The sequence below is a fragment of the Candidatus Nanosyncoccus alces genome, assembly GCF_004138395.1.
Taxonomy (GTDB): Bacteria; Patescibacteriota; Saccharimonadia; order Saccharimonadales; family Saccharimonadaceae; genus Nanosyncoccus; species Nanosyncoccus alces.
Map to the genome: position 1 here is coordinate 113719 of NZ_PRLM01000001.1, position 57384 is coordinate 171102.

Sequence of the window (57384 nt, forward strand, 5' to 3'; positions counted from 1 at the left end):
TATGCTATGGCGGAGGCTAGCTTGATTTCTAGCCCATTTGTAAAGGTAAAAGTGATTACGCGTGGTGAACTTACTGCGAAAATCGACTTAGAAACACAATTTGCTTCGAAAACTGCCGTAGAGGCAATCAAAAAAGCCGGCGGTAGCTTTAAAAAGGTAGCGATTTTGCAAAAGCCTGCCAAAAAAGAAGCTTAAATTGGGCTTAAAACCTGAAAATAACCCTGTGAACAGGGTTATTTTTGTGGTAGAATGAGGAGAGTAAATAGTGGAGTATATTGTATGGATGAAAAAGAGTTAAAAACTAGTCCGAAGCAACGGTTTTTTATTATCTTAATTGCGGTGATTATGTTGGGGTCAATTATCGCAAGTTATGCGGCGATTGTGATAAATGGTGGGAAGTCTAGCACTGGCAATACTGACGGGAGTAGTATAGACGAGACGAAAATTGCGGAGTACGAGGATGTCTATAATAAGAAAGTGGCGGAATTTTCGGCGAAGACGAAGGGGGATTTTGAAAAATTTATCAAATATAAGTCGGAAATTGTAGCTTATAATGAGACTGCGGCAAATGAGAATGGCGTGCAGATAAGAGATTTGGAAGATGGTGCTGGTGAGGAAATTGCGAGCGGAGATGATAATTATCTAGCGTATTATGTGGGGTGGTGTGCGGACGAAAGCATATTTGATTCTTCATTCGATGACAATAGTAATCCTACAGCTTTTGCTAAAGTGTTGGATGCATCGCTTGGCATGATTGAAGGCTGGAATTTAGGTATAGAAGGTATGAAGTTGGGAGGGATTCGAGAAGTCACGGTTCCTGGGAATTTAGCGTATGGTGATTCAATGGAGATTTGTGGTGGCACAAACAAGCCGTTGAAATTTATGATTTTGGCGGTAGCGAATGAGGATCCGTTAAAATCGTTGGCAGCAGAGTTGGACGAAGCATATATGCGGTTACAATATGCCTATTATGGTATAGATTATGATGAAATGTTGGAGAATGCTGAGTAATCGATATTTGTGATGTCGGATAAAACTTTTTTCTTTTATGATTTGGAGACTTCGGGGCTAAATGCACGAGAAGACCGGATTATGCAGTTTGCCGGACAGCGTACTGATATGAATCTTGAGCCAGTTGGCGAGCCGGTGAATATATTGGTAAAAATGACGAGGGATGCTTTGCCAAGCCCAAGTGCAATAATGGTGACTAAAATTACGCCACAGGATACTTTGCGGGATGGCATGACGGAAGCGGAATTTGTGCGGTATGTGACGGAAGAGGTTTTTGTATCAGATACGATAGTAGTCGGATATAATACAGTGCGTTTTGATGATGAGTTTATGCGCGCGACATTGTGGCGGAATTTTTATGATCCGTATGAATGGGAGTGGAAGGAAGGACGTAGTCGGTGGGACATGCTAGATGTGGTGCGATTGACGCGGGCGTTGAGGCCGGAAGGAATAAAATGGCCGTTTACAGAGGATGGGCGGGCGACGAATCGTCTGGAATTGATTACTAAATTGAATGGAGTAGAGCACAAACATGCCCATGATGCGTTGAGCGATGTGCATGCTACGATAGCGGTGGCGAAGTTAATAAAGGAAAAACAGCCAAAATTATTTGGTTTTTTGCTCAAAATGCGAGATAAAAGAGAAGTTAAGAAATTGGTTAACTTGGAAAATAAGCAACCTTTTGTATATGTCTCGGGTCGATATGCACAAGAATACAATAAGGCTACGGTTGTGTTTCCTTTGACGAGCGGAAGAAATGGTAATGTATTGGTGTACGACCTTCGTTATAATGTGGAAGAGGTTAACCAGGAAAAGATTTTCCCAATTGTGAAGGAACTTTGTTTTAATAAATGTCCAGCGGTGGCGCCCGTGTCGGTGTTGGATGAAGGCGATGGGTGGGCAAAAGTTGGTTTGAATCCGGACGATGTAAGGCGGAACTTGGAAATATTGCTTAAACATCCGGATTTTGCAGAAAAGATGCGGAGTGAAGCGGAGGCTAAGCCGGAGTTTCCACCTGCAATAGAGCCTGAAGCGGCACTTTATGATGGCTTCTTGAATGACGCAGATCGGATAAAAGTGGCGGCGGTGAGAAATGCCGTGGAAAACAAGTTAGCGGATTTTCATCCGGATTTTGTGGACGAGAGATTGCCGGAACTATTGTTGCATTACAAGGGGAGGAATTTTCCACAGAGTTTGAGTGAGAGTGAGAACAAGCAGTGGGAAGAATATCGGAGGGCTAGGTTAAATAGGTTAGCTCCAAAGTTCTTGAAAGAACTTGAAGAACTGTACAAGAAAGATGAGTATGTTGGAGAAGAACTAAAGTTATATTTTGAAGATGTTTTAGCGGAAGATTATTAAACTTGTGGTAAAATAGAACAAAGAAAGGGTGGTATGGATAATAACAAAGTTATGATTGTGGGAACGGGTAACGTGGGCGCAAGCATTGCGTTTGCGATTTTGAATCAGCGGACCACAATAAATGAAATAGTTTTGACTGATATTATTGCGAAGGATGCAGAGGGCGAAGCGATGGACTTGCGTGATGCCTTAGCGGTTGCACCAAGTTATGTGAAGGTCTCTAGTGGTACTTATAAGGATGCAAAAGACTGCGATGTAGTAGTGATTACGGCTGGTGCGGCGCAGAAACCTGGTGAGACGCGGATGGAACTTTTGAAAAAGAATGTGAATATTTTAAAGGGTATGGTAGAGCAGATAATGGCGAGTGGGTTTAATGGAATATTTTTGGTGGTGACTAACCCGATGGACGTGATGACATATTATACGATGAGATTTTCTGGTTTGCCAGCGGAACGGGTAATTGGCTCCGGTACGGTGTTAGATTCAGCTAGGTTGAGGCAAAGAGTTGCAAACTATCTGAATATTAATGCAAAATCGGTTCATGCATATCAGGTAGGTGAGCATGGTGATACGGAGCTGACTTTGTGGTCGTTAGCTGATGTTGGCGGGCAGAAAGTGTCTGAGTTGTTGCCGGCGGATGTGCGAGAAGGGATATCGGGATTCGTAAGAGATGAAGCGTATGAGATTATTAATAAAAAGGGTGCAACTTATTATGGGATTGCGACTTGTGTAGTTGCAATTTTGAATTGTATCTTGAACGACGAAATGCGGGTGATGTCGGTGTCATCGTATGATGGTTTTTCGGGAACATGTTTTGGTTGGCCGTCTGTGGTGGGGCGAGCGGGTGTAGTACGGAGGTTAGATTTGAAAATTGCTGAGAAGGAAGGCGTGGAATTGCAAAAGTCGATAAATGTTTTGAAGAAAGCGATTAATTCGGTGAAACTTTAGTGGCTAAGCTTGCGAAAAATAAGCAATAGCGATAAAATACAATAAAGAATTCTAGAATTAAACTAAAAAGGAATAATAGAAAATGGATCCAATGACTAATCCAACACCAACTCCTAATCCAGCTTCAGAGCCAGTGACGAATCCGGGCCCAGCGCCGGTAGCTCCACAGGCTCCGGTGGCGCCAGCTCAGTCGGTAGTTCAGCCGACGGCTCCAGTAAGTCCGGAAACAGTTTCTCCAGTAGCTCCGGGGGCTCCGGGTGTTGCGATGGGAGCAAATCCAGTAGTGCAACCTCCGGTGAATCCGGTGATCAATCCTGCGGCGTCGACTCCGGCTTCGACGAACCCGGTTTTCCAACCAAACAGTTTAAATGGGGTGGCGGCAACAGACCCGATTATGGTGCCGGAACCTGCGCCAGCTCCGGATCCAGTGGAAGAAGAGTTGAAGGCTCCGATGAAAGCGGCTGGACCTGTTCCTGGATCAATTGGGTCAGCGGTGTCTGGGCCAGAGGCAGTAGAAGAACCTGCGCTAGAGCCGGCTGCTGTGCCTGCTGGCAATCCGTTCGCGGCAGCGCCGCAAGGTAGCACGCCGAGTGTATCTTTCACTGATCCAGCTACGCAACCGGAGGCTACAAATCCTGCAGTTGAGCCGTCGAAGCCAGCTAAGAAAAAGAATAGCAAGACAACATTGATTGCGTTGGTGGCGATTGCATTTGTAGTGGTAATTGCGCTGGCGGTTGTGCTTGTTATGCAACTGATGGGCCCAACGGGTGATAATACTACAACCCAAACAACGGAACGTCCAGTAGTGACGCAACCAATTGCTGAGCCCGATGAAGATGAAGATGAAACGATTGTTGATGATGAGACAGTCGACGGTAGTGGATCTACGACGACGACTGATTCGGAGGAGGATGTTGATTCTAGCGTGAATAGTAGTACAGTTAATACTGATGCTGCTGAGGTGGAAACTGAGATTGTTGACGAAAACGCTTCAACATTGTAAAATATATTTATGAATAAGGTTTATGTAACTACGGCGATTCCGTATGTGAATGGCGCTCCGCATATTGGGCATGCGATGGATTATTGTTTGGCGGATGTGTATGCGAGGTATCGCAGGTTATGTGGTGATGAGGTGAAATTCCAGGCTGGTGTGGATGAACATGGTAATAAAATTTTTCAGAAATCGAAAGAGTTGGGCTTACCGGTAGCGGATTATGTTAAAGAGAATGCAGAGAAGTTTATGGATTTCGTTGAGAAATTAGGTGTATCGTACACGGATTTTATTAGAACTACAGATGTGGATCATGAGCGCAGATGTCAAGAGATTTGGCGTAGATTAAGTGATCATATATATAAAGCAAAATATGAAGGCTGGTATTGTTCGGGTTGCGAGAGGTTTATTACGCAAAAAGAATATGATGAGAATAATGGTGTGTGTCCAGACCATCAGAAACCATATGAAAAGTTGGTAGAAGAAAATTATTATCTTCGAATTGCAGATTTTAAAGATCAGATTCGCGGGGCAATAGAGTCGGGTGAGATGTCGGTTTTACCGGAGTTTCGCAAAAAAGAGGTATTAAAGCTTTTGGAAGAATCGCCGGACGTGTCGGTTTCGCGCTCGGTCGAGCAACTGACCTGGGGTGTGCCTGTACCGGATGATGATTCACAGGTGATGTATGTGTGGATTGATGCGCTCTCTAATTATATTACGATTTTGGGCTATCCAGATTCGGATATCAGCGAATGGTGGCCTGCGGCGGCGCAATTTGTGGGCAAAGATATACTAAGGTTTCATGCGATTATTTGGCCGGCAATGCTAATTGGGTTGGGACTACCATTACCGAAGGTGTTGCTTTCGCATGGTTTTGTGTTGGCGGATGGGCAAAAGATGAGCAAAAGTATTGGTAATGTAGTAGATCCGATTGAAGTGTTGGATCGGCATGGACTAGATGCATTTAGATATTATTTTCTAAGGCATGTGGATACGTTCGCGGATTCGGACTTTACGTGGGAAAAATTTGAGGACGCCTATAACAATGAGTTAGCGAATGATTTGGGCAATTTGGTACAACGTTTGGCAACTTTGGCGATGAAAAATGATGTAAAGTTAGTTGAGGAACCAAAGTTTGAGATGGATGCTGGATATGTGGAACTAATGGATAAGTTTGAATTTTCAAAGGCGTTCGACTATGCGTGGGACAAAGTTCAGAACTTAAATAAACGGATTGACGAAGAAAAACCATGGGCTTTAGCAAAAAATGGCGAAACGGCAAAATTACAAAATTGTCTAAGAGATTTGATTTGTGGTTTATTAAATGTTAATTATATGTTGAGCCCATTTATTCCGGGGACTACGGAAAAGATTTTTGAGATTTTTGCTGGCGGCGATATTAAACCACCAAGGACGCCATTGTTTCCTAAACATTAAATATTATAAAAATAATCCCGTAAGGGATTATTTTTATAACGCAGATTAGGTTAATCTTCAGATAGCTTTTTTGCGAAATCTGATAAGTAGAAACCAATTACGCCGCCAATCATTGGAATGAGTGCATAGATTGATAGAGCTTGGCAAACACCACCGAAAATTTCACCGAAGTTCTCACCAGCGGTTGGGAAGATTTGCATCATTAAAGCAACAGCTGGGTTAAAAATGAAGTTACTATTTATACCTAAGAAGGCTGCGGAAACTACATAGCCGATAAGTACAGCTAAAGCCATTCCGCCAGCTATGACTGCTGCAAAAGTGAAAGTGCTGCGTTTGTATTCGATAGCTCTTGAGAAGAAGAACCCGATGATTGCTGCACCGAGTAATTCTACCATTGCAACCATCCAGAATCCGCCTTCTGCAACTGCAGACATGGTTGGTACGTCATAAGCAGTTTCGCCGCCGGCTAAATGGAAACCATTGAAAATAAGCCAGCCAAGCCAGGCGCCTAGAATTTCTGCGATGATGTACATGATGCCGCGAATGACAGACATGCGACGGGTTGCCATCATTCCTACTGTGACGATAGGGTTGAGGCAAGCGCCAGAAAATGCGTAGACCGCTACAAGTACTGCGATGACAGCGAATGTATACATAGCAACATTGGCGATACCCATGAGTGATAACGCAAAGAGCAACAATGCAATAAGCATGGTGCCGATGACTTCTCCAAGCAAAGCACCGTAAAATTTGTGGCTCTTAAAAATGGTGAGGATACTTTCCTTTTCTTCGTATTTTTTAGCAAAAAAGCCGCAGAAGCAAGATTTTTTTGCATTGGCGTTTTTTGTTTCTTCCACCGTGTTGGTTTTAGGAGCTTCGATTTCTGACTTCTTGACAGACTTCTCAGCAGTTCCCCCTTTTGTCGATTTAGCCTTGGTAGACTTAGTCGACGTTTTCGACTTTTTAGTCGCCATTTGTGACCTCCTTAAATGATATTTGTACTATTATATCACGATTTTTGTATGGTATAATGAAAAAGTTAATAATTTATTTAGGAATAATATGGGCGTAATAGTAAACAAAAATAATCAGCAAGAAACAGAGCTTTCACGGAAAATTAGCGCGGATCTACGTGAAAAAGCTTTGCGTGCGTCTGGCATGACAGGCGAGGAAGATGCGCCAGATTTTGCGGAGGATTCGGAATACGTGAAGGATTTTAAAAAGACTAGCAAGTTTGGTTGGATTTGGGTGGTTTTGATTGTGTTGGCGATTTTGTCGATTATTTCGATTGTAATGTTGTAAAAAACAGAAATCTCATGTTTTTGAGTGATGGATTTTTGCTAAAAAGCATAAGTTTGTTATAATATATTAGTATGGACGGAGAAGACGAATCCAATAACGAAAGACGAGGTTTGTTTGACCCGGTGCGTGATGCCTTGGATGAGATTAAATCTGGAGCTAAGCCGGATTTTGTGGGGAATGATAGTGGAAGGACTAGTGGGCTTGGTGGCGCTAAGAAGAAAGCTTCGAATAGTGGGGCTGTAGATGGCCTAAGATCGGCAGAGAAATCAGCAGCCGGTGGTACGATAGGACAATCTAGTAGCGGAATAGGAAGTGCGAGAGAGAAAGAGACCAAGGCTAGTGGATTTTATTCTGGAAGCGGAAAGAGTAGTGGTGGAAAAAGTAGTGTTGGTGGTAAGAAGAAGGCGAAGGGCTGGTTAAAAAAAGGCGGCCCGATGGGGCTAATTATTGCATTAATTGTGGGTGTGGGCGGAATTATGGGCGGCTCGCAGTTGTTCCAGCCGTTTAGTTTGGTGGCGCAGTTTCAGGAGACGTTTAATTCGATGCACGTGTCTGCGAATACCAGGTCGAATGCATTTTTTAGGATGCAGATGGATTCTGGACGGATAAAGAACCCGATTAAGGGGAAAATTTTTGGAGCAGATACTTTTAAAATTACCAAGAAACAAGCTGCAAGATTATCGCAGCAGGGGATTGAAGTAGATGATGACTTTGAGGGGAGTGGTATTAGGGTTTTGAAATTTGATGATGGAACGGGTGAAATTAGGGTTGTAGCAGCAGACGATGCTTCGGTTACTAAGTTAAACGATATGAATTTGAAGGGTTTTGATACTGATACGGTAAAGTACAATGCGGAGGCAGTGTCGTTTAAAAATCTATATGCGGATAATACAGATTTTTTTAATGGATACAATAAGGGTTCGATGACTTGGCGGGGGGCTATTGCAAACTGGTTTGGAACTAGAACTGCAGATTTTTTAGGCAGTAACAAGATTACAAGAAATTTATTCAAAGATTTTCAGGAGAAAGTAGCAGCGGCCAATGATGGTAATACTAAGAAGGTAGCTACTGATATGATTGCTCAGAGGACGGAAGATGCAGATGATGTGGGTATGAAAATGACTGGCGCAGAGGAGGATGATGGCGAAGTAGATTCTGAAGGAAAGCCGGTGGTGAAGGATGTGGACGCGGCTGAAATAGTTCCGGATCAAGGAAATTCTGGGGCCACTTATTCCGGCAAAGAGGAATCTAGTGGTTCATCGACATACAAAAGGTCAAGTTTAAAAAGCGAGGCAGATGTAAGAACCAAGTTGGACGATGTTGCCGGAAAAGTGCAGAAAGGTGCTAATATAGCTTGTACGGTACTTAATACTGTCGGGGCAATAAATTTACTAGTAACGGCGAGCGAAGCTTTGCAGATTATTAATTTGACATCTGCGTTCTTTGAGGCTGTAGATAGGACCAAGGCCGGGGATGGTGACAACTCTCCAATTCATGAGTTAGCTGAATCTTTGAATGAGAAGAAGACAAATGAGCATAAAAGCTTAGTAAGCAGTGGTGTGGCATGGAATGACGGCGATCAGGACTCTAATTTTACTGATGATGGGCTGACTACTTTGACCACAGAAAAAACTTCGACTCAAAAGACGGCTATGGAATCTAGTGGAATTGCAGCTTTGTATGGCGGTGGTAAGGTGGATACTAATGATGCGAGTGTGCAGAGCTTCAATTTTTCCGGTAGCATAAAGCGTATACTTGGAGGAGTGGGCGTGAGCATGGAAGCTTTTGAGGCATGTGCTTTGACAAAGATTGCTGCAAATGCTGTGAGTGCAATTACTAGTGCAATTGAAATAGCTGGGTGTATATTGGGCGCAGTAGGTGCTACTTTTACATTTGGCGTGTCGACTTCGGCGTGTGGGCCGTTGGTGGCAAAGGTGGTAAAAGGGATTGCTTTGAGCGTGGCAATTGGAGTGGTGGTGGCGGGGGTAATTTCTGCAATTGTCCCGTATGTGTCGAGTATGTTGACTAGAGATCTGGTTTCTGATATAGGTGGAGAAGATTTAGGTAATGCTTTGACGTCGGGCGGAAATATGTACCTAGGTAATACCCACCGATATAATGGAGGTTCGTTGGCTACTAGGGAGGAATATACCGAGTTTGCTTTGGCGCAGAATCAGGTAATTGCGGAGGATGCCAAATACGAGCGTCAGACTAAGGATCCATTTGATATGACTTCTAAATATACATTTATGGGGACCTTAATGACGCAACTGATGAGTTTTGCTAGGGCTACGTCGTTTACTAAAGTAGTAACGTCTAGTAGCTCTGTTATATCTAACTCTATTGTGGCCTTGAGCCCTACGGCGTCTGCTTATGATGTGGTGGAAAGTTTGCCGGATAATATGGATGAGTATGCAAAAACTTGTCCGTATCTAGCTTCGATTGGGGCAATTGGCGATGCTTACTGTAACCCGTATTCTATAACTGACTTATCTACTATTAATACTGATCCGTTAGACGTGATTGGCAAATTGGAAGATTATGGTAGTTTTCAAGAAGGCGAAACTAGTGATGGTAATGTCAAGATTGCTGGTGATTCGGACTTGGCAAAATATATAATGTACTGTAACCAGAGGGAGTCGGCTTTTGGCGTTGCTGATCAAAATATTGTTAGCGAAGTAAGTGATTGGGGTTCTGTGCGTACGGGCAACTCTAGCATTGATACGGCTACAAATTCGGCCATAGGTGCGATACCTATAATAGGCGATGTAATAGACGTGGTTAGCAACACGGAAGCTTTGCAGAATGTCGGTTATGTTGGAGGGGAATCCTGTGTGGCAGGGAATAATATAAATGAGACTACTCCTTTAGCAACTGCTTCTCCTGATTGGGATAAAGCTAAATATTACCAGAGGTTTATAGAGGATCAATCGTTAGCGGAGTCTATTGGGTTAATTGAAGAGTCGGCGGTTACGGCGTTTGTACGTGATTATCGCGAAGATCATCCGCTAGACAATTCTTATGAGGGTATTCTGGCACGTTACTCTGGGTTAAGTAAAGATACTGTGGTTGCAATATTGGATATTGTAGAGTATGAAAATTATATTAATAATTATGATCCTACTGAGCGGTATGCATTTGGTGTACCGGTGGTAGATACAGAAAAAGAATTGAAGTTTGATAATGAAAATGTTATAGCGAATAATTTCTTGGTGGTGTTAGCTGATAAAATCAGCTATGCTGATGTGCGAAATCGAAGCTTCGCTGTGTAGCTAGATTAGTTTTGCGGAAAAGTGGAAATAGGGGTATAATATATATTATATATGGTAGAGCTGGAGAAATTAAAACAAGAACTAAAGAAGGTGAATGCGGAGTATGCTGGGATTCGTGATGTGCCGGTGGAAAAGCGGGCGGAATTTGGACGTGAGATAAATGCAAAGAAGCAAGAAATTTTGGCAAGAATAGCTATAGTAGAACAAGAAGCGTTGGATGCGGAGGTAGAATCGATAGATGTAACTGCTTTTACAGCGCCAAATGAACAGGTGCCGGATGTGTATCCGCAGAGCTATGGGTCCAAGCATCCTTTAATGACCGAAATAGATCGTGTAGCGGAAATTTATCAGCTGATGGGGTTTGATGTGGTGGAAAGTCGGCAACTAGATGACGAGTATCACATGTTTGATTCGCTGAATTTTGCGAAGGAGCATCCAGCGCGGGACGGTTACGATACTTTTCGTACGGAAGAGGGTTTAATCCCACCTGCACATACTTCTACTATGCAACATAGGGTATTAAAAATGTATCGCAACAAATTGACGGAAGGTAAAAATATTGCCGTGGTGGTGCCAGGAAGGGTATATCGGAATGAAGACGTGGATGCTACACATGAGCACACGTTCTATCAATGCGAAGGCGTGTATGTTTCAAAGACTTGTACGATGGGTGATATGTTGGGGATTTTGCGTGAGTTTTTCGAAAAATATTATGAGCAGAAGTTGAATATTCGAACGCAGCCAGGGTATTTTCCTTTTACTGAGCCGAGTTTAGAGTTTATGATTGAGAAACCAAAAGCGCTAGGTGGCAAGAAAGGTGATTTTTTGGAGATGCTGGGATGCGGAATGATTCATCCGAACGTACTGAAAATGGCTGGAATTGATCCAAGAGAGTATCATGGATTTGCATGGGGCGGTGGGATGGATCGGCTAGTGATGTTGAAATATGGTTTGAGGGATGTGCGGAATTTTGAGAGTGGTAATCTTAACTTTTTGAGGGAGTTTTAGTATGAAGATTTCGCTAAATTGGCTAAAGAAATATGTAGATATCAATGTATCAGACGATGAGCTAGTGCGACTAATTGGTGCGCGGTTGGTGGAAGTGGAAGGTATGATTGACGAGACGCACAAGTACGACCATATATATGTAGTGCGGGTTGAGAGGGTAGAAAAGATTCCGGATACGCACTTGGCTTTATGTAAGATAAATGTGGGTAAGGCGGAAGCCCTGAGGGCAGAGAAAGATGCGGATGGTTTGGTACAGGTAGTGTGCGGGGCACCGAATGTGCGTGAAGGGATGCTAGCAGTGTGGATTGCGCCTGGCGCAGTGGTGCCGGCGAGCGTTAATGAAGATGCGCCGTTTGTGATTGGCAAACGCAAGATGCTTAGTAGATATGAGAGTAATGGTATGTTGGCTGGGGCGGATGAGCTGGATTTTGATGACAAACACGAAAAGATTGCCGAAATTGATCCAGAAGTGGCGCAGCCGGGGGATGCCCTGGCGGACATATTTGGGCTGAGCGATAAGATTTTGGAAATTGAGAATAAATCTTTGACGCATCGGCCGGATTGCTTTGGGATAATTGGGTTTGCACGCGAGGTGGCAGGGATATTGGGCGAGAAATTTGAATATGAAAACGTTGGAGAAAGTTTGAAAGTTGATAATTCTGTTGAGATTAAAATTGAAGACGAAAATATTTGCCCACGGTATAGTGCGGTAGTTTTGGAGAAGCACGGCGAGTTGAAACAAAAGTATCTCACTTGGCAAGATACGATTTTGGCGAAAAGCGGAATGCGGCCGGTGGACCCGATTGTAGACGCAACAAATTACTTGATGTTGCTCACTGGGCAGCCTTTGCACGCGTTTGATTATGACAAGTTTGTAGCTGTGGGCGGCACTAGAGAGCCAAAGGTTGTAGTGCGGTTAGCGAAAAATGGCGAAAAGCTAACTTTGCTAGATGATAAAGAAGTCGAGTTGAATGAAAACGACATTGTAATTACTAGTAATAATGTGCCGGTAGCATTAGCCGGGGCGATGGGTGGCAAATCCACTGAGATTGACAAAAACACACGAAATATTCTTATAGAATCAGCTACGTTTAGTTTGTATAATTTGCGGAAGACACAAATGGCGCACGGGATTTTCTCGGAAGCGATTACGCGGTTCACTAAGGGTCAGTCACCATATCAGACTTTGCAAGTGGCGGGTGAGTGCGCGAGAATGTTGGTAGATGGTTTCAAAGTATCAGCTGTGGCAGATAATTATAGGAAGCTGGAAAAAGAAAATATTGTGAGAGTAAGTGCGGATGACATTAATAGTTTGCTTGGTACGGAATATCCTTATGAAATAATTGAAAATGTCTTAAGAAATGTTGGTTTTGAGGTTTCTTGTGATTGCGGTAAGGACGGCAAGCGTGAGTGCGAAAAGATAAATGTAAAGGCGTCTGCTTGGCGGACGGATATTCATATCAAAGAAGATGTGATTGAAGAAGTTGGGCGACTATTAGGCTATGATAATATCAAACCAACTTTGCCTTTGCATGGCACGGCGGAGCCGAATAAGATGTGGAATCTGAAAAAACAAATCCGGGATGTGATGCGGCGGTTAGGCGCAAATGAACTTCTTACGTATAGTTTCGTGAGCGGAAAATTATTAGAAAAAGCGGGCCAAGATCCAAAGAATTCGTATAAAATTGTAAACTCTATTTCGCCAGAGTTGCAGTACGTTCGGCAATCTATTGTGCCGAGTTTGCTAGAGAAGGCTTATGTGAACCAGAAAATTCCATTTGATAGATTTGCATTGTTCGAAATGAATAAAGTTTATCAAAAAGAGTGGGGGATGGATGTCGAAAATGTGCCGGTAGAAAAAATGCAGATGGGCATGGTGCTAGCAGAGCGTAAAAATACTGGTACGGCGTATTATAAAGCGAAAAAATATGTGGAAGAATTATTGAAAGAGCTGAACATTTCGGTGAAGTTTTTGCAGGCTAAAAACGTTGCGACTATGACAAGACCATTCGAGCCGAAGCGGACGGCAGATATCGTGACGGAAGATGGTGAGATAATTGGCGTGGTGGGTGAGTTTAGAAATTCAGTAAGGCAGAGTTTTAAATTGGCAGAATACTTAGCAGGGTTTGAGTTGGATCTGGATGCAGTATTGGCCCGCGCGAGTCAGAAAAAAGAGATTTACCTTGGCGAAATCGAGAAGCGTGACTTAACGGTAAAAACATCCGGCACTTATGCGGAATTGGTGGCAAAGATTGAAAAAGTTTTGGCAGGAAATAGTGTGACGGCGGAGATTACGCCACTGGCGATTTATCAGCCGGATGATGCAAAAGAAAAGAATATTTCGGTGCATTTAGATTTCCATCAGAAGATTAATAATAAAATCATGCAAGAGCTGGAAGCTTTGTAGGATAGTTTGCAGTTTGAAGACGTTTATGCTAACATAGAGTTATGATTTTGTTAGATAGCGTAACAAAACGATATCCGGGTGACGAAAATCCGGCACTTGACAATGTGTCGCTGCATATAGAACCGAATGAATTTGTGTTTTTGGTGGGGAAGTCTGGCGCTGGTAAGTCTACTTTGATGAAGATGATTACCAAAGAAGAGAACCCAGATGCCGGCAAGATTATTATTGGCGGGATTGATTTGGACTATGTAAAAAAACGTCATATTCCAGGATATAGGCGACGGCTTGGTGTGGTGTTTCAGGACTTTAAACTTTTACCGCGACGTACGGTGTATGAAAACGTGGCTTTTGCTTTAGAAATTGCCGGTATGAGTGGTAAGGATATTCGTAAGACCGTTCCTAAGGTGTTGGAGCTAGTGGATTTGTCAGATCAGGCGAAGAAGTTTCCGGCTCAGTTGTCGGGTGGGCAGCAACAGAGGGTGTCTATTGCACGGAGCGTAGCACGCCAGCCAAAGATTTTGATTGCTGATGAGCCGACAGCTAATCTGGACAAACTTACTACAGAAGAAATTATTGGACTGTTAAAACGGATTAATGATTTTGGCACGACGATTTTGGTTACTACACATAATGAAAATATTGTGAATACTTTGCAAAAACGTGTGATAACTTTGAAGGATGGTAAGATTGTGAATGATCAGAAGAATAACGGTGTTTATAAATTAGATGAGACTCCGGCTCCTAAGGCGCCGGTGCGCGTGGTGCAGACGCCAGGACATGCGCTAAAACAACGTAGGAGGGTGATACAGTGACGGAAGCAAAAAAGACTATAGTAGAAAAACCGGAGAAATCGGTTGACGGGGCGAGTTCTAAAGAAAGTAAGACAAAGAAACTAAAGAAGGTTACTAAGAAGAGTTTGCGCACAATGCAAAAGACGCGGAGCAAGCATCCGGTGCGTACGCAGGCGAGGATTGTGAAATATGGTACTAGCGGATTTCGGAGGAATATTTGGTTATCTAGTGCTGCGACTGTAGTGATGGCAATTACGTTGATAATCTTGTTTGTGACGGTAGTGGCAAGTGTGATTTTGACTAGTACTGCAGATTTAATGAAGGATAAAATTGACATTACGGTGTATGTTAAGCCGAATACTTCGCAGGAAGTTTTGGATGAGTTGACGTCGATTATCAGTAACGATAAAAATGTGAAGAGTGTAGAGACTTCTACATCGGAGGAAGAGTACGATAAGTTTTTGGAAGAAAATGCCGAGAGTGATGATGTTATTAACATTTTGGATGAGGACATGCGGAAGTTGATGATTGCGAAAATGCAAGGTACTATGCGAATTAAAGTTTACAACGTGGATGATTTGACGAGCATAAAAGACCTGGTGGAAACCGATGAAGTATTTAAACAATACACAGACAAAGAGAAAGCGCCAACTTATGACGTGAATCAGGCTGAGATTGCCACTATTACCTCGTGGGCAAGGATTGCACGAACTGGGGGATTAATACTAGCAGTGGTGTTTTTGGTGATTTCGGTGCTCATAATTTTCAGTACGATTAGGATGGCAATTTTCTCACGGCGGGAAGAAATTTACATGATGAAGTTAGTGGGAGCAGAGAAGCGTTTTATTCGAGGGCCGTTTTTAGTGGAGGCGGAGATTTGTGGCGTTATCGCTGGTGTTGTGGCTGCGACGATAAGTTATTTTGGCTTCATGTTTATGGCTCCAAAGCTATCTAGCTATGGTATTGACGTGACGGCGATAACTGATGTGTTACAATCCAATAAGTTGATTTTAGTATATTTGGTATTTATTGCAGCTGGTATGATAATTGGGCGAGTTTCGGCGAGATTGGCGGTATCGAAATATTTGCACAAGACATAGAGCTTGTGTTATACTTTCAGTATGGTAATGCTTAAAAACAAAAAAAGAATATTTTGTGCGTTAATAGTTATGGTATTGGTGGCGGTGCCATTTGCGACTACTATCATTAATAATGTGGAAGTAAACGGTATTTCTAGAGCGTGTCAGAACTCGGCGGCCTGTCGTGAAGCAGTAGAGAAGGAACAAGAAGCTAACAAAAGAGCGGCGGCGGCGGCAAATTCAGCAGATTTGTTTCAGATGAAAGTGAATGAACTATCCGTAGAGATTGCATCGAGAGAGTCTGAGATTGTACAGACTGAGGTGGAAATAAAAGAGCTAAAAAAGCAGATTTACGAAACTCAACAGAGACTAGAAGAAGAGCAAGAAGCTTTGGCTGAACTACTAATCAACATGCATTTTGATAGTGATTCTGAGCCGATACAAATTTTGGCTGGTTCGAGTTCGATTTCTGATTTGGCAGAGAAAGCGGCGCGTGAAGAAGTGGTGAAACAACAGATTAGTGTGTCTGCGGCGGCGGTACGCGACGCTAAACAACAGTTAGAACAGGATAAGGCAGAGGTTGAGGAGCTGTTAGCTAGTCAGCAGGCTGCGAAGGATGCGTTGGTTGCAAAGCGTGGCGAACAGCAGAATTTGGTGGAAAAATATCAAAATGATGCAGAGGCTTATACTGAGGTAGCGAAAGCGGCGCAGGAAGCACAACGTGCGGCAGAGAAAGCAGAGCAGGAGGCGCATCCGGAACTTTATCGTGGTAGCGCTTATACTGGGGCAAATACTTACCCATGGCAGGGTGATTGTCCGGATAAACAGGATTATTATGGTACAGTGTGGGATGGTTACTATATCGGTGGCTATGTATGTGAGTGCGTGAGTTATGCTGGATGGAAAGCGTATGAAGCTTATGGTGTGGTACTGGCGTGGGGTAATGCATATAGCTGGGATGATCGCGCGCGGGCTGCTGGTTATACGGTAGATCATAATCCGGCGGCCGGGACGATTGGCCAAGTGGACGGCGGGGCTTATGGTCACGTATTCTGGGTAGAGAGTGTAAACGGTGATGGCTCCATTAATGTAACAGAATATAACAATGCATATGCTACTTATCTATATTCTGGGCATTCGCATTATGGTGATTTTGGTTCACGCACAATTAGCGCGGGAGAAGTTGGCAGGTATAATTATATACACTTATAATTATTTGTCTTTTTGTGATAAATGTTTTGATAAAAATCGCATTGCATAAATTTTTATGCTAAAATAAGGTAATGAGCAAACAAAAGTGGGAAGAAAAAAAGACTAGCTTAGGTAACGCAATTGTCATGTCTGCCGTAATGTTGGCGGTGGGAATTTTGGTAGGGGTGAATTGGAATAGTTGGTTTGGTGGGTTTGCGCCGTATTTGGGGATAGAAAGTAATGTATCTTCTGATATGGATTGGTCAGCGCTGAACGAGGTATATAATAAACTCGCCACTACTTATAATGGTGAGATTTCTAAGGAAGACGTTGTAGAGGGTGCTAAGAAAGGCTTAGTGGAGTCACTAGGTGACGTTTACACGGTGTATATGGATTCAGAAGAAAGCTCGGATTTTTATGATGATTTGCACGGTAATGTTGGGTCGGGGATTGGTGTAGAGATGGGACTGCGTGATGGTTATGTGCGAGTGTTACGTACTTTGCCAGATAATCCGGCGCGGGAAGCGGGGATATTGGCCGGTGATATTATTTATAAAGTAGACGGCGAAGAAGTATATAGCTTATCAGCAGATGAAATTGCCAAGAAAGTGCGGGGCGAGACGGGTTCGGAGGTGACGGTAACGGTGGTACGTGATGCGCAAGAGAAATCTTTCACTATGAAGCGGGAGACAATTAATAACGTGTCGGCTTATGTGGAGTACGATGGTAAGACGGCAGTTATTACGGTGACGCGGTTTGATAATGATACTGGCACGATGGTGCAGGGCTTTGCAAAGGAGTTTGCTGATAAAGGTGTCAAGAAAGTGATTTTGGATCTTCGTGGTAATGGTGGTGGTTATGTGTCGGCAGCGCAGGATTTGTTAAGTTTGTGGCTGGACGGTGAAAAGATTTTGATTCAAAAGTCGAAACACTTTGGCAACAGTGCTACAAATAGTGGTTCTGGTAAAGCGATTTTGAAGGATATAAAGACTGTGGTGCTGGTAAATGGCTCTACGGCGTCGGCATCAGAAATTGTAGCAGGGGCTTTGCAAGATTATGGTAAGGCTACGGTGGTGGGTGAAACTACTTATGGTAAGGGTGTAGTGCAAAACCTATACGACCTTTCTGGCGCGACGGTGCTCAAGGTGACAACGGCCGAGTGGTACACGCCGAACGACAGGTCTATTAATGAAACTGGCATTACACCAGACATAGAAGTAGAACGAACTTACGAAGATATTAATGCGATGCGTGACCCGCAGATGGACAAAGCGAAAGGTTTGTAGTGAAAATAGTGATTGCCACTGCGGTATACTACCCGATGATTAACGGGGTGGCGGTATTTTCATATAATTTAGCGGCGGGACTAGCAAGGCGCGGCAACGAAGTGCTAGTAGTATGTCCGTCGCAGACGGGGCGAAATTATACGCGGACGATAGATGGTGTGAAGACAGTTTATTTGAAATCCGTACAGGCGAAAGTGTACCCGGATCAAATTCATACGGTACCAAAAAAGAAGAAAGTTTTGGGGGTGGAGCTGCCACATTTGTGGTATCGACATGGGTTTAGGGTGTCCGTATTCCCGCAACGGGAAATTAAGCGGGTATTAGATGATTTCCAGCCGGACGTGGTGCATGTGCAAGTGTCGGACCCGATAGGGTTATCAGTGGCGGCATATGCTAGACGTCGTGATATTCCGTTGGTAACTACCGAGCATAATCAGCCAGATGTGATTACGGATCCGTTGAAATTGCCACTGGTAGTGAAGAAGCCGGTAGATGCGATGTTGGCGGTGTATTTTGTGAATCGGCAAAGCAAAAGCGATTTTGTGACGATGCCGACAGAGAAGGCGATCAAAGACTTGATTTGGTCACGCGGGCGGGGGAAGGAATTTCCGGTGCCAGTGGCGGCAGTGAGTAATGGAGTAGATTTGGCGAATTTTAAATCAGGTAAAGTGGCGGCAGAGATTTATTCTAAATATAATTTGCCAACTGACCGACCGGTGGTACTATATGTGGGGCGGGTGGATCCAGAAAAAAGGTTAGGATTGGTGATAGATGCGTTTAAGGAGGCGCGTAGAAAAGTTCCGACGGCGCTTTTGGTGATAGTGGGGGATGGGGTAGATAAAGTTCGGCTAGAAGAAAAAGTGCGGAAGATGGATCTGGGGGATAATGTAAAGTTTTTGGGGCGAGTGTTACCGCCAGATTTGTACGAATTATATAAGATTGGCGACGTGTTTGCGACGGCAAGCGAGATAGAAACACAAGGGATAGTGTTAATTGAGGCGGCGGCTACGGGGTTGCCTTTGGTTGCGGTAGATAAGGGCGCAGTGGGTGAAGTGTGTCGCGATGGTGTGAATGGATTTTTGTGTCGGCCGGGGAATGTGGCAGAGATTGCCGAAGCGATAGTAAGAATATTGTCGGATGATAAGTTGCGGGCGAAATTCGCAGAAAATTCTGTTAAGATTGCTGGCGAGCATGATTTTGAGAAAACGCTGGATAAGTTTATAAATATATATGATAAAGTGATTAGAGATAAAAAATAATCCCCTTAAGGGGATTATTTTAGATTACGATGTTTAGTATTTTGGCTTTGGGAACGAAGATAGTTTTCTTAACGCCAGAGTCGGTGTATTTTTTAACTTTTTCATCGCTTAAGGCAAGCTGAGTGATCTTTTCTTCGTCACTTAAATCGGCTTGATTGATAGAGAGTTTAGCGCGGAGTTTGCCGTTTACTTGCACTACTACTTCTACGGTGTCGGAAACTAGGTATTTTTCGTCCCATTTTGGCCATTCATCGTTGGTATTTAATTTTTCTAACATTTCGGAGGTCAAGTGTGGGGCGAATGGTTTAAGTAGCTTTGCCAATATGACGACGTCTTCGGTGGTAGCGCCGATTTTGTAAAGTTCGTTAACATATTCCATCAAAGCGGCTACGGCAGTGTTGAAATTGTAACGGTGAATATCTTCGGTGACTTTCTTGATAGTCTTGTGACGAATATTGATAGTTTTGTCTTCTTTGCTATATTCGGTAGCAAAAGCTAAAGTCCAGCAGCGGTTGAGAAAACGATAAACGCCGCCTACCGAGCGGGGATCCCATGCGGCGTCTTGGTCGTAAGGGCCGATGAACATTTCGTAAGTGCGGAGAGTGTCGGCGCCGTAGCCATCGTTGATAACGTCGAGCGGGTCGATCACATTGCCTTTAGATTTGCTCATTTTCTTGCCATCGGGAGCGTTGATGTAGCCATTGTAAAGTAAGCGCTTGATTGGTTCGCGGAATGGTAGGTAGCCTTCGTCGGCAAAGAATTTGCACCAAAAGCGGATGTATAGTAGGTGCGCCACAGCATGGTCGCCACCGCAGTAGTAATCCACTGGTTCCCAATATTTGATAGCGTCTTGATCCCAGGCGGCATCTTTGTCGTGCGGGGAAGCGTAGCGCCAGAGATACCAAGAAGAGCAAGCATAGCCATCTAGGGTGTCGGTTTCGCGAGTCATTTCTTCGCCATCTATGGTAACTTTTAGCCAGTCTTTGGCTTTGGCAAGGGCGCTGCGGCCAGAATTATCAGGTTTGTAATCATCTACTTCGGGGATTAATACTGGCAGTTGGTCTTCTGGGATGGGATGTGGATTGCCATCTTTGTCGTAAGCGATAGGAATTGGGCAGCCCCAGTAGCGCTGGCGGGAAATTAGCCAGTCACGCATGCGATAAGTGGTTTTGGGGGTGCCAAAGAGATCGCGGTCGCAGAGTTCGGTTTCTACGATTGGCAAGTCAAATTTCTCGGCGAATTCGTGGTCGCGGTCATCCATGGCGGGGACGGCCATGATGGCACCGGTGCCGTAGCCGGCTAGGACGTAATCTGCTACCCAGATGGGGATTTTTTCTTTGGTGGCTGGATTGATGGCATAGCTGCCGGTGAAGACACCGGTTTTTTCTTTGTTTTCTTGACGTTCAATTTCGGATTTTTTTAGTGCGGTAGCCTTATAGTCTAAGACCTTTTCGCGGGTATCATCGGTGAGTAGACTATCTAGTGCGGTGTATTCTGGCGCGACTACCAGGAAGGTGGCGCCGTAGATGGTGTCGGGGCGAGTGGTAAAGACGGTGATGCGGGGTGCGCCACCTACGACTTCGAAATCAATTTCTGCACCAGTGGAGCGACCAATCCAATTTTTTTGCATGGTTTTGATTTTTTCGGGCCATTCGAGGTTATCGATTTCTTCGAGTAATTCATCGGCGTATTCGGTTATCTTGAAAAACCATTGCTTCATTTTCTTCTTTTCAACTTCGTGACCGCAGCGCCAGCATTTGCCGTTTTCGACTTGCTCGTTGGCGAGAACAGTTTGATCTTCCGGGCACCACCATTGATAGGATTCTTTTTGGTAGGCTAAGCCTTTTTTGTAGAGCTGCAAGAAGCACCACTGAGTCCATTTGTAATATTCTGGGTCGCTAGTGTTGATTTCGCGGCCCCAATCTATAGCATAGCCAAGGCGTTTGGCTTGTTTGCGGAAGTTAGTGATGTTGATTTTGGTAACTTCTTGGGGTGCGGTGCCGGTTTTGATGGCGTAGTTTTCGGCGGGAAGACCAAAAGTATCGTAGCCAAAGGGGCGTAAAACGTTCAGACCTTGCTGAGTATAGAACCGCGTAAGTACATCAACAATGGTGAAATTACGGACGTGGCCGACGTGAAGACCAGCGCCAGATGGATAAGGGAACATTTCGGCGAGCATCATTTTGGGCTGGCCGGTTTCTTCGGTGGCCTTGAAGGGCTTAGTTTCTTCCCAGATTTTTTGCCATTTTTGTTCGATTTTGAGCGGTTCGTATCTTTCCATAGGTTAAATTATACCATAATTACAGGTTTATGACGAGGTTTCCTTGGCGGAGGATTTTGGGGTGTTTATCGGTAAAATCAATAATAGTGGAAGGTAAATGACCAGTGATGGATTTAGGTGTGCCTCCTCTGGGGTTAGCAGAGGTAAGGATGAGTGGGCCGGTGTGTGGCAAGATTTCGGCGAAAAGCGGATGATCTGGGATGCGGACACCAATAGTATTGTAATGGTCGTAATAAAAATGGTGAAAATTGGGATTTTTGTGTAAGATGAGGGTGAGTTCGCCAGGAAAGTATTTTTCGATTAGCGGTGTGGCAGCATCTGGGATGATGACGTATTTGGTGATGGCAGATTTATTTTCCGGTACTAGAGTGAATATTTTGTCAGAATTAAAATCGCGGTCTTTTAACTGCATTAGTTTGCGGATGGCGGGTTCAGATTTCAAGAACACAGCATAGCCTTCTACTGTCTCAGTAGGGATAGTGACGATTTTTCCTACTAATAAATCTGTGATGATTTGATTTTTCATTGGTTTTATTATATCATATTTTTATGCAAGTGATTTTGGTGCTTGATAATATACGGTCTACCTATAATGTGGGGGCGATTTTGCGTACAGCGGAAGGGTTTGGGGTAGGAAGGGTGGTACTTTCTGGCTATACGCCCAGAGTGCACGACGCCAATTTACTGCCGCATCTAAGAGCGAAATTAGATAAAGAAATACATAAAACGGCGCTCGGTGCAGAAGATATGCTAGATATTTATTCGTCTGGTGATATAATGGCTGATTTGAAAGATTTGAAAAAACAGGGTTGGCAGGTGGTGGGGCTAGAAAATAATATAGAAAAAGTGCCAATTTTTGCACTAAATAGCCATAAATTAAAAGAAAGACTATCAGATAAGGTAATCTTGATTTTGGGCGAAGAAGTGAATGGGATAGATTATTCGCTGTATGATATAATTGATCTGTTTGTAGAGATACCGATGAAGGGGCAGAAAGAGTCTTTCAATGTGTCGGTGGCGGCTGGCATAGCATTATATGGTTTTATTAACATAAAATCTTCTTTCTCGGACACACTCAAGGCCGTTCGGCTGAGCTTACGGTCCTCGAAATGAAGATTTTATGTTAAAATTAGGTCATGATAAAAGTATATACTACTATGGCTTGTGCGTATTGTCACGCGCTGATGGACTGGCTGGACGACATGGGGGTGGAGTATACAGAAGTAGATGCGACGAAATATCCGGAAATTATATCGGTACCAGTAACGGAGATAAATGGCGAGAGAATTGTAGGTTTTGATCGTCCAGCGATAAAAAAAGCGCTCAAAAGAAGTGCATAGATAGACTTAGCTATCGATTTTCACTGTGTAATAATTTGCTTGAAAAGTCAATATCTTGCGGAAAGTGAGGAAAAGTGATAAAATGGGTAAAATTATCTATTAATTAAGGAGCGATATGCCTGAACCTAAAAAACAGAGTAGCCCCCGCAAGACTGGGCTTCGTAGGAGTCACCTCAGGCTCGCGCTGGCTCGGAGAGTGAATAAAGTTTCCCCAGTAAAAGCGTTTGAGACCAAGAAAAAGACCCCAAATCTTAAAGTTAAGACTAATAAAAAAGCAATAAAAGGAAAAGAAGCTTAAAAATATGGCAAGTAATCGGCATTTAGGTAGAGTTATTGTTCTACAGAGTTTGTATGAATATGAACTAAGAACCCTCGCACATGACCCGGAAGTCGATTTGGATGTGATTGTCGCAAAAAACATCGAGCCATATGAGAAAGCTTTGGGTGATACCGAGTTTGTGTATAATTTGGCTCACAAAGTGGCGGAGAATTTTGAGACTTTGGATACGGCACTGGCACCGATGGCGCCGGAGTGGCCGATTAGTTCGATTGCGGCAATAGATCGTAACGTCCTGAGGATGGGGCTATATGAGCTTTCGGAGTGTAGAGACAGTATTCCGCCGAAAGTAGCTATTAATGAAGCTGTCGAGCTAGCAAAAGCGTTTGGCAGTGAGAACTCGTCAAAGTTCGTGAACGGAGTGCTCGGCACAGCTTATAGACAGCTTGGAATTGTTGAAGAAGAAAATGAATCAAGGAATAAATCAGTCGAAGGAGCCGTTGGCGCGGAGAGCGCTGAAGGTGCCGGAAGCGTTGCCGACGGAGAAGGTTAAAGAATCTGCCTTTGATAAGATAAGATCGGCCGTGTTTCGCAAGAAAACGGCGATTCAGGAGATTGTGCGTGAGCCTACTTCTGGCGGGATTGTTTTTCGGTTTACTAAGGATAAGAAAGATATTGAGATCCTGCTGATTCAGGATTCGAAAGAGCGTTGGACGATTCCGAAAGGACATATTGAGCCGGGTGAGACGGCCAAGGTGACGGCACGGCGTGAGATAGAGGAAGAGACTGGGCTCTCTAATATTTCGGTGTTGACGTGGCTAGGGAAGATTCATTTTAAGTATCGTCGACTAGATAAGCTGGTGCTGATGACCACTCAGATTTATCTGGTGCAGGCGCTAGATAGTCACGAAACGCCCACGCCAGAGAAGTGGATGAAGGGTATTAAGTGGTTTTCGTTTACCGACGCTTTGAATGCGATTGAATATGAAGATATTGAGAAGTTGATGCTGATTGCGAAGAAGAAGATTCGGGCGGGGGATTATAGGGGTTAATATTGATTTTTTAGCATAAGTGTGTTATAATTAAAGGTTAGGAGAAATTTGATGGATACGACACCATATCAAGAATTTGCGAAAGAGAAATTAGGTTTTGAGTTTAATGATATTAATTTGTTGGTGACGGCGCTCACTCACCGGAGCTACGTGAATGAACATAAGAAGACGCACGAGCATAATGAGCGGTTGGAATTTTTGGGTGACGCGGTGCTAGAGCTAGTTTCTTCAGATTTTTTGTATCGGAATTACAACGAACCTGAGGGAATTATGACGGCTTTTCGTGCAGCTTTGGTGCGAACGGAATCGATTGGTGATGCGGGGAAAGAATTAGGGTACGAGCCTTTGGTACGGCTATCAAAAGGGGAAAAGAATGGCTCGGAGCGAGCGCATGACGTGATATTGGCTGATTGTTTTGAAGCAGTGATCGGAGCGATATATTTGGACCAAGGATATGATGTGGCGCGAGATTTCATCGCGAAGCATATTTTGGTGAAGATTGATACGATTTTGGAAGAGGGTAGCTGGCGTGATCCGAAATCATACGCACAGGAGTTGGCACAGAAATTTGATGGAGTGACGCCAGTATATAAGACTTTGAAGGAGGAAGGGCCGGATCATGACAAGGTGTTTACGGTTGGGCTATATGTAGGTGAGAGTTTGAAGGGTGTAGGTACGGGTCATTCTAAGCAAGAGGCGCAGACAATGGCCGCACGTGAGGGCGTAAAGGGATATCGGAAACTGTTTACGAATAAGCCAAAGAGTCGGTAATTTGACCTTGGCTTTTAGGAAGATTTGTGATATAATTAGCGGAGTTAATAATTTTTAAGGAGAAAAAATGCTTGCGATTCGTATGCAACGTAATGGCCGGGCGCATTACCCTACGTACCGGATAGTCGTCCAAGAATCCCAGCGCCATCCTTTATCTGGGCGCGTTGTGGCTGAGGTCGGCAATTATAATCCAGCTACCAAAGCTTTAACGCTTGATAAAGAGTTGGTTGAGAAATATCTAAGTAATGGTGCGCAACCATCTTCTCGGGTAGCCTTTATCCTGAAGAAGAACGGCGTAAAGTTACCAAAATGGTATAAAGAGCCAACACAAAAGAAGGCTGTGGCAAAGCACGCTGATAAATTGCGCAAAAATCAGCCAAAGGAAGAGCCAGCGCCAGAGGCGCCAGCCGAAAAAGTGGCTGCGGCAGAGGAAATTCCAGCGGAGGCCTAAAACTAAAAATAGCCCTTCGCGGGGCTATTTTTGTGCTATAATAAATAAAAATAACTAATTTGGAGAACATATGGCTACTATCGACCAACAATTCGTAGAATATATCGTAAAAACGCTAGTAAATAATCCTGATAAGGTCGCAGTTGAACGAAAAATTGACGAGAAAGGTGTGCTTCTTTCCTTGACAGTGGATCCAGAAGATGTGGGGCGGGTGATTGGTAAGCGTGGTGTAACGGCGCAAGCGATTAGAGTGTTGCTTCGTGCGCTTGGTACTAAACAAGATGCACGTTATAACTTGAAGATTGTAAATACTGACGAAGAAGGCGCGCCAAGAGTTGAAAAAACAGAAGCGGTAGAGGATGTGACGGAAGGTGCGGAAGTAGAGGAAGTGGAGGAATCGGAAGATTCTTCGGAATTGGCTGAAAAAACTCGTGCGGAGCTAGCTGATTTAGACGATCTTGATATATAATGGAGTAGCCCCGGAAGGGGCTATTTTTTTGTGAAAAATGTCTTGCAATTTTGGTTTTAGTAGTGTATAATCGGGCTTAAGCTAACTAACTGCGAGTCGGCTTAAAAACAATAGAAGAGTTGAGAGTTTATCTATGTCTAAAAAGTGCCTTCCGTTGAGGCATTTTTTGGTGGACTGAATTCAAAATATCTAAAAATAGGTGTTGAAATATAGGGGTTAATGTGATAAACTCGATTACAAGAAGTAGTGTGCCCTGTTTTTGTAATCTTGTGAGAGCTGGCGACTCTCTGGGGGAGACTGGGCAGTAATCTTCAGCGCTAAAGATTAATAATAACACTAATAAAAAGAGGTAGAATGGTTACAAAACCGAAGTCAGGTGAGAGGGTCTTTTTCACCGAAGGCGACCAAGCGCTTCCAATTCCGGATCTGACGGTTCATCAGAAGGATTCATGGGAAGACTTTGTCAAGAACGGACTACGGGAGGTTTTTGCTGAGCTTAATCCTATCGATGATTATACAGGCCAAAAGCTTTCACTCCGTTTTAAAGATTATTATTTTAAAGAGCCGAAGGAGACTGAAGAGGAAGCGAAATATAATCTCGCGACTTATGAAGCTCCGCTACATGTGCTAGTTGAACTAGAGAATAAAGCGACTGGTGAGAAAAAAGAGCAGGATATTTATTTTGGTGATTATCCGTGGATGACGGAACGCGCGACCTTTATTATTAATGGTACTGAGCGTGTGATTGTTTCTCAGTTGATACGTTCGGCAGGGGTGTTCTTTAGCGCTGAAGCGATTGGGTTGAGGAACTATTATGGGGCAAAGGTAATTCCTGGCCGTGGTGCTTGGTTGGAATTTGAAACTGCGGCGAATGGGGCGATTTACGTGAAGATTGATCGTCGTCGTAAGATCCCAGTAACGACTTTCTTGAGAGCGCTTGGTATGACCAAGTCAGAGATTAAGAAAGGATTCGAAAAGGTTGATAATGGCGAGAAGAGTTATATTGAGTTGACTCTTGAGAAGGATACGACTTCTAGCCAGGGCGAGGCACTTTTGGAGGTGTATCGTAGATTGCGTCCAGGTGATTTGGCAACGGTAGAAAATGCAAAATCGATGATTGAGCGGACTTTCTTTGATCCTAAGCGTTATGACTACTCCAATGTCGGCCGTTTTAAGTTAAATCGTAGATTACATAAAGATTTGCCAAACGACCCAGAACACCGTACTTTGCAGATGAGTGATGTGGTGGATATTATTTCGGAAATTATCCGTCTTAATAATACACAAGAGCCGGCAGACGACATCGATTCACTCTCTAATCGTCGAGTTAAATTGGTAGGTGAATTAGTACAGAGGCAATTCCGTTTGGGCATGTTGCGTTTGCAGCGTAACATCTTGGATCGTATGTCAATGGCTAATTTGGAAGAAGTGACACCTTCGCAACTCTTAAACTCGCGTCCAGTAGTCGCGGCAGTGAAAGAATTCTTTGCTACCTCACAACTTTCACAGCTAATGGACGAAGTGAACCCATTTTCTGAGCTTGCTCATAAGCGTCGTTTGAGCTCGATGGGTCCTGGTGGTCTGACTCGTGAGCGTGCTGGGTTTGATGTGCGTGATGCGCACCCAACACATTATGGTCGTATTTGTACGGTGGAGACACCAGAAGGTGGTAACGTGGGTTTGGTGTTGAACTTTGCAACCTACGCCAGGATTAACGAATATGGCTTTATTGAAGCTCCGTATCGTGTGGTAAAAAATGGCAAAGTGACTGACGAGGTGGTTTATGTCGATGCTGATACCGAGAACGACATGATTATCGCTGATGCGTCGGTGAAATTAGATAAAGACGGTAAATTTGTAGAAGATTGGGTATCTGCGCGTGTACATGGTGCACCTTCGCAGGTGGAGGCTAAGAACGTGACCCATATTGATGCGGCGCACAAAGAAATTTTGGGTGTATCTGCGTCTTTGATCCCGTTTGTAGAGAAGAACCGTGTAGACCGTTCATTGATGGCCTGTGCGATGCAGAAACAGGCAGTGCCACTTTTGCGTCAAGATAATCCAGTGGTAGGGACTGGTATTGAGCGTGAAGTCGCTAAAAATACTTCACAGCTAGTTGTGGCTTCTGGTACTGGTACAGTAAAGAAAGCTGACGGTGATTCCGTGATTGTCACTTATGATAAAGGTGGTGACAGAGAATATAAGTTGCAGCATTTCGAGAAGACAAATGATGACCGTTGTTATAACCAGCGTACAGTGGTGGCGCGTGGTCAAAAAGTTAAGAAGGGGGACACACTGATTGAGGGCGCATCAGTAAATGATGGTGAGCTGGCATTAGGTCGGGATCTTTTGGTAGCGTTTATGCCATGGCGTGGTTATAATATGGATGATGCTATCGTAATTTCCAATCGTTTAGTAGAAGATGACACTTTGACTTCTATTAATATTAAAGATTTTGATGTGGAAGTGCGTGAGACTAAACTTGGGCCAGAACAGGTGACGCGTGATATACCGAATGTGTCTGAGCATTCGTTGCGTCATCTTGGCGAAGATGGCATTGTGACTGTTGGCTCTGAAGTGAAGAATGGCGATATTCTAGTTGGTAAGATTACGCCGAAAGGTGAACAAGAGTTGTCTTCGGAAGAGCGATTGCTTCGTGCGATTTTCGGTGAAAAGGCGAAAGATGTGCGTGATACTTCGGTACGGATGAACGGGTCATCTACTGGTAAGGTGGTGGATGTACGTATTTATACGCGTGAGCAAGGTCATGAGCTTAAAGCTGGGGTGATCATGCAAATCAAGATCTACGTGGCAGAAATGCGTAAGATTGGCGTAGGTGATAAGTTGGCGGGCCGACATGGTAACAAAGGTGTAGTTTCGCGTGTGTTGCCGGTAGAAGATATGCCATTTATGGCGGATGGTACACCGATAGATATCGTACTTAGTCCGATGGGCGTACCTTCTCGTATGAATTTGGGCCAGCTCTTTGAGACTCACCTTGGTATGGCAGCAAAAGCGCTTGGCTATAAGGTGGCTACACCATCATTCAATGGGGTATCGGATGAAAAAATCTCCGAAGAATTGGAGAAAGCCGGGTTTGAGAAGGATGGTCGTGTACAACTTTACGATGGTTTGACTGGCGAGCCGTTTGAAGAACGTACTTCAGTAGGCGTGATGCATATGCTGAAGCTTCACCATATGGTGGAAGATAAAATTCATGCGCGTTCAACTGGGCCATACACGATGGTGACTCAACAGCCATTAGGCGGTAAGGCACAGAATGGTGGTCAGCGCTTTGGGGAAATGGAAGTTTGGGCGCTTGAAGCTTATGGTGCAGCGACGACGTTGCAGGAGATGTTGACTATTAAATCTGATGATGTCTATGGACGTGCTAAGGCTTACGAGGCAATTATCAAACACGAACCGATTGAAGGGCCAAAGTTACCAGAGGGCTTTAACGTGCTGGTGAAAGAGTTGCAAGGCTTGGGTTTGAAGGTGGATCTTTTGGACCATGGTGAGTCAGCCGATGCGGGCGATGTAATTGAAAAGACCTCAAAAGAAATCGAAAAATCTAAGGATGATCAATCCATCTATGATCAACATAAAAAGGATACCGAGCCACAGATCTTGGATCTAGACGAGTCGGAAGCCGAGGCAATGATGGCGGAAGAAGGTATCGAAATAACAGAGGCCGACGAAGACGATGGTGCAGTTGACCTCGGAGAGGAGTTCTAATATGGCGTGGATGGATAATTTTATCAGCGCTTCGGATTTCGATTCGATTAGACTAACGGTAGCTAGCCGTGATGATATATTGAATTGGAGTTATGGCGAGGTGACAAAGCCCGAGACGATTAATTATCGCACGCAAAAGCCTGAACGTGATGGTCTGTTTTGTGAGCGGATTTTTGGGCCGACTAAAGATATTAATCCGCATGATAGTAAACTTAAGGGCGTACGTTCGCGTGAAGCAGCGGTAGATAAAGAGGGAAATCTAGTTACTAAGTCAATTACTCGACGTGAGCGGATGGGGCATATTGCACTTGCGGCTCCAGTGGCACACATCTGGTTTATGCGTGGCGTGCCATCAGCTTTGTCGTTGCTTTTGGATATTACAGTAAAGAATATTGAAAAGGTGGTGTATTTTGCAACATATCTCATAACTGACGCAAAAACTGATGAAATCCAAAAGACTTTGGAAACTTTGGAAAGTCAAACTATGGCGGCGCGTGGTGCAATTAGATTGCGTTATGAAAAAGAGTCTAAGGCTGAGGGTGCGGATGTAAAAGCGTTAGCTGAAGCGCAGACAAAGGAGCTAGAAGAGCTAGAGAGCGGTTATGCGTCGCGTAAGGCTACGTTGGAATCCTTTAAGAAGGGGGGCGTTATTACGGAAGTAGAATATCGCAATCTTCCGGAGGAATATGAGGATTTGATTACTGTAGAGATGGGGGCGACTGCAGTTAAGAAACTTTTGGATGAAATTGATTTGGACAAGTTGGTAGAAGATTTGCGCAAGGAAGAGAGTGAGGCCAAGGGTCAGAAAGAAAAGAAGATTCAAAAACGGCTTAAGACTCTTGAGGGCATGCAGGCAGCCGGTATTAGGCCGGAAGACTTGATTTTGACCGTGATTCCGGTAATACCACCAGATTTGCGACCGATGATTGCTCTTCCAGGTGGCCGATTTGCGACATCAGATTTGAACGATCTTTATCGCCGTGTGATTAATCGCAATAATCGGTTGAAGAAACTGTTGGATCTTAATGCTCCAGAAGTAATTTGCCGTAACGAAATGCGGATGTTGCAAGAGGCTGTAGATGCACTGATTGACAATTCTGCGGCGCATGGTTCGAGGGGTGCCAATTCTACGAATGGGCGGCGTAAACTAAAGTCTTTGTCTGACCTTCTCAAGGGTAAACAAGGTCGGTTCCGCCAGAACCTTCTAGGTAAGCGTGTAGATTACTCTGGTCGTTCGGTGATTGTGGTAGGCCCAGAACTTAAGCTTAACGAATGTGGTTTACCAAAACAGATGGCACTTGAGCTATTTAAGCCATTTGTAATTTCGTGGTTGATTGGTAATGAATATGCTAATAACATTCGCGCAGCTTCACGTTTGATTGAAGCGAAAGAAACGATTGTATGGGATGCTTTGGATGAAGTAATTAAGGGTAAGTATGTGCTTTTGAACCGGGCTCCGTCTTTGCACCGTTTGTCAGTACAGGCGTTCCAACCAAGGTTGATTGATGGTAAAGCTATTAAGCTTCATCCACTTGTAGCATCGGGCTTTAACGCTGATTACGATGGTGACCAGATGGCGGTACATTTACCGCTTTCGGATGCAGCACAAGCTGAAGCTCGTGAGTTGATGTCGGCAGGTAAGAATTTGCTCAAACCGGCGGACGGCTCACCAGTATTGGCGATTTACCAGGATGTAGTACTAGGCGCATATTACTTGACTTATGATAAGCCTGGCACGGATCAAGGTGACCCGAAAGCTTTTTCTAGCGTATATGAAGCTGAAATGGCTTATGACCAGGGGATTATTGCCTTGCAGACGCCGATTCGGGTATTTGCGAAGCGTGAAATTCGGGATACGACCCTGGGACGTGTAATATTTAATGAAATCTTGCCAAGAGATTATCCGTATGATAATTCGGTACAGACGAAGAAACATTTATCTAAAGTGATGGCGGATATCTTCGATCTTTATGGTTCAGAAGTAATGGTAAAAACGGCAGATGCTTTGAAGGATTTGGCGTTTGAATATGAAACGATTGCTTCTATTTCTACTGCCAAAGATGATTATCCGACTTATGATGAAATTGACGACTTTATTGCGGAAGGTGATGCCAAGACGGCGTTAATTCAGCAACAATTTAACGATGGTTTAGTAACAGAAGAGGAACGTCATAAGCTTACGGTAAGCAATTGGCGTGATATCGACAAGAAGATTTCGGAGTTCTTGCAAGGTAAATTGTCTGAGATGGATACCGATATTGCCGTAATGGTAAACTCTGGGGCTCGCGGTAATATTTCAAACATTAAGCTCGCTTCGGCAGAGATTGGTATCATGGTGGATATCAATAACAACGAAATTGAGCTTCCAGTAAAATCTTCGTATAAGAAAGGTTTGAATACTCTGGAATCCTTTATTGCGACTCGAGGTGCGCGTCAGGGTCAGGTTTCTACGGCGCTTCGTACAGCGGATTCTGGCTATTTGACTCGTCGGTTGGTGGACGTGTCGCAAGATGTGTTTACTACGGATGAAGAGGCGGAAGACCCAGGCTTTACCGTATATCGTGACGAGACGGAACTTTCTGGGATCGGTTTTGCGGCGAGATTGACGGGTCGTTATACGGCTGAGCCGGTATCAGGTTATCTTGAAGCTGATCAATTGATTACTAAAGAAATGGCTGAGCAAATTGAAGCCGACGAGAATGTTACGGAAGTGAAGATTCAGTCTATTTTGTCCACTACGGCAGTAGAAGGCATTCCACGAAAGAGTTATGGCGTAGATATGTCTACTCGTGAGCTGGTTGCAGCTAATGAGCCGGTAGGTGTAATTGCCGCACAGTCGCTTGGCGAACCTGGTACGCAGTTGACCCTTGACACTAAGCATGGTTCTGGTGTAGCGGGCTCTGGTGCTATTGCCAGGGGTTTGCCTCGTGTAGAAGAGCTTTTGGAGGCACGTGCTCCGAAGGGCCAGGCTTATGTTACGCCAATAGATGGTGTGGTAGAAATTTGGGAAGATAACAATCATTACGTAGTGCAAATTACTCCGCAGTCTGGTGAGCTAAAGCGCTTTGAATTAGATGGTCGTAAACCGGCTATTAAAGATGGACAGAGTGTAAAGTCTGGTGCTACTTTGGTGCGTAAGAGCGGGGATAAGGAGGCTATCAAGGCTCCGGAAGATGGTGTAGTAGAACTTGTGAAGGATGCAATTATCTTGGTGTCTTCTGCCAAATCTTCAGTGAAGATTGAAATCCCGGGTGATGCTGAGATGGTAGTTAAATCTAATGATAGTGTAAAAGCTGGAGATAGATTGACTACTGGTTCTCTAAACTTACAAGACCTATTAAAATATAAGGGCGTTGAAGCGACTGAGCGATATATTATGAATGATGTTCTCAATGTGTATGCGGCGCAAGGACATGAGATTTCGCCAAAGCACCTTGAAATCTTGGTTCGCCAGATGTTCTCTCGCGTACAGATTAATGACCCGGGTGATTCAGAGTTTGTATCGGGTGATATCACTTCGAAGGCTGCAGTAAGTTTAGCTAATAAAGAGCTTGAAGCAGCTGGCAAGGAGCCTGCTACCTACACGAATCTTTTGCTTGGTATTACTAAAGTATCGATTTTCTCGGATTCGTTCCTTTCAGCGGCATCGTTCCAGGACACTACGCGGGTGCTCATCAATGCAGCAATCAATGGCCGTGTTGACCATTTGCGTGGGCTTAAGGAAAACGTAATTATTGGTCGAAAGATTCCAGTAGGAACTGGTGTGGCACCTCTTGAAGATCTTGAGACGCCGGATATGAAGATCCCGACGGAAGAAGATCTCGAGAATCTATAAATGACCAGATAATATTACTTTGGGCTATGCTTGGCCACCCTGTTCTAGTGGGTGGCTAAGTGTTGGTCCTTGTGGCGTTGCGCTTCTGGGTGCTCAAGACTGATATTATCGGTTGTTTTTTGTTGTTTGGTATGCTATTATAGAAAGAGTTATTAAGAGGTTTTATGCATTTCAAAACGATTTTTAAATCCCTAAAAAACAAAGACATGCTAAGGCGCGTCGGTATTATTTTGGGTATTTTAGTAGCGTATAGGTTGTTGGCACAGATACCGGTGCCAATGGGCGATGCTTCTACTTTTAAGGAGGCGGTGTCTAATTTGTTAGAAAAGTCGGATTTTTCGAGCTTTTTGAACTTAATCTCGGGTGGCGGGTTAGCGTCGTTTAGTATTATTTTGGTGGGGCTTTCACCTTATATTACTGGTTCTATCGTGATTCAACTTTTGACAAAAGCAATACCGTCGTTAGAAGAATTATCTAATGATGGCGAAACGGGACGGCGCAAAATTAACCAGTGGACGCGGATGTTGACGGTGCCTCTGGCGATTGTGCAGTCCATTGCCTATATCTTTATTTTATACCAGTCTACGGTTGCGGCGAATGTGGCAACGGAGTTTACTCCGACAGCTGGCGATTGGGCTTTGTCAGTCACTGCTATGACGGCGGGGTCGTTGATTTTAATGTGGATGGGAGAGTTGATTACTGAACAGGGGATTGGGAATGGTATTTCTACTTTGATTTTTGCGTCGATTATCTCGCAGCTACCTACCACGATGGCATCGTTGGGATCCGCTTTGTTTGACACAAGTAGCGGTTCGTTGAGTTTGTTTGGCTGGTTGGAACTGCCGGTGAATCCTACAGTTTTCTGGATTGTATTGGGTTTTGCCGTCGCTATGTTGGTGGTGATATATTTCTTGGTGAAATTGAACGAAGCACAGCGGATTATTACTATCAATTATGCTAAAAGGGTACATGGGAATTCGTCCTATGGTGGGATTAAGTCGATTTTGCCGATCAAGATGATTGCGGCGGGCGTAATACCGGTGATTTTTGCAACGGCGTTCTTGTCCTTACCGGCTTTAGTGGGGCAGGTAATTACTACAGTAAATCCAGGTAATGAAATCGGCGAGAATTTGGTAACAATCTTTTCGGCGCCGTCTGCGAGCAATTTTGCTACGATGTATCCAGATGGTATTACTGGACAGTGGTTTGTATATCCGGCAATGTATTTCTTGCTAGTATTTATGTTTACGTATTTTTATACGTCGATCATCTTCAATACCAAGGAGATTGCGGATAACTTGCAGAAACAGGGCGGTTTTATCGAGGGGGTACGGCCAGGCATTGCTACGGCGAAGTATTTGGGTAAGGTAGTGAATCATTTAGATTTGTTCGGCGCATTGGCACTGGGCTTGATTGCAATGTTGCCATTTATCACGGATTACATCTTTATTGTGATTACGGGAGCACCGATTGGCTTGTCTATTTCTGGTACGGGGCTTTTGATTGTAGTGACGGTGGCACTTGAGAACCTAAGGTCGTTGGATTCTCGCGCGTTAATGATAACATACGACGATTTTAATAATGAGCTTGAAGATTAAGGGCTGGCGCAAGATTACAAAGTGGGCGGTATGGTCAGCGCTGGGGGTGTTGCTTTTGGGGTTCTTCATAAGGGTGGCTACTTTTGAGGCAAATTATTATGGTGAGAAAGAAGGAAGTGAGAGGGCCGTAGCAGAACGTGTGAATGAAGAGGGAGAATTGATCGAAGTTGAGCCTACGGAAGATGAAGCCCGCCAGTACACGGTGGCTCCGGATCGCCCGCGTTATTTAACGATAGAGAAGTTAGGGATTAATAAGGCGAGGATTCTGCCGATGGGAGTGAATGATAAGGGTGAGCTAGATACTCCTAATAACATTTTTGATGTGGGGTGGTATGAAGCGTCTGGTAAGCCGGGATTAGGGGGCACTATGATAATAGATGGTCATAACGGTGGACCTCATGTTTTGGGCGTGTTCAAGAGTCTACCAAGTTTGGCAGAAGGAGATATTATTACGGTTGAGCGTGGTGATGGTGTCATATATAACTATAAAGTAGTTGAGAGCACGACTGTGGCACTGAGCGAATCAGATGAGTATATGGCGACGGCAGCGAGGTCGCCGGAGCGCGGAAAAGAGTCGGTGACCTTGATCTCTTGCACTGGCGAGTGGTCGCAACAGCAGGGCACTTACTTGTCTAGGCAGTTTGTTAGAGCGGTTTTGGCTGACGGCAACTGATTTTATGCTTTACAATCATAGAATTTTATGCTAAGATGGGTATGTAATTTATGGCTAGTCAAAAGGAAGTGATAAAGCTCACGGGCAGTGTTGTTGAGGCGCTACCTAATACCCAGTTTCGGGTTGAACTCGAGAATGGTCATATTATTGTTGCTCACATGAGTGGAAAAATGCGCAAAAATTATATCCGTCTTGTGCCGGGCGACAGAGTCGAGGTTGAGTTAACCCCTTACGATCTTACAAAGGGCAGAATCAGCTTTCGGCTCAAGGATTAATATTAACTGTTGTATTTTTTACAACATTTATGGAAGTAGGCTAGATACTATTTGCAAAAGTATTTAGTTGTAATACTTTGTTAAGTGGTGTATAAAAGTACAGCGCTAAAAAGGAAAGGATTTTAACACGATGAAAGTACGTGCAAGTGTTAAAAAAATCTCCCCAGATGACATTATTGTGCGCCGGAAGGGTGTGCTGCGTGTTATCAATAAGAAAAAACCTAAGAATAAGCAAAGGCAGGGTTAAGATATATGGCTAGAATAGCTAGCGTTGTAATTCCGTCCGATAAGCAAGTATGGATTGCTTTGACCTATGTGTACGGCATCGGAACAACAACAAGTAAGAAAATCCTTGCGGAGGCTAAAATCGAGCCTACCACTCGGGTGAAAGATCTCACCGAGGCTGACGAACAAAAAATCAACGACATTATTTCGAAGAAATACCATGTTGAGGGTGATCTCCGACGCCTAGTGAGCAACAATATCAAACGTTTAAAGGATATCAATTCCTACAAGGGAATGCGTCACAAGGCGAAATTACCAGTCAACGGCCAGCGTACTCGTACGAATGCACGTACTCGTAAGGGTAAGGCGATCGCGGTCGGTGGGGCACAACCTAAAGCAGCAAGTAAGACTTAAGGAGTAATATGGCAGAAGAAGAGATTAAAACTACAACTGCTGTTGAAGCTACTGAGGCCGTGGCCCCAAAGACCAGGTCAAAGAAGGGTAAACGCATTGTGAATGCTGGAGCAGTGCACATTCAGGCCACTTTCAATAACACGATTATTAGTGTGACAGATAAGACTGGGGGCGTGTTGACGGCTTCGTCTGCTGGAGCGAATGGTTTTCGTGGCTCCAAGAAGGGCACGGCGTTTGCGGCAGGTGTTGCAGCAGAAAAAGCTTTAGAGCTAGCTAAGAAAAATCACGCATTGAACTCTGTGGATGTATATGTGTCAGGGATTGGTTTGGGGCGTGATGCGGCAGTTCGTGCGATTTCGGCGGCAGGAATTAAAATTGATAGTATTACTGATGTAACCCCGATTGCGCATGGTGGTGTGCGACCGAAGGGAGAAAGGAAACCGTAATGGCAAGGGATCATTCTCCAATAGTTAAGCAGAGTCGTCGTGAAGGCTATGCTTTGGCGCCAAAAGCGCATAAAATAATGGCAAAAAAGTCTGGCATTCCTGGTGAGCATGGTGATATGCGCGTACGTGGCGGTAGTTTGTACTTGACTCAGCTACGTGAGAAGCAAAAAGTGCGCCGTATGTATGGTTTGCTAGAGAAGCAATTTGCAAAATTGATGAAAGAAGCTCAAAAGGCTAACGGTTTGACGGGCGAGAAACTTTTAGAATTCTTGGAACGTCGCGCAGATAACGTAGTGTTCCGTTCTGGGTTTGCTTTGACCCGACGCCAGGCCAGGCAGCTAGTGAGCCATGGGCATTTTCTATTAAACGGTCGACGTATTGATATTCCGTCAATCCGTTTGAACCCGGGTGATGTTTTAGAGGTTCGTCCTAAATCTACCAAATCTGAATACTTCAAAAATCTTCCGAACATTATAGGGGCATCGAATGTAACGCCACTTTCGTGGTTGAAGGTCGACGCGAAGAAAATGAAAATTGAAGTTACCGGTTTACCGAAGCGCGAGGAAGCTGAGGCTGGTATTAATGAACAACTAATCGTTGAGTATTACTCACGCTAAGGAGAGAATTAAATGACTACAAAGAACATTCATGAAGCCAACCTTGACAGTGTGAAAGAGCTTGGTGAGAATAGTGCCGAGTTTGTTATCAAGCCGCTTTACTATGGCTATGGTAATACATTAGGGAATTCTCTACGTCGAGTACTTCTTTCTAGCGTGAAGGGCGCTGCGATTACGGCTTTTTCGATTGAGGGGGCTACCCATGAATATACTACTATTCCTGGGGTGCGCGAAGATGTAGTAGATATCATGTTAAACCTCAAGAATATTCGTTTTAAGTGCCACACGGATGCACCAGTGGAACTAACCCTCGAAATGAAAGGCGACAAACAATCAGAGAAGGATGGGGATAAGCGCGTTGTAGCTGGGGATATCAAGCTCCCAGCGGAGGTGGAAGTTGCTAATCCGAACCAGACGATTTGTCATATTGATGATCCAAAAATGGTGCTCAAGATGCGCTTCATCGTAGAAACTGGTCGTGGATATCTTACGATTGAACAAGCCAGTGAAGACCGAGTCCATAGTGATATGATAGCAATAGATGCAGTATTTACACCGGTCTTACGTGTACGCTATAAGGTAGAAAATACTCGTGTTGGTCAGGATACTAATTTGCAGCAGTTAACGTTAACTGTGGATACAGATGGTACGATTACTCCACGTGAGGCGTTCGAAGAGGCGGCAGCTATCTTGGTAAACCAGTATGCTGCTCTAGCAGGAAGCACGAAGGTTGAATCTGTTCCTGCACCAGGGTCAAAGCAAGATGAAGACGATTCCGGACTTATGCTTCCAATTGAGGAATTAGATTTGTCTGCTCGTACGGCTAATGCTTTGCTGAATAACGATATCAAGACGATTCGTGATTTAGTAACTTTGTCAGAAACCGACCTAAAGGATTTGAAAGGTTTCGGCCAAAAGGCATTAGACGAAGTAAAAGAAAAGTTAACGGAGTTAAATATTTAATATGCATCGCCACGGATATAAAGGCCGAAAGTTTGGCCGCGAAACCGATCAGAGGCTAGCACTCACGCGTGGGTTGATGTGTTCTCTGATAAAATATCAATCAATAACGACTACGCTTGCGCGCGCAAAGGAAATTCGTCGTTCAACTGAGAAGTTGATTACTATGGCAAAGAAAGGTGGGTTACACAATCGTCGTTTGATTATCGCAAGGTTGAACGATTTAGAAGCTGCTACATTGTTGATGGATTATATTGCGCCACAAATAAAGCGTGATTCTGGCTACTTGAGAATTGAACACGCAGGTTATCGTCGCGGTGATAATTCTGAGATGGGAACGATTAGTTTTGTGGACGAAATATCATTTGACGAGCCAGAAGAAAAGCCGGCTAAGTCCGCAAGGACGACAAAGTCGGTGAAGAAGGAGGATAAATAATGAAAACTTATTCTCAAAAGGGTTCTGAAATTAAGCGCGAATGGTGGGTAGTGGATGCCTCTACTATGCCTTTAGGTAAATTGGCAGTAGTGATTGCTGATAAGCTAATGGGGAAATCAAAAGTTACCTATACGCCACACATTGATAACGGTGATTATGTTGTCGTTGTGAATGCCAAGAATTTGGTAGTAACTGGTGATAAGATGATTCAGAAGAAATACTATCGTCATAGTGGTTTCCCGGGTGGCTTGACAGAGTTGAGACTTGAAGAGGTAATCGAGAAGGATCCAGCCGTTGCTATAGCTGCAGCGGTGAAGGGTATGCTCCCGAAGAATAAATTAGCTGCTGAGCGTCTGAAGAGACTACGCGTCTTTGATGGGACAGAGCATGCACATGCAGCGCAAAATCCAAAGGAGATTAAATAATGGTTGCTATGAAGAAATACACCTATGGTTTAGGTCGACGGAAGGCTGCTACCGCCACTGCGCGACTTTATAAAGGTAAGGGTGAAATCAAGATTAACGACAAGCCGGCGTTAGAGTATCTTTCTGGTAATAAGACTTACTTGGCAGAGATTACTGATCCTTTAGCTCTTGCCGAAAAGCAAAAAGAGTACGACATCACGATTTTGGTGAAGGGCGGGGGTTTGGCAGGTCAAGTAGATGCCATTAAGCTAGCAATTTCAAAAGCTTTGGTAATTGAGGCGCCAGATTTGCGTTCAGTGCTTAAGAAGGCCGGGATGATGAAGCGTGATCCGCGCGAAAAGGAGCGCAAAAAGTACGGTTTGCGTAGTGCTCGTCGTAGAGAGCAATTCTCAAAGCGCTAAAAGCGTAATTTCAAAAATAAGCCCTACAAGGGCTTATTTTTATGGTATAATATAGGTATGGGGCGTTAGCTCAGCTGATAGAGCGCGGCATTCGCATTGCCGAGGTCGCGGGTTTGATTCCCGCACGCTCCACCAGGATATTGACAAGATAGCTTAAGTGTGATATAATGAAAATATAGCCTGTCTCCGGGCTATATTTTTGTATTTAGGCTTTTATATTCCAGGAACGGGAAATTTGAGGGCGAGGGTGCGGACTTCGCCTCTGATAGTCTCTAATTCAGCAGAGTAGTCTACAAGTCTTTCTTCGGTTTCGGCTTCAATACAAATATCGGCGACTTTCTTCATCCAAAGGGCAAGAGTTTTCATTTCATCTTTGCCAAGTCCTCTAGTAGTGATAGCTGGAGTGCCAAGGCGTACGCCAGACGGGCGGAAAGCCCCGCCTTTATCAGTAGGGATAGCGTTGGCGTTGAGAGTAAGGCCAACTTTGTCGAGCGCTTTTTCATAGATTTTACCATCAAAGTTGAAACTATCTTTGACATTAGCGAGGATTAAATGGTTCTCTGTGCCGTCACCTTGCAGGATGAAGCCGAGTTTTTTGAGCTCTGTAGCTAAAGTTTTGGCGTTATCGACGATATCTTTGGCATATTTTTTAAATTCTGGTTTTAGGGCCTCACCAAAAGCTACGGCTTTCGCTGCGATAATATGTTCGAGCGGTCCGCCTTGGGTCCCTGGGAAGGTAGAACGGTCGATTAAAATTGGAATATTATCGAGAGTCTTTTCGGGTTTTTTGAGCGGGGAGGCAACGTTGCCTTTTGATAGGATTAAACCGCCACGTGGGCCACGCAGTGTTTTATGCGTTGTGGTGGTCATTACGTTAAAACCGTAGTCCAAAGGATTTGGATGGACCCCACCGGCAATTAGGCCAGCTACGTGGGCCATATCGGCCATCAGCAAACAATTTGGGATTTTAGCGGCAATTTTGGCAACACGGGCGAAATCTGGAATTTTCATGAATGCGGAATATCCAATTAAGATAATCTTGGGTTGTTCGGCTAAGGCTTTTTGTTCTAATTCTTCATAGTCGATGTCGCCATGCTTGTTGACGCCATAGCTAATGAAATTATAAATTTTGGCAGAGCGGGTGACAGGAGCACCATGAGTAAGATGGCCGCCAGCCGGTAAACTCATAGCTAGAATTTTGTCTCCAGGTTCGCACCAGGCGAAGTAAACCGCTTCATTGGCGTTAGCGCCAGAGTGTGGTTGGACATTGGCATGATCAGCGTGGAAGAGCCGACAGGTTCGGTCGATAGCAAGGCGTTCGATGCGATCCACGTTGACTTGACCACCATAGTAGCGATAATTAGGTAGAATTTTGGTGGCGATGTCTTTCTCTTTCCATTCTCTAAAATCTGGGTTATCACTGCGGCCGACGCCGATGCCATCAAAGTGAGGGTAGCCCTCGGAATACTTGTTAGTTAAAATAGAGCCCATGGCAGTGAGAACATCGGCTGAGACATAGTTTTCGCTAGGAATTAATTCTAAACCTTCGCTTTGGCGCTTTTTTTCTTTGTCGATTAGATCAAATACTGGATCTTGCATAATTTCTCCTTATTTTTTAATGTATTTAGCGAAGGTATAGGTTAGATCATCTTCGGACCCTTTCTTAATTATAGTTTTCTTATATTCGTTTTGATTAAAGTTTGGAAAGAAGGTATCGGCATCGGAAATGGCAGCATCGACTTCGGTAAGATAAAGATTTTTGGCGTATTTTAGGAGCTCATTGTAAACCATGCCGCCGCCGATTACAAAAATTTCTTCGTTGGTGTCTTTGTTTTGGGCGATAAAAGTCGGTAGATCCGAGATAGTGAGATCAGCGCCTTCTACTGGGTTCCTAGAGATGACGATGTTTTTACGATTAGGAAGCTTGCCGGGTAGACTATCCCAGGTTTTGTGACCCATGAGGACTTTGTGGCCTTTGGTAGTGTCACGGAAAAATCTCATATCTTCTTTGATATGGAAGACTAGGCTGTTATTTTTGCCGAGTTCGTGATTTTTGCCGATGGCTGCGATGATACTAAACATACTACTCCGTGACTGGCATCTTGATGGTGCCGAGGTTTTCGTAATTTTCTAGGCGGATATCTTTGAGTTCACGGGAATTGTCAAACTTATGGAAATTGGTGATGTCGGGATTGAGCCAGAGTTTTGGCGCAGCCGGTAGAGTACTGTTTTTTACGGCGGTATCATAGCGAGTGATTTGCTCGCGAATGCCATCAATTTGATTTTCATAAATGTGAGCATCATTGGTAATGAAGGTAAATTGACCCGGGCTGACACCGACGCACTGTGCAATTAAATGACAAAGTACGGCATATTGGGCGATATTGAAGGGCAGTCCCAATGGGACGTCAGTAGAGCGGGATGTGACTAAGAGATTGAGCTTACCATCGATGAGATTCCACTGTGAGTTCCAGACGCAGCTGGGGAGGGCTGCGGTGGGCAGCCATTCGTTTTGCCAAAGTGATAAGACCATGCGACGGTTACCTGGGTTTTCTTTTAAGGTTTCGATGAGATTATCGATTAAGCGGTAGCGATTAACAATCCAGCCGTAGGCGGTGCCGATAGTGTGAGCGAAGTTCTCTTTTGGCTCGGTAGGGTGAGATTGAGCGTAGATTTCATTGATATTACGTCCTTGATAGGTACCATCTTCGGCAATTTCCCACTCATTCCAGATTTTGACTTTACGCTCTTGTAGCCAACGGACATCGTTAGACGCAACCTGGTAAATCCAGAGGAGTTCTAGAGTGGCTGATTTGAACCCAACTTTTTTAGAGACTAGAATGGGGAATTCTTCTGAGAGGTTAAATTGCAAAACTTGGTGTGGCAAACGAATAGTGCGGGCTCTGGAGGAACCTTGAGCGGTGTGGTCTGGTATGGCAGAAGCAGTAGTTTGGCTGCGAGCGTCGGACTCTTTGTAATTGGTGATTTTTTCGCCGTGATTCAGAATTCGCCGACAAAGGTCAATATATTGGTCGTCAAACTTGCTCATTTTACCTCCGTTTTTTCGATTATAGCACGAAAAGTGGGAAAAAGCCCCGAAATGTAGAATCTCGAGGCTAGAGGGTGGAGGTGTTGAGATAATTAGGCGGTCGCATAATCTTTTTCGCGCCAGGAATACCACTTGCCGTTGACAATCAAGCTTTCCATGATGAGGATAGCAGTGATTATTCCGGTGTCGTCATATTGGTACAATTTGCGGAACTTGAAGTAATCGATAGTCCACATTTCGCTGGCACGACAGATTTCATGCTCGCCGGTTTCGTCGACGTATTTGGTGCGAAACTCGCATAGTGCCATAGCCTTGATTTCTTTGGCGGAAGCGCCTTCAAAGGTGGTTGCCATGGCGGGCAAAGAACCTTGGACGTTTTGACTATCGTAGCCGAGTGTAGTTAGGATAGCTGACACTTTGTCTGCTGCGTAAAGCAGTCGGCCAGAGAAATCGCGTCTTTCATCCATGTTGTGCTGCAGTTTGCGAACATTCTCTTCAAAGAGCGTTTCATGGTTTGGAGAGCTTTGGGCAAAAGCGCGTAGATAAATTCTTTCGGTGCGGGCTAAGCTTTTGTCATTACGGTTACCGTTGTCAGCGATGTCGCCGATAATGTTCTCTGGTAGGTCGTGCCGGCGGGCGACTTCGAGAATTTCACGATAGGTGAAACCGTCCTCAGCTTTGTCGAAAGATGGTCCATAGCGGTAAGAAAGCACGCGATCTATAATGGTTTGCATTAGGTTGGTATGTGCAGACACAGACTCTGGCGCAAGCTGCTTGGGTGAGAAATGGCCATATCTAGTAGTGCAGCATCTGGGCACAAAACTTGATTTTATAATACATTCAAGTTGTTGGACGATGCCTAAGATTTCTTTTGCTGAGCACGATGGAGCAAAATACGGGCTACTAGAAATGCTTTCCTCGCTGTCTATAATGCGGTTGAATTCACTAAATAGCTTAGTAGTTTCGATATTAATGGTGAACACCTCCTATAAATGTGCTCCACCCTTCTTGGGACGATTATAAGTCATACGGGGGGGGGTGTCTAGAAGAAAAAAATGTTGAAAAATGACTTTGCCATTGACATTTTTGTTAAAGTGTGCTATAATTAAAGTGTTAAGTCATATTTGGGAGTTAGAATGGCGAGACGCCTTTTTTTGTTATTATTTTCGGCTTTTGTGGGAATTTTTGGTGCTCCCGAAATATTGATGGCATCGGATGATTTTGCTTTGATGGGGTTAGATAATGCCGGTGTAACTGAAATTGTGCCAATAATAGTCGAGGAGCCAGTAGCGGCTGAATCCTCAAAAGCTGAGGTGGTTGCCTATGAAAAGCCGAACGAGGTGACGCCGATTTATGTGGCTCCGAAAAATTCTATTTCTGTTGCTGGTCGGGTGTTAGATATTGTGGATGTGGCAGATACTGCGGTGGATTCGGGCAATCATGTAAATAAATATGGTGAGAGATTTTTGTATGGCCACAATACGGCAGGCGTGTTTGGGGGATTAGTTAATCTTGGTGTAGGTAGTGTATTCGATGTAACTTATGGTGGAGAGACGACGAGGTATCAGGTGGCAAAAGTGATGATTTTTGAGAAGAATCGTGATAGAGGGTCTTTACAGTTGAATGGAGCAGGTAGCTATATGAAATCGGTGGCCAATGCTCGCAGCGAGAACGTGCAATATGATTTGTCTTTGATGACTTGCTATGGAACGAGCTATGGTGATGGGGACGCTTCGCACAGATTTGTGATTTTTGCTAATGCAATGTAGACATAGATTTTAAGCGGATATGGTAAAATAAATATATGAAAATTTGGGAGCGGAAGAATGCGGTGGCAGTAGATTTTTTGCTTGTGGCATGTCTGACGCTGCTGATTGCGATTTGGAAGAGTGGAGAATATGGAATTGTCCAGAATGACAGTGGGCTGCCAGAAATTGAAATAGTTATGGCAGACGGTGTGACGGCGAATGATATTTGGGAGGGCGGAAAGGATGTCAAATATCAGGATAATGTTTTGAGCTTGGTTACCGATGACGAAGTAAGGGAATTTAACGGAGTGGAAGTGAAAGGGCGCGGTAATGCAACGTGGGTAATGAGCAAGAAGCCGTATCAGTTTAAGTTAAAACAAAGGACGAATTTATTGGATTTAGGAAAAAATCGAAAGTGGATTTTGCTGGCAAATTATAATGATGCGACTAATTTGAGAACCGATGTAGCGTTCTACGTCGAGTGGCTGATAGGAGAAGATTTTGCCTACCGGGGAGAATTTGTCGAGTTATATATGAATGGCGAGTATTTGGGGTTATACTATTTGACGCGAGGAATAACCGTAGGAAAGAATGCAGTAGATTTGAAGGATCCTCTTGGGGTACTAGTGGAGCTTGATAATGTTTACGCGCGAGCCGAAGACAAATACTATGTTTCGAGTAATGGTGAGCATTTGACGGTTAAAGATATGATAGATGAAACTAAGAGAGATGAAGCGATGGCGGATTTTTTGATAGCCTTCAATAAATTGGAAGCGGCGGTGAAGGAAAAAAATTATGATGAGATAGTGCGGTTGGTCGATATAGAATCTTTTGCTAAATATTATTTGATTGAAGAGTTTTTGGCGAATCCAGACGGGTATTTTACGAGTCAATATTTCTACAAGGATGGAGTGGGCGATAAGATTCACGCAGGTCCGGCATGGGATTTTGACATTGCAATAAATAATGTTCGGGTACGAGATTATTTTGCGCCGGATTGGGAAATGACGGCTACAGAAAAGGCGGAGGAGTATTGGGATGTAACGGAACAATATCAACAGTGGTCACGGCTTTTTGCCAGGTTAATAGAGCTCCCAGAGTTTAGGGAAGAAGTGAACTTAGTGTTTAGGGAGAATATGTCTGGACATAAAAAAGAGCTGTTGTCTTGGATATTTAGGCGAGCGGCAAAAATTTATAGTGCGTCGATGAAAGAAAACGAAAAGTGGGGTAAGGGGAGTTTTGTAAGGGGAGTAAAGGATTTATTAGACTGGGTGGATAAGCGGTACGACTATTTCGAAAAAGAATACGGATGGACTCTAAACGAAGAAATTTTATGATATTATAGATTTATAAACATAAGCATAAAGGAGGTAAAATGTGCACAGGCGTGAGGTTTAGCGACGATAAGGGAGAGATGTATTTTGGAAGGAATTTGGATTGGTCGGTACCGTATGGGCAAAAGGTGGTGATTACGCCACGTGGATATAAATACAATTCGGCGTTTCTGGGAGAAATGGCTATGAAGGCCGGTGCAGTAATCGGCATGGCGATTGTGGCAGAGAATACGCCTCTATACTTCGATTGTGCCAACGAATCTGGACTAGCGATTGCAGGGTTAAATTTCCCGGGTTATGCTAAGTATGCCGACGCGGCGGTGGATGGTAAAACGAATGTTGCCGCGTATGAGTTCCCGCTTTGGGTGGTGGCGAATTTTACTACTGTAGATGAAGCGGAAAAAGCTTTGAAAGAAGTAGCGATTGTGGCAAAGCCGATCAATGAACAGTACCCAGTGTCGCAATTGCACTGGATTATTGGCGATGCAAAGCGTTCAATTGTCGTTGAATATACTGAACGTGGTATGGAAATCTTCCATAATGACGTAGATATTTTGACGAATCAGCCAGGTTATGGATGGCACCAAGAGAACTTACGCAACTATATGAATTTGTTCCCGCAAATGCCAAAAGATGTGAAGTGGAATAAAGCTAAGATGACAGCGTTTGGGAGCGGTTCTTTGATGCGGGGCTTGCCAGGGGATTATTACTCTCCGTCTAGGTTCGTGCGAGTGGCATACCTTAATACTCACTATCCAGTAAAGTCTACGGAAGAGGAAAGCGTTTCACGTCTGTTCCATACATTGACTGGAGTGGCGATGATAGACGGCGCAGCACAGATGGCTGATGGCGCATGTGAAAAAACTATCTATACCGGTGGTTATTCAACTGCTACTAAAACTTATTATTATAATACGTACGAGGATCCCGCGATTCAGAAGGTGGCGATGGGCGATCACAATCTAGATACCGCAGATTTGGTGCAGATATAATAAAGATAAGAAGAAATAAAGCCTCTGCATGGGCGGAGGCTTTTTGATGTCTGACTACCAAAGGTCAGTTGGGGGGTCATTATTTTGACTGCTGGGTTCTCCTATCGCAAAGAATGAACATGCGAATGCAATTAAGAGTTTAAGCCAGAAGCCATGGATCGTGAATCCGGGCAACCACGCATCTAGTGCCCATAAGGATAACACCTTAGAGAAAATAATGATCACGAATCCCAGAATGGACCAAGAACAGCTTTCGAAAATCAATCCTCCAGCAGTTATCAGCATGCCGAGGGCGGCGATGGCGAAGTTGATCAACCACAACAGGATAGTTGCGATAGCCAGTGTGCCAAAATTTTCGATCTGTACTTGTTCTGGGAATATGAGCGTGGAAATCCATAACACGAACCCCGAAATGATAAGGTTCAACAATCGTCTCATGCGTTAGCACCTCCCTTGAGACGGTATATGTTTTAATTATAGCACAAGTTGTTTGAAATGTCAATATGTGGTATGATATCGGTGTGGGGTGTTAGCTCAGCTGGTAGAGCGCCTCAATGGCATTGAGGAGGTCAGGAGTTCGATCCTCCTACACTCCACCATTATTAATTTAATGGTGGATTTTTATATGCAGACGATATTAACTGGGATTAGATCTAACAGCGTGTTAACGCTGGGTAATTATTTGGGTGCGCTTTTGCCGATGGTAAGGTTGGCGAATAAGCATTCGGAGAGTTACAATATCAATATTTTTGTGCCGGATCTCCACTCGATCATTTCGGATGTTGACGGAGATTTGCGCGAGAATATCATTCGTACCATTAAGTATTATTTGGCGGTGGGGCTAAAAGTTAATGAAAATGTGCATATTTATCGGCAGAGTTATGTGCCAGCACATTCTGAGCTTTGCTGGATTTTGAATTGTGTGGCAACTATGGGCGAGACTTCCCGAATGATTCAGTACAAGGAAAAATCTAAAGGACAAGAAAGTTGCAATGTGGGGATATTTGACTATCCGATACTGATGGCAGCGGATATTTTGTTGTATGATGCGACTTATGTGCCGATAGGTGAAGACCAGTTCCAACATATTGAGCTTACACGAAATTTGGCGATGCGTTTTAATAATCGGTTCGGAGAAATATTTACGGTGCCGGCTAAAACTTCCGAACAAATTAAGTTTATGGGGGTAAGTGACGGTATCAGGATTAGGGATTTATTAAATCCTGAGAAGAAAATGAGTAAGTCTACTAAGGCGGAAAATTCCAAAATTATGTTAGACGATGAGCCAGCTAAGGCTGCCAAAAAGATAATGTCAGCGACGACGGATTCGTTGGGGAAGATAAAATTTGATATGTTTAATCAGCCGGGTGTGTCTAATTTGTTACAAATAGAGGCTTTGGTAAATGATGCGCCACTTCAGGATGTGATTAGCGTGTGGGCAGGTGAGACAAGATATGGTGAGCTGAAGAAAAAGGTGGCGGAGAGTGTGTCTGGGATGTTGACGGATTTTCAGGCGAAGTTGGCTGGGATTTCGGATGAGCAAGTGTATGAGTTGTTAGAAAACGGCGAAAAATATTCTAACGAAGTGGCAGGTGCTAAACTGTTAGAAGTGCAAAAGGCTTTTCATTTGCGATAAGATGATAGCAAAGAAAAATCCCGGTTGTAACAGCCGGGATTTTGGGTGGGAGATGATTATGCTTGCTCGTTGAGATAATTTTTGTCTTCGATGAGCCTTTTGAGCTCGTTTTCATCGTGAAGATCTGTGATGCCATTGTAAGTAGCCAACATATTATTCATGCTTTTGATAGTAGAGCGGATCAGGAATAGTATATTGGCTTCGCGTGGCCATTTGGTTTTGGCCTTCTTGAGGGCCGGCAAGAGTAGGATAGAAGTTTCTAAGACATTCTTGCGGATGGCGCGTTGAGATAATTCCGGCATAGTCGTGATATTATTCCAGCGGTCGAGACCCTTTCCGATGGTTGCGACTTTGTTCTCTGGTTTATCCTCGTCGATAAGCTGCTGGATATATCTTTGTTTCATCTCGTAGTCGCTCTCGCCTGGGTAGGCTCGAGACAAGGTCATGAGCCTGACGGCGGCTTTGACGACGGGACCCACCGGAAGATCTTCGGCCAGCTTGGCGACTTCGCTAGTAAATAACCTGGTACCGTCAGGGGCGCTCTCTTCGATTACATCGTGCAATAAAAGGGTGGCAAAGATATCGTCGTTCGGGATCTTTAAGCATTGAAAGGTGCAGGCCATAGATAAAGGATGGCTGATATATTGCTCACCGTTTTTGCGAATCTGGTCGCCATGTTTTTCACACATGTAACCCAAGGCGTCCATACTTTGTTCGAGACCGAGGTCGTCGAAATGGACTTTAAGACGAGTGCGCATTTTTGCTACTTTGATGTCGGACTGCTCAAGTTGTCGGCGACGTTTGTCGCGTTCGGCTTTAGGTAGTTTAGCAATAATTTCTTCTCTTTGCTCATAAAAAGTCATAAGAACACCTCCCTGTAAAAATACTCCCACCTGGCGATATTATAACATATATGGTATAATTTGTATATGATTGTAACAGGGAAGAAATTTAGCAAGCCAGAGATGTCGCGAGTGATTAATGGTGATCGAGAGTTGGCGGAGGTACCGGAAAAACCAGAAAAAGTGCGGCTTGATGTTTTGATGGGTGAATGTTACAAGAGCTATAATAGGTCATCTTTGCAAAAATTTATTGAGTTTGGGTTTGTGACGGTGAATGGCGAGATAGCCAAAAAGCCAAACCAGAAGTTTGAACGAGGAGTGAAGATTGACCTGAAGATTCCGGAGACGATGAAAAATGCCGATTTGGTGCCAGAGGTGATCTACGAAGATAAGGATGTAGTAGTGCTAAATAAGCCAGCGGGGCTTTTATCGATGCCACGGGCGCAGTATTGTCCGGAAAAGACTCTTGAGAATTACGGGCTATTGGTGCATCGGTTGGATCGTGATACGAGCGGCGTAGTGATAATGGCAAAAAGTCCAGAGGTGCAGGCATTTTTGAAGAAACAATTTCAAGACCGTACTACGCATAAAACTTATTATGCGGTAGTGTCTGGGCAACCGAAATTGGGTGCGGCGAAGATAGATTTACCGATAGCACGGGATTTGAAGCGCCCAACGACGTTTCGGGTGGATGCGAACGGTAAAGACTCGGAGACTTATTATGAAGTAATAAAGAGTAATGACAAATATTCTTTGATAGAGTTGAAGCCCACTACTGGGCGGACACATCAACTAAGGGTGCATTTGAAGTATTTGGGACACCCTATATTGGGGGATCCTTTGTATGGTGGAGAAAAAGCGGGCAGATTATATTTGCATGCTAATAAGTTAGAGATTACTTTGCCGAATGGTAAAAGGATGGTTTTTGAGGCGAAAATGCCGAAAGAGTTTAAGGATGTTTTTCGAGAAGGTAAGTGAGATTTTTGAAATAGCATTAAAAACTGGTACGGCGGTTTTTGTGGTGCCTAAAGATGTGACGGTTGAATTAAAGAACGCTATAGTTTTGCGGCCGGAGGAAAAAAGCGTAATTACAATAGAGCAAGTGCGGGGCGTGATTGGGAAAATTAGTACGCGACAGACTCATGATGTTTTTGTGTTAATCAGGCCAGCGGATACTATGAGCGAGGCGGCAGCAAATGCGTTTTTAAAGAGTTTGGAAGAGCCAAATGAAAAGGTTCATTTTGTTTTGGTTACGGATAGTCCGTCCCGTATTTTGCCGACCATTTTGAGTCGAGCCGGGGTGTATTTTTTGCGAGATACACAGTTTTCTGAAGAGAAGATTGAAGCAAGCGAGAAAGATAAGGCTTTGGCGAAGAAATTATTGGTGGCTAAGCCAAGTGAACTGGTGGATGTGGTGGAGGAAATTTGTAAGAAGAAGGGTGGTGTAAGGGCTTATGCGATGGAGATCTTACGGGTAGCGATAGAGATGTTGTATAAGTCGTATTTTTTGACCAAAAAAGAGACTTTTATTCATAAATTGCCAAAATTCTTACAGGCATATGAGAATGTTGCTAAAAATGGTCATGTAAAATTGCAAATTATAGCGTGTTTGTGCTAGAATTGTTTTATGGTTGCGATACTTGCAATATTTGTTTTTATTGTTTATTTAACTTTCTTTTTTCCGCTGGAGCCTCGTGAGAAGAGGGTAGAAGAAAAATCGCCGAAGTATACTGCACAGATGAAAAAACTTTGGCAAATTGCGCAGACAGCGATGAAGGAACGTAAACCTTTCCGGGCGGAAAAAGCATTGTTGACAATCCTGAAGTTCGACGAAAAGAATGCTGCAGCATACAACCGGTTGGGGATTTTGTATGCGAAAGGTCAGAAGTATGATGAGGCGGTAGAGTGTTTTGAGATTGCACAATCTTTGGATAATAACCCGGCTTCGATTCATAACGTGGGCCTGATATATCTGGAAACTGGAGCTTACGAAAAGGCCGCGATGGCGTTTGAACAGGCGATTGCTTTAGAGGGTGATGTGCCGGCGAGATATATAGCTTTAGCTAAAGCGGAGGAGAAATTAGGAAGAACCAAAAAAGCTGTAGAAGCTTTGGAAAATGCCTATGAGTTAGATCCAAAGGCAACGACGTTGCGACAAATTTTGGCGATTTATGAGGCTGATGGTAATACCGAGGCTGCTACTGCAACGGCGGCCAGAATTGAAGAACAAATCATTAAAGATAATGCAGCGAAGGTAAAGCGTGGTGCAGCGAAAAAGAGAAAAATTACAACAATGGCACGAAAAAAGAGCGCGTCAGTAAGTAAAGTAATTCCGAAGGGTAGTGGTGCAAAGCCGGCACCAAAAGTAATCAAGCAACATGTAGGGCGAAGACGAATATAGGAAGTTGCATTTCTGTAAAATAAAATATTCTTGACTACACGTCAAGAATATTTTATTTGGTGCTGGAAGTAGGACTCGATTGGAACGAAGTGACAACGATGTTCTGATTTTTCAGCACTTTCGTAGAAAGTGGTGCTGGAAGTAGGACTCGAACCTACGAAGCCCGAAGGCGAGAGATTTACAGTCTCTTGTCATTGCCACTAGACGATTCCAGCACTGAGATGATTATATAGTAGTTCGGCAAAAAAATCAAGGTTAAATGAAGTGGTGCTACAAAGGTTTATTTTTGGGCTAATGTGTGATATGATGGTGGTGTGCCGCGATAGCTCAGTTGGTAGAGCGCATCCATGGTAAGACCATGGTCCTACCCCTGAAGCGAAAAGTGGCAAGTTGAGCACATTTTATCATATGCCGTCATAGCTCAGTTGGTAGAGCGTCGCCATGGTAAGGCGAAGGTCACCAGTTCAAACCTGGTTGACGGCTCCATATAGTGTTTAGAAACACCTCGTTTCATTTAGCTGATTGCTTTGTGAGACGGGGTGTTTTTTCGTTGTGAGCCGTTCGACTACGCAATATCGTTGAATAGGTTTTCCGAGTGGCGAACCCACTAGCACAAATCAATATCAATCTAATGAGAAAGGAATCCTATGCATATTGAAGTAGAATAGTTTGCCATCATTTGCTCCGGCTCATATTTACGAGTCATTCTCCACAAAATGTTGTCGAATGTGAGCCGGAACATGATAGAGGTTTTATCCGGATCGATAAGTGCCGCAATTGAGTAGTAGGCAAAACCAAAGGTACACAGCACTTTATCTGCCGACCATAAGAGGATTTTCCTCGCAAACCTTGTCGATCCAGACAAGACCTCTATTGTAAAACTTTCAGGAAAGCTTTAGGGAGAATCACATTACCAGTGCAATCTTCAAATGCTGGCGCAATTTGCTCTGGGCTATACCCAGCTATGCCACAACCGATTTCTGTCACAAGAAATAATAATTCTTGATGTTCTTCTGCAAATTTGAGAAATCTGTTAATCTGCTCAAACATTTCGTCTTCAGAGTCCATTGTGTTGATAGCGTAACTTTGGCCTTGCAAGCCCTCTGCTTGGCCCATTTTAGCGCCAAACTTATGAACGGCTGTGGCGGCGGCTCCACCAAAATGAGCGCCCTGGCCATTACTGCCAAAGACGAAAATCTCATTTTCGCTTAGTTCTGTAATAAATCCAAAATCGTCGTATTTTGCCATACAATAACTATCTTCCTATTTATAGTGCGTAACTTTATTCTCGAGATATCTTTTCTTTTTAACGAAGTCGTGTTTTGAGAGTATTTCTTTATATCTTGGGCAGTTTTTATCGTGATCATGAATTAGTCCAATTGATTGAAGATGAGAGTAGATTGTAATTGGGCCGACATACTTAAAACCGCGTTTCCTTAAATCATTACCAATCTTTTCGGAAAGGCCATTACTAACTGGAATGTGTCCATCTGAATGTTTATCGTACAAAATTATTTTTCCGTCTGTATTCTGCCATAAATAATCACAGAAACTTCCGAATTCTTCACGTACTTTAATAAAGAGACGTGCATTGTTAATAATCGCTCTAATCTTGCGTTGGGATTTTATCATATTTGGCGTACTCATGATTCGGATAATATCTTCTTCGTCATATTTTGCAATTTTCTCATACTCAAAATTGTCAAAACATTTTCGAAAAATATCACGACGATTTATCATTAGATCCCAGCTTAACCCACATTGCATTACTTCCATCGATAGATGTTCAAATTGATGGCGGTCGTCATTAAAAACTGGTACCCCCCATTCTTCGTCATGATAGCGACGGTTTGCCTCGGAAGTTTTATTCCAGTTACAATAACTCATTATATCTATTATTATATCATTTTATGCTGTTCTTTTCCACATATAAACAGTTATGTATGGTTGTCGGTTTTCGTGTGATCCGCCACCACCAGTATTCTGGTTGGTTGCGGTCGTTCCGCCAGTATAATCTTGTTGCCAACCGTCCTGCGAGGAGCCGTTCGCCGGGGACTTATATCCATACGCGGAACAATCGCCAGCACCGTAGGAGTTCCATTTATTGTAAGTCGTGTGCGAATGTGAGTTTTGCGTGTGGGTATGGCTTGGCATTTCAGCAATCGTGAGTGTATGTTTTTCCTCGCCACCAGTCGCTTCTACGGTCGAATAATTCGTGGTTCCATTTGAACCGATACCAATTGGTACGCGTCCGGCACCCCACGCTACCCAAGTTCCGCCATAAATCGCCTGAACTTTCGCAGCAGTATTTAGGGTTGTCGTCATTATGATTTGGCCGACGTGACTAGAAACCAGCGGGACGCCTTTTGAATATACTGGGCCGTCGACTTCTAGATGCCCACGATCGGTACTTGCCAGAGTCTTACTTGGCCTCATTCCAATAGAAACTCTACCATCTACTCCAATAAAGAAGTTCGGCATTCCAATTGATACTGATAGATCGGTCGATGTATTCGAGAATGAATCAACGGCTCGAACTTGGACATCCCATTGGTAATTATTGTCTAGCGTAATTGATAAGTTTGACAGCGACCAGTTTGCGCTACTTATCGTTACTGCTCTGGAAGTCCAATTGCTCCATTCAGAGCTTGAAGATTTCTTGGTTCGGTATTCGAGAGAGATAGTATTCTTTACAACGCCATTTACAAGAATTGGCGAGTAGGTTCCAGAGGCGTTTAATTTTGCTTCTGATTCAAAGTTATTCACGCGTTGTATTGAGGCAGAAATAGTCGGTTTTACCCAAGGATAAATCGTTACCTGTCTTGCTACGGCCTTTGCGGTAGAAAGCGCATCAATTGCCGATACGGTTAGGTTCGTAGTTCCTGATTCTGCCGGTGGATCTAATGTCGCTGTTACATCCGACGAATCGTCATAGTCTACGGTCTTCGATTGACCGACAAAAGTAATCGCGTAGTTAGAGACATTAACTCCGTCATTGCCGGTCGCTTTATTGGCAGTAGAGATTGTGACAAGTGGTGTGGATTGACCTTGGATCATGGCTTGATCGTCACCAGTCATTTCTGTCGTCGTCGCATTTGTATCGCGATATTCAAAATCTGAAAAGTTTGGCGCCTCATGCGTTGGGATCGTAGTAAATGTGATTGTTTTTATTGTTGAGTCGCCACCGTTTGGCGTATTGATTTTAGCCTGTAGAGTAATAGTTGAATCTGTTGGGAGATTTGCGACAAATGTCGCGTTTGTTCCTACGGCTGCACTTATTGTTCCAAAGCTGATCCATGACGAATAATTCGTTCCGCCATCGGTAGAATAGCGATAATATCCGGTTCGCGTTTCGGCACCACCATCAGCAGATCGCATGTAGCTAATTGTTGCGTTAACTTTATTGTAAGCCGAATACACTTGGCTTGCGTAAGCTAAGGTAGCTAGCGGTGGACATGGAGTGTAGAACGAGCCGGCAACGCCCGAAGTTGAAGCTTGCGTGTTTGTAGCGTAGCCACCATACCAATACCTATGGTTCCCCTCGATGTTAAACGAACTTGGGTTTGCGTTTGAGGAATTATTGACGGTTATCGTCGAGGAAGTTGTATTTCTGGCTATCGCGTAACGATATGACGCACCATAGGAATTCTGGTTGAGAATTGCGGCTTCAATATAACGACCATCTACGCCAGATGGAACACCATATGAGGAAATTGACACTTTGAGCGTAGCAGAATTGTAGGTTTTGGAGTTTAAGGCCACTGAGAGGCCACTCGGCGCAGTAACTCCACTAGGAATGTATCCGGAGCAAGTATATGACCTAGTTCCACTATACCAAGGACAAGACCACGTAAATGTTCTGGTGCCGTTCGCAAGCGATCCAGTCCAAAAGTTCATCGTGCCTTGGCAGAGGAATCGTCCACTCACTCCGCCACCATCTAAGGCAAGATTGTCGATATAAACGTAGACCGAATATCCAGATCTTATTTCAAATCTAAGCCTAGAACTTCTGGAAGTTCCACTTGAAGAATCGTCATATTGTAAGTAGACGTATCCGTAGGTTGCGGATGCGTCATTTAATGCAGTCGTCGCTACTGTTTGCCAAGCCATTAGTTTTCACTCCTTACGAACGCCCAGCCGTCATTTTGTGGGACTATTTTAATTGGAGACATCGCGATCTCGTTTGTAAATTCTGCCTTTGGCGCTACCAATCCCTCGTTATTGATAGTTGCGGCCAATACATTATTAGAGTAGGCATTCAGTTCTTGAGGAGTCTGCTTGGTATAAGTTCCGTTTAACGTACTTGAGCGAATCGTTACACCGGTGCTGTCGATCGCAACTTGTGTGTTCGCAAATTCGCCGTTTGCTTGCGTCCATTGCGTTTTGTAGTCGCCAACAGCTAACATCATATCGTTGATACTGAATTCTGAGTCGGCAGATCCATAAACTGATATCGTTAGGTTTGATGAATTCGGGAGTATCCCCTCGATACTATGCTCGTCGTAGAATGATTCATCGCCATTATTTAAGCTGATTTCCCATACGCCGGTTTCGGTGCCGTCTGCTATCCTAACTAGACACTCACCAACGGCCGTTTTCTTGATTTTACACGAGAACGAATAGTAGGTTTTATCAGCGATGCTTGAGTTGTCTGCCTTTACTTCTACTACTTGCGATACGGTCATATCTTTTAGGGAGATATTTTGACGCGATAGTGAGCCGTTGACAGCAGCTTCAGCAGACGGTGTGATGTTGATTGTACCAGAGCCACTTAAAACCCAAGATACTGGTAGGCCATTATCGTCCAAGGCATACATCGCTGAGTTCTTAAGCAGGTTGTTTCCGCCTGAATTTTGTACTGATGTCACGACATTTGAGATTGTCTGTGTGATAGTGGTGTAGTTTTCATTTACTTGGTTTTCTAGGATACTCTGTTCTTCGACTATTGATTGAATCTCTTGGCCTTGTTTATCGACTTTAATCTCAGTATTATAGATCGTCTTCGTGATTCCGCCGGCTAGTGCATAATTAGTCTGCGTTTCGGTTGGCGCTATGCCTTTGAGAACTTCTGTCATGCCCGGGCCAATTTTTAATGATATGGCGGTCACTATTATTTCCCAAGTATTCGTGCCGTCTGTTATGGATAGTCTGTCACCAATCTCATACCAACCATGGCCCTCGGTCGTAATCTCGAATGGATAATAATAGAATCCATCTGCTTCATCTAAAATCGGTTGCGCAAGTGTTTCGCGATCATCGTCTAGGATCTCATTGTTGGCGAGTTTTATTTCGGTTCTGCCATTTTCGGCAATACTTTCTTCGTCTGTAACTATTATATTGTCTTCGGCAGGAGTTCT

General features: G+C 44.0%; 56 protein-coding genes and 4 tRNA genes (2 of these 60 cut by a window edge). 46 read left to right on the forward strand and 14 right to left on the reverse strand.

Annotated elements, in window-relative coordinates; genetic code table 11:
• From rplO to metG, 6 genes are all read left to right on the forward strand, one after another.
• Positions 1-195, forward strand: partial view of a 50S ribosomal protein L15 gene (rplO, locus tag G3RUM_RS00620; protein WP_129734371.1) — the end only. 270 nt of this gene lie to the left of the window's left edge; only the last 195 of its 465 coding nucleotides appear in the window; its start codon lies off the left edge, out of view; its stop codon occupies positions 193-195.
• An 84-nt stretch (positions 196-279) separates the two neighbouring features.
• A complete protein-coding gene (locus G3RUM_RS00625) occupies positions 280-1011 on the forward strand; it encodes an FKBP-type peptidyl-prolyl cis-trans isomerase (RefSeq protein WP_164998320.1) in 732 nt (243 codons plus the stop codon).
• A gap of 12 nt (positions 1012-1023) precedes the next feature.
• Positions 1024-2370, forward strand: coding sequence for an exodeoxyribonuclease I (sbcB, locus tag G3RUM_RS00630; RefSeq protein WP_129734375.1), 1347 nt, complete (start codon positions 1024-1026; stop codon positions 2368-2370).
• A gap of 33 nt (positions 2371-2403) precedes the next feature.
• Positions 2404-3318: an L-lactate dehydrogenase gene (locus G3RUM_RS00635; protein ID WP_129734377.1), complete on the forward strand. Its 915-nt coding sequence runs from the start codon at positions 2404-2406 to the stop codon at positions 3316-3318.
• 82 nt (positions 3319-3400) lie between these two features.
• A complete protein-coding gene (locus G3RUM_RS00640) occupies positions 3401-4321 on the forward strand; it encodes a hypothetical protein (protein ID WP_129734379.1) in 921 nt (306 codons plus the stop codon).
• Positions 4322-4330: 9 nt separating this feature from the next.
• Positions 4331-5749 carry a methionine--tRNA ligase gene (gene metG / locus G3RUM_RS00645; RefSeq protein WP_129734381.1) on the forward strand — a complete coding sequence of 473 codons (1419 nt, stop codon included), beginning with the start codon at positions 4331-4333 and terminating at the stop codon, positions 5747-5749.
• A 50-nt stretch (positions 5750-5799) separates the two neighbouring features.
• Here the strand turns inward: metG and G3RUM_RS00650 are convergent, their stop codons facing one another.
• Positions 5800-6723 (reverse strand): aquaporin, encoded by a 924-nt coding sequence (locus tag G3RUM_RS00650; protein WP_129734383.1) that lies wholly within the window; start codon positions 6721-6723, stop codon positions 5800-5802.
• Between the two features lie 88 nt (positions 6724-6811).
• On the opposite strand from G3RUM_RS00650, the gene G3RUM_RS00655 reads away from it, so the two are divergent.
• The 9 genes from G3RUM_RS00655 to G3RUM_RS00695 all read left to right on the forward strand — a co-directional run bounded on the left by G3RUM_RS00655 (position 6812) and on the right by G3RUM_RS00695 (position 19344).
• Positions 6812-7051 (forward strand): hypothetical protein, encoded by a 240-nt coding sequence (locus G3RUM_RS00655; RefSeq protein ID WP_129734385.1) that lies wholly within the window; start codon positions 6812-6814, stop codon positions 7049-7051.
• Positions 7052-7122: 71 nt separating this feature from the next.
• The gene (locus G3RUM_RS00660; protein ID WP_129734387.1) at positions 7123-10323 is read left to right on the forward strand and encodes a hypothetical protein; all 3201 of its coding nucleotides are present in this window, start codon (positions 7123-7125) and stop codon (positions 10321-10323) included.
• 51 nt (positions 10324-10374) lie between these two features.
• Positions 10375-11331: a phenylalanine--tRNA ligase subunit alpha gene (locus G3RUM_RS00665; RefSeq protein ID WP_129734389.1), complete on the forward strand. Its 957-nt coding sequence runs from the start codon at positions 10375-10377 to the stop codon at positions 11329-11331.
• Position 11332: 1 nt separating this feature from the next.
• Positions 11333-13738, forward strand: coding sequence for a phenylalanine--tRNA ligase subunit beta (gene pheT / locus G3RUM_RS00670; protein WP_129734391.1), 2406 nt, complete (start codon positions 11333-11335; stop codon positions 13736-13738).
• Between the two features lie 41 nt (positions 13739-13779).
• A complete protein-coding gene (ftsE, locus tag G3RUM_RS00675) occupies positions 13780-14550 on the forward strand; it encodes a cell division ATP-binding protein FtsE (RefSeq protein WP_129734393.1) in 771 nt (256 codons plus the stop codon).
• Positions 14547-15629 (forward strand): cell division protein FtsX, encoded by a 1083-nt coding sequence (locus G3RUM_RS00680; protein WP_129734395.1) that lies wholly within the window; start codon positions 14547-14549, stop codon positions 15627-15629. The genes ftsE and G3RUM_RS00680 overlap by 4 nt, the downstream gene beginning before the upstream one ends.
• Positions 15630-15650: 21 nt before the next feature.
• Positions 15651-16820, forward strand: coding sequence for a CHAP domain-containing protein (locus G3RUM_RS00685; RefSeq protein WP_129734397.1), 1170 nt, complete (start codon positions 15651-15653; stop codon positions 16818-16820).
• A 71-nt stretch (positions 16821-16891) separates the two neighbouring features.
• Complete coding sequence (locus G3RUM_RS00690) at positions 16892-18085, forward strand: S41 family peptidase (RefSeq protein ID WP_129734399.1); 1194 nt, start codon at positions 16892-16894, stop codon at positions 18083-18085.
• Positions 18085-19344 carry a glycosyltransferase gene (locus G3RUM_RS00695; protein WP_129734401.1) on the forward strand — a complete coding sequence of 420 codons (1260 nt, stop codon included), beginning with the start codon at positions 18085-18087 and terminating at the stop codon, positions 19342-19344. Before G3RUM_RS00690 ends, G3RUM_RS00695 begins: the two co-directional genes overlap by 1 nt.
• A gap of 19 nt (positions 19345-19363) precedes the next feature.
• Here the strand turns inward: G3RUM_RS00695 and G3RUM_RS00700 are convergent, their stop codons facing one another.
• Both G3RUM_RS00700 and G3RUM_RS00705 read right to left on the reverse strand, forming a co-directional pair.
• Positions 19364-21625 carry a leucine--tRNA ligase gene (locus G3RUM_RS00700; RefSeq protein WP_129734403.1) on the reverse strand — a complete coding sequence of 754 codons (2262 nt, stop codon included), beginning with the start codon at positions 21623-21625 and terminating at the stop codon, positions 19364-19366.
• A gap of 19 nt (positions 21626-21644) precedes the next feature.
• Entirely contained in the window at positions 21645-22151 is a 507-nt protein-coding gene (locus tag G3RUM_RS00705) for an L-threonylcarbamoyladenylate synthase (protein ID WP_129734405.1), read from the reverse strand.
• Positions 22152-22174: 23 nt separating this feature from the next.
• Between G3RUM_RS00705 and G3RUM_RS00710 the strand changes: the two genes are divergently transcribed.
• The 22 genes from G3RUM_RS00710 (at position 22175) to G3RUM_RS00815 (ending at position 40160) form a co-directional block, all read left to right on the forward strand.
• Positions 22175-22738, forward strand: a complete 564-nt coding sequence (locus tag G3RUM_RS00710; protein WP_129734407.1) for a TrmH family RNA methyltransferase — start codon at positions 22175-22177, stop codon at positions 22736-22738.
• Between the two features lie 23 nt (positions 22739-22761).
• Positions 22762-22965, forward strand: a complete 204-nt coding sequence (locus G3RUM_RS00715) for a glutaredoxin family protein (protein WP_129734409.1) — start codon at positions 22762-22764, stop codon at positions 22963-22965.
• Between the two features lie 115 nt (positions 22966-23080).
• Positions 23081-23263, forward strand: coding sequence for a hypothetical protein (locus G3RUM_RS00720; RefSeq protein ID WP_129734411.1), 183 nt, complete (start codon positions 23081-23083; stop codon positions 23261-23263).
• A 4-nt stretch (positions 23264-23267) separates the two neighbouring features.
• Positions 23268-23795, forward strand: coding sequence for a transcription antitermination factor NusB (gene nusB, locus G3RUM_RS00725; protein ID WP_129734413.1), 528 nt, complete (start codon positions 23268-23270; stop codon positions 23793-23795).
• Entirely contained in the window at positions 23710-24294 is a 585-nt protein-coding gene (locus tag G3RUM_RS00730) for an NUDIX hydrolase (RefSeq protein WP_129734415.1), read from the forward strand. Before nusB ends, G3RUM_RS00730 begins: the two co-directional genes overlap by 86 nt.
• 51 nt (positions 24295-24345) lie before the next feature.
• Positions 24346-25065 carry a ribonuclease III gene (rnc, locus tag G3RUM_RS00735; protein WP_129734417.1) on the forward strand — a complete coding sequence of 240 codons (720 nt, stop codon included), beginning with the start codon at positions 24346-24348 and terminating at the stop codon, positions 25063-25065.
• Positions 25066-25132: 67 nt separating this feature from the next.
• Positions 25133-25516: a 30S ribosomal protein S16 gene (rpsP, locus tag G3RUM_RS00740; protein WP_129734419.1), complete on the forward strand. Its 384-nt coding sequence runs from the start codon at positions 25133-25135 to the stop codon at positions 25514-25516.
• Positions 25517-25586: 70 nt separating this feature from the next.
• Positions 25587-25985 (forward strand): KH domain-containing protein, encoded by a 399-nt coding sequence (locus G3RUM_RS00745; protein WP_129734421.1) that lies wholly within the window; start codon positions 25587-25589, stop codon positions 25983-25985.
• 354 nt (positions 25986-26339) lie between these two features.
• Positions 26340-29720 carry a DNA-directed RNA polymerase subunit beta gene (gene rpoB / locus G3RUM_RS00750; protein WP_129734423.1) on the forward strand — a complete coding sequence of 1127 codons (3381 nt, stop codon included), beginning with the start codon at positions 26340-26342 and terminating at the stop codon, positions 29718-29720.
• Between the two features lies 1 nt (position 29721).
• Positions 29722-33555, forward strand: a complete 3834-nt coding sequence (rpoC, locus tag G3RUM_RS00755) for a DNA-directed RNA polymerase subunit beta' (protein WP_164998321.1) — start codon at positions 29722-29724, stop codon at positions 33553-33555.
• 164 nt (positions 33556-33719) lie between these two features.
• Positions 33720-35153: a preprotein translocase subunit SecY gene (secY, locus tag G3RUM_RS00760; protein WP_129734427.1), complete on the forward strand. Its 1434-nt coding sequence runs from the start codon at positions 33720-33722 to the stop codon at positions 35151-35153.
• Entirely contained in the window at positions 35137-35826 is a 690-nt protein-coding gene (locus G3RUM_RS00765) for a class F sortase (protein ID WP_129734429.1), read from the forward strand. Before secY ends, G3RUM_RS00765 begins: the two co-directional genes overlap by 17 nt.
• Positions 35827-35876: 50 nt before the next feature.
• Entirely contained in the window at positions 35877-36101 is a 225-nt protein-coding gene (infA, locus tag G3RUM_RS00770) for a translation initiation factor IF-1 (RefSeq protein WP_129734431.1), read from the forward strand.
• A 130-nt stretch (positions 36102-36231) separates the two neighbouring features.
• Positions 36232-36348 (forward strand): 50S ribosomal protein L36, encoded by a 117-nt coding sequence (gene rpmJ / locus G3RUM_RS00775; RefSeq protein WP_129734433.1) that lies wholly within the window; start codon positions 36232-36234, stop codon positions 36346-36348.
• Between the two features lie 5 nt (positions 36349-36353).
• Positions 36354-36740, forward strand: a complete 387-nt coding sequence (rpsM, locus tag G3RUM_RS00780; protein ID WP_129734435.1) for a 30S ribosomal protein S13 — start codon at positions 36354-36356, stop codon at positions 36738-36740.
• A gap of 8 nt (positions 36741-36748) precedes the next feature.
• The gene (gene rpsK, locus G3RUM_RS00785) at positions 36749-37186 is read left to right on the forward strand and encodes a 30S ribosomal protein S11 (protein ID WP_129734437.1); all 438 of its coding nucleotides are present in this window, start codon (positions 36749-36751) and stop codon (positions 37184-37186) included.
• Positions 37186-37803, forward strand: coding sequence for a 30S ribosomal protein S4 (rpsD, locus tag G3RUM_RS00790; protein ID WP_129734439.1), 618 nt, complete (start codon positions 37186-37188; stop codon positions 37801-37803). Before rpsK ends, rpsD begins: the two co-directional genes overlap by 1 nt.
• A gap of 12 nt (positions 37804-37815) precedes the next feature.
• Positions 37816-38766 (forward strand): DNA-directed RNA polymerase subunit alpha, encoded by a 951-nt coding sequence (locus G3RUM_RS00795; protein ID WP_129734441.1) that lies wholly within the window; start codon positions 37816-37818, stop codon positions 38764-38766.
• A 1-nt stretch (position 38767) separates the two neighbouring features.
• Positions 38768-39199 carry a 50S ribosomal protein L17 gene (gene rplQ / locus G3RUM_RS00800; protein WP_129734443.1) on the forward strand — a complete coding sequence of 144 codons (432 nt, stop codon included), beginning with the start codon at positions 38768-38770 and terminating at the stop codon, positions 39197-39199.
• Positions 39199-39624 carry a 50S ribosomal protein L13 gene (gene rplM, locus G3RUM_RS00805; RefSeq protein ID WP_129734445.1) on the forward strand — a complete coding sequence of 142 codons (426 nt, stop codon included), beginning with the start codon at positions 39199-39201 and terminating at the stop codon, positions 39622-39624. Before rplQ ends, rplM begins: the two co-directional genes overlap by 1 nt.
• A complete protein-coding gene (gene rpsI / locus G3RUM_RS00810) occupies positions 39624-40025 on the forward strand; it encodes a 30S ribosomal protein S9 (protein ID WP_129734447.1) in 402 nt (133 codons plus the stop codon). Before rplM ends, rpsI begins: the two co-directional genes overlap by 1 nt.
• A gap of 59 nt (positions 40026-40084) precedes the next feature.
• Positions 40085-40160 (forward strand) — tRNA-Ala (locus G3RUM_RS00815).
• Between the two features lie 78 nt (positions 40161-40238).
• On the opposite strand, the gene glyA is transcribed toward G3RUM_RS00815, so the two are convergent.
• From glyA to G3RUM_RS00835, 4 genes are all read right to left on the reverse strand, one after another.
• On the reverse strand, positions 40239-41624 hold the full coding sequence (gene glyA, locus G3RUM_RS00820) for a serine hydroxymethyltransferase (protein WP_129734449.1): 1386 nt from the start codon (positions 41622-41624) through the stop codon (positions 40239-40241).
• A gap of 9 nt (positions 41625-41633) precedes the next feature.
• On the reverse strand, positions 41634-42107 hold the full coding sequence (locus tag G3RUM_RS00825; RefSeq protein ID WP_129734451.1) for a dihydrofolate reductase: 474 nt from the start codon (positions 42105-42107) through the stop codon (positions 41634-41636).
• A 1-nt stretch (position 42108) separates the two neighbouring features.
• On the reverse strand, positions 42109-43074 hold the full coding sequence (gene thyA / locus G3RUM_RS00830; RefSeq protein ID WP_129734453.1) for a thymidylate synthase: 966 nt from the start codon (positions 43072-43074) through the stop codon (positions 42109-42111).
• A gap of 92 nt (positions 43075-43166) precedes the next feature.
• Complete coding sequence (locus tag G3RUM_RS00835) at positions 43167-44057, reverse strand: HD domain-containing protein (RefSeq protein WP_129734455.1); 891 nt, start codon at positions 44055-44057, stop codon at positions 43167-43169.
• Between the two features lie 153 nt (positions 44058-44210).
• Here G3RUM_RS00835 and G3RUM_RS00840 point away from each other — a divergent pair, with 153 nt between their 5' ends.
• From G3RUM_RS00840 to bsh, 3 genes are read left to right on the forward strand one after another with little or no spacing between them, the layout of a single operon-like run.
• Positions 44211-44843, forward strand: coding sequence for a sortase family protein (locus G3RUM_RS00840; protein WP_129734457.1), 633 nt, complete (start codon positions 44211-44213; stop codon positions 44841-44843).
• A 35-nt stretch (positions 44844-44878) separates the two neighbouring features.
• Positions 44879-46159 (forward strand): CotH kinase family protein, encoded by a 1281-nt coding sequence (locus tag G3RUM_RS00845; RefSeq protein ID WP_129734459.1) that lies wholly within the window; start codon positions 44879-44881, stop codon positions 46157-46159.
• Positions 46160-46197: 38 nt separating this feature from the next.
• The gene (gene bsh, locus G3RUM_RS00850) at positions 46198-47148 is read left to right on the forward strand and encodes a choloylglycine hydrolase (protein WP_129734461.1); all 951 of its coding nucleotides are present in this window, start codon (positions 46198-46200) and stop codon (positions 47146-47148) included.
• Between the two features lie 54 nt (positions 47149-47202).
• On the opposite strand, the gene G3RUM_RS03900 is transcribed toward bsh, so the two are convergent.
• Entirely contained in the window at positions 47203-47586 is a 384-nt protein-coding gene (locus tag G3RUM_RS03900) for a phage holin family protein (RefSeq protein ID WP_129734463.1), read from the reverse strand.
• An 85-nt stretch (positions 47587-47671) separates the two neighbouring features.
• Between G3RUM_RS03900 and G3RUM_RS00860 the strand changes: the two genes are divergently transcribed.
• Positions 47672-47747 (forward strand) — tRNA-Ala (locus G3RUM_RS00860).
• A 26-nt stretch (positions 47748-47773) separates the two neighbouring features.
• Entirely contained in the window at positions 47774-48784 is a 1011-nt protein-coding gene (trpS, locus tag G3RUM_RS00865; RefSeq protein WP_164998322.1) for a tryptophan--tRNA ligase, read from the forward strand.
• Between the two features lie 56 nt (positions 48785-48840).
• On the opposite strand, the gene G3RUM_RS00870 is transcribed toward trpS, so the two are convergent.
• On the reverse strand, positions 48841-49647 hold the full coding sequence (locus tag G3RUM_RS00870; protein WP_129734467.1) for an HD domain-containing protein: 807 nt from the start codon (positions 49645-49647) through the stop codon (positions 48841-48843).
• A gap of 66 nt (positions 49648-49713) precedes the next feature.
• Here G3RUM_RS00870 and G3RUM_RS00875 point away from each other — a divergent pair, with 66 nt between their 5' ends.
• The 3 genes from G3RUM_RS00875 to G3RUM_RS00885 are packed head-to-tail and all read left to right on the forward strand — an operon-like array spanning position 49714 to position 52027.
• Positions 49714-50604: an RluA family pseudouridine synthase gene (locus G3RUM_RS00875; RefSeq protein WP_129734469.1), complete on the forward strand. Its 891-nt coding sequence runs from the start codon at positions 49714-49716 to the stop codon at positions 50602-50604.
• Positions 50582-51244 (forward strand): DNA polymerase III delta subunit-related protein, encoded by a 663-nt coding sequence (locus G3RUM_RS00880; protein ID WP_164998323.1) that lies wholly within the window; start codon positions 50582-50584, stop codon positions 51242-51244. Before G3RUM_RS00875 ends, G3RUM_RS00880 begins: the two co-directional genes overlap by 23 nt.
• 9 nt (positions 51245-51253) lie before the next feature.
• A complete protein-coding gene (locus tag G3RUM_RS00885) occupies positions 51254-52027 on the forward strand; it encodes a tetratricopeptide repeat protein (RefSeq protein ID WP_129734473.1) in 774 nt (257 codons plus the stop codon).
• A 130-nt stretch (positions 52028-52157) separates the two neighbouring features.
• On the opposite strand, the gene G3RUM_RS00890 is transcribed toward G3RUM_RS00885, so the two are convergent.
• Positions 52158-52242 (reverse strand) — tRNA-Tyr (locus G3RUM_RS00890).
• Between the two features lie 195 nt (positions 52243-52437).
• Between G3RUM_RS00890 and G3RUM_RS00895 the strand changes: the two genes are divergently transcribed.
• Positions 52438-52513, forward strand: a tRNA-Thr gene (locus G3RUM_RS00895).
• A 384-nt stretch (positions 52514-52897) separates the two neighbouring features.
• Here G3RUM_RS00895 and G3RUM_RS00900 read toward each other — a convergent pair.
• The 4 genes in view from G3RUM_RS00900 to G3RUM_RS00915 are tightly spaced (at most 21 nt apart) and all read right to left on the reverse strand, a layout consistent with a single transcriptional unit that may run on beyond the window.
• Positions 52898-53275: an A1S_2505 family phage non-structural protein gene (locus G3RUM_RS00900; RefSeq protein ID WP_129734475.1), complete on the reverse strand. Its 378-nt coding sequence runs from the start codon at positions 53273-53275 to the stop codon at positions 52898-52900.
• 15 nt (positions 53276-53290) lie between these two features.
• Positions 53291-53914 carry a DNA-3-methyladenine glycosylase I gene (locus tag G3RUM_RS00905; RefSeq protein ID WP_129734477.1) on the reverse strand — a complete coding sequence of 208 codons (624 nt, stop codon included), beginning with the start codon at positions 53912-53914 and terminating at the stop codon, positions 53291-53293.
• Positions 53915-53935: 21 nt separating this feature from the next.
• The gene (locus G3RUM_RS00910; RefSeq protein ID WP_129734479.1) at positions 53936-56137 is read right to left on the reverse strand and encodes a DUF859 family phage minor structural protein; all 2202 of its coding nucleotides are present in this window, start codon (positions 56135-56137) and stop codon (positions 53936-53938) included.
• Positions 56137-57384, reverse strand: partial view of a hypothetical protein gene (locus G3RUM_RS00915; protein WP_129734481.1) — the 3' portion only. The gene runs 690 nt beyond the window's last position; the window shows 1248 of its 1938 coding nt (coding positions 691-1938); the start codon falls outside the window, past its right edge; its stop codon occupies positions 56137-56139. The genes G3RUM_RS00910 and G3RUM_RS00915 overlap by 1 nt, the downstream gene beginning before the upstream one ends.

What these genes read in the sequence shown, in the direction of transcription:
- G3RUM_RS00625 (WP_164998320.1), top strand. Translation starts at nt 280, where the DNA reads ATGGATGAAAAAGAGTTAAAAACTAGTCCGAAGCAACGGTTTTTTATT.
- sbcB (WP_129734375.1), top strand. Translation starts at nt 1,024, where the DNA reads ATGTCGGATAAAACTTTTTTCTTTTATGATTTGGAGACTTCGGGGCTA.
- G3RUM_RS00635 (WP_129734377.1), top strand. Translation starts at nt 2,404, where the DNA reads ATGGATAATAACAAAGTTATGATTGTGGGAACGGGTAACGTGGGCGCA.
- G3RUM_RS00640 (WP_129734379.1), top strand. Translation starts at nt 3,401, where the DNA reads ATGGATCCAATGACTAATCCAACACCAACTCCTAATCCAGCTTCAGAG.
- metG (WP_129734381.1), top strand. Translation starts at nt 4,331, where the DNA reads ATGAATAAGGTTTATGTAACTACGGCGATTCCGTATGTGAATGGCGCT.
- G3RUM_RS00650 (WP_129734383.1), bottom strand. Translation starts at nt 6,723, where the DNA reads ATGGCGACTAAAAAGTCGAAAACGTCGACTAAGTCTACCAAGGCTAAA.
- G3RUM_RS00655 (WP_129734385.1), top strand. Translation starts at nt 6,812, where the DNA reads ATGGGCGTAATAGTAAACAAAAATAATCAGCAAGAAACAGAGCTTTCA.
- G3RUM_RS00660 (WP_129734387.1), top strand. Translation starts at nt 7,123, where the DNA reads ATGGACGGAGAAGACGAATCCAATAACGAAAGACGAGGTTTGTTTGAC.
- G3RUM_RS00665 (WP_129734389.1), top strand. Translation starts at nt 10,375, where the DNA reads ATGGTAGAGCTGGAGAAATTAAAACAAGAACTAAAGAAGGTGAATGCG.
- pheT (WP_129734391.1), top strand. Translation starts at nt 11,333, where the DNA reads ATGAAGATTTCGCTAAATTGGCTAAAGAAATATGTAGATATCAATGTA.
- ftsE (WP_129734393.1), top strand. Translation starts at nt 13,780, where the DNA reads ATGATTTTGTTAGATAGCGTAACAAAACGATATCCGGGTGACGAAAAT.
- G3RUM_RS00685 (WP_129734397.1), top strand. Translation starts at nt 15,651, where the DNA reads ATGGTAATGCTTAAAAACAAAAAAAGAATATTTTGTGCGTTAATAGTT.
- G3RUM_RS00690 (WP_129734399.1), top strand. Translation starts at nt 16,892, where the DNA reads ATGAGCAAACAAAAGTGGGAAGAAAAAAAGACTAGCTTAGGTAACGCA.
- G3RUM_RS00700 (WP_129734403.1), bottom strand. Translation starts at nt 21,625, where the DNA reads ATGGAAAGATACGAACCGCTCAAAATCGAACAAAAATGGCAAAAAATC.
- G3RUM_RS00705 (WP_129734405.1), bottom strand. Translation starts at nt 22,151, where the DNA reads ATGAAAAATCAAATCATCACAGATTTATTAGTAGGAAAAATCGTCACT.
- G3RUM_RS00710 (WP_129734407.1), top strand. Translation starts at nt 22,175, where the DNA reads ATGCAAGTGATTTTGGTGCTTGATAATATACGGTCTACCTATAATGTG.
- G3RUM_RS00715 (WP_129734409.1), top strand. Translation starts at nt 22,762, where the DNA reads ATGATAAAAGTATATACTACTATGGCTTGTGCGTATTGTCACGCGCTG.
- G3RUM_RS00720 (WP_129734411.1), top strand. Translation starts at nt 23,081, where the DNA reads ATGCCTGAACCTAAAAAACAGAGTAGCCCCCGCAAGACTGGGCTTCGT.
- nusB (WP_129734413.1), top strand. Translation starts at nt 23,268, where the DNA reads ATGGCAAGTAATCGGCATTTAGGTAGAGTTATTGTTCTACAGAGTTTG.
- G3RUM_RS00730 (WP_129734415.1), top strand. Translation starts at nt 23,710, where the DNA reads ATGAATCAAGGAATAAATCAGTCGAAGGAGCCGTTGGCGCGGAGAGCG.
- rnc (WP_129734417.1), top strand. Translation starts at nt 24,346, where the DNA reads ATGGATACGACACCATATCAAGAATTTGCGAAAGAGAAATTAGGTTTT.
- rpsP (WP_129734419.1), top strand. Translation starts at nt 25,133, where the DNA reads ATGCTTGCGATTCGTATGCAACGTAATGGCCGGGCGCATTACCCTACG.
- G3RUM_RS00745 (WP_129734421.1), top strand. Translation starts at nt 25,587, where the DNA reads ATGGCTACTATCGACCAACAATTCGTAGAATATATCGTAAAAACGCTA.
- rpoB (WP_129734423.1), top strand. Translation starts at nt 26,340, where the DNA reads ATGGTTACAAAACCGAAGTCAGGTGAGAGGGTCTTTTTCACCGAAGGC.
- rpoC (WP_164998321.1), top strand. Translation starts at nt 29,722, where the DNA reads ATGGCGTGGATGGATAATTTTATCAGCGCTTCGGATTTCGATTCGATT.
- secY (WP_129734427.1), top strand. Translation starts at nt 33,720, where the DNA reads ATGCATTTCAAAACGATTTTTAAATCCCTAAAAAACAAAGACATGCTA.
- G3RUM_RS00765 (WP_129734429.1), top strand. Translation starts at nt 35,137, where the DNA reads ATGAGCTTGAAGATTAAGGGCTGGCGCAAGATTACAAAGTGGGCGGTA.
- infA (WP_129734431.1), top strand. Translation starts at nt 35,877, where the DNA reads ATGGCTAGTCAAAAGGAAGTGATAAAGCTCACGGGCAGTGTTGTTGAG.
- rpmJ (WP_129734433.1), top strand. Translation starts at nt 36,232, where the DNA reads ATGAAAGTACGTGCAAGTGTTAAAAAAATCTCCCCAGATGACATTATT.
- rpsM (WP_129734435.1), top strand. Translation starts at nt 36,354, where the DNA reads ATGGCTAGAATAGCTAGCGTTGTAATTCCGTCCGATAAGCAAGTATGG.
- rpsK (WP_129734437.1), top strand. Translation starts at nt 36,749, where the DNA reads ATGGCAGAAGAAGAGATTAAAACTACAACTGCTGTTGAAGCTACTGAG.
- rpsD (WP_129734439.1), top strand. Translation starts at nt 37,186, where the DNA reads ATGGCAAGGGATCATTCTCCAATAGTTAAGCAGAGTCGTCGTGAAGGC.
- G3RUM_RS00795 (WP_129734441.1), top strand. Translation starts at nt 37,816, where the DNA reads ATGACTACAAAGAACATTCATGAAGCCAACCTTGACAGTGTGAAAGAG.
- rplQ (WP_129734443.1), top strand. Translation starts at nt 38,768, where the DNA reads ATGCATCGCCACGGATATAAAGGCCGAAAGTTTGGCCGCGAAACCGAT.
- rplM (WP_129734445.1), top strand. Translation starts at nt 39,199, where the DNA reads ATGAAAACTTATTCTCAAAAGGGTTCTGAAATTAAGCGCGAATGGTGG.
- rpsI (WP_129734447.1), top strand. Translation starts at nt 39,624, where the DNA reads ATGGTTGCTATGAAGAAATACACCTATGGTTTAGGTCGACGGAAGGCT.
- glyA (WP_129734449.1), bottom strand. Translation starts at nt 41,624, where the DNA reads ATGCAAGATCCAGTATTTGATCTAATCGACAAAGAAAAAAAGCGCCAA.
- G3RUM_RS00825 (WP_129734451.1), bottom strand. Translation starts at nt 42,107, where the DNA reads ATGTTTAGTATCATCGCAGCCATCGGCAAAAATCACGAACTCGGCAAA.
- thyA (WP_129734453.1), bottom strand. Translation starts at nt 43,074, where the DNA reads ATGAGCAAGTTTGACGACCAATATATTGACCTTTGTCGGCGAATTCTG.
- G3RUM_RS00840 (WP_129734457.1), top strand. Translation starts at nt 44,211, where the DNA reads ATGGCGAGACGCCTTTTTTTGTTATTATTTTCGGCTTTTGTGGGAATT.
- G3RUM_RS00845 (WP_129734459.1), top strand. Translation starts at nt 44,879, where the DNA reads ATGAAAATTTGGGAGCGGAAGAATGCGGTGGCAGTAGATTTTTTGCTT.
- bsh (WP_129734461.1), top strand. Translation starts at nt 46,198, where the DNA reads ATGTGCACAGGCGTGAGGTTTAGCGACGATAAGGGAGAGATGTATTTT.
- G3RUM_RS03900 (WP_129734463.1), bottom strand. Translation starts at nt 47,586, where the DNA reads ATGAGACGATTGTTGAACCTTATCATTTCGGGGTTCGTGTTATGGATT.
- trpS (WP_164998322.1), top strand. Translation starts at nt 47,774, where the DNA reads ATGCAGACGATATTAACTGGGATTAGATCTAACAGCGTGTTAACGCTG.
- G3RUM_RS00870 (WP_129734467.1), bottom strand. Translation starts at nt 49,647, where the DNA reads ATGACTTTTTATGAGCAAAGAGAAGAAATTATTGCTAAACTACCTAAA.
- G3RUM_RS00875 (WP_129734469.1), top strand. Translation starts at nt 49,714, where the DNA reads ATGATTGTAACAGGGAAGAAATTTAGCAAGCCAGAGATGTCGCGAGTG.
- G3RUM_RS00880 (WP_164998323.1), top strand. Translation starts at nt 50,582, where the DNA reads ATGTTTTTCGAGAAGGTAAGTGAGATTTTTGAAATAGCATTAAAAACT.
- G3RUM_RS00885 (WP_129734473.1), top strand. Translation starts at nt 51,254, where the DNA reads ATGGTTGCGATACTTGCAATATTTGTTTTTATTGTTTATTTAACTTTC.
- G3RUM_RS00900 (WP_129734475.1), bottom strand. Translation starts at nt 53,275, where the DNA reads ATGGCAAAATACGACGATTTTGGATTTATTACAGAACTAAGCGAAAAT.
- G3RUM_RS00905 (WP_129734477.1), bottom strand. Translation starts at nt 53,914, where the DNA reads ATGAGTTATTGTAACTGGAATAAAACTTCCGAGGCAAACCGTCGCTAT.
- G3RUM_RS00910 (WP_129734479.1), bottom strand. Translation starts at nt 56,137, where the DNA reads ATGGCTTGGCAAACAGTAGCGACGACTGCATTAAATGACGCATCCGCA.